General features: G+C 58.5%; 59 protein-coding genes (1 of these 59 running past the window's edge). 34 read left to right on the top strand and 25 right to left on the bottom strand.

Translation table 11 applies throughout. The features are described from left to right. Together LOY55_RS00555 and LOY55_RS00550 are read right to left on the bottom strand one after the other, a co-directional pair. Window positions 1–1,197: the 5' portion of a CaiB/BaiF CoA-transferase family protein gene (locus LOY55_RS00555; protein ID WP_109786914.1), read on the bottom strand. 24 nt of this gene lie to the left of the window's left edge; the window shows 1,197 of its 1,221 coding nt (coding positions 1–1,197); the start codon lies at window positions 1,195–1,197; its stop codon lies off the left edge, out of view. Between the two features lie 13 nt (window positions 1,198–1,210). Beyond that, window positions 1,211–2,392 (bottom strand): acyl-CoA dehydrogenase, encoded by a 1,182-nt coding sequence (locus LOY55_RS00550; RefSeq protein ID WP_010465741.1) that lies wholly within the window; start codon window positions 2,390–2,392, stop codon window positions 1,211–1,213. Between the two features lie 157 nt (window positions 2,393–2,549). Here LOY55_RS00550 and LOY55_RS00545 point away from each other — a divergent pair, with 157 nt between their 5' ends. The 11 genes from LOY55_RS00545 to LOY55_RS00495 all read left to right on the top strand — a co-directional run bounded on the left by LOY55_RS00545 (window position 2,550) and on the right by LOY55_RS00495 (window position 12,683). Next, window positions 2,550–3,449 (top strand): LysR family transcriptional regulator, encoded by a 900-nt coding sequence (locus tag LOY55_RS00545; RefSeq protein WP_223523623.1) that lies wholly within the window; start codon window positions 2,550–2,552, stop codon window positions 3,447–3,449. A 435-nt stretch (window positions 3,450–3,884) separates the two neighbouring features. Then, entirely contained in the window at window positions 3,885–5,006 is a 1,122-nt protein-coding gene (locus LOY55_RS00540) for a Re/Si-specific NAD(P)(+) transhydrogenase subunit alpha (protein ID WP_223523625.1), read from the top strand. 15 nt (window positions 5,007–5,021) lie between these two features. Further along, complete coding sequence (locus tag LOY55_RS00535) at window positions 5,022–5,345, top strand: NAD(P) transhydrogenase subunit alpha (RefSeq protein WP_007947884.1); 324 nt, start codon at window positions 5,022–5,024, stop codon at window positions 5,343–5,345. Then, window positions 5,345–6,778: an NAD(P)(+) transhydrogenase (Re/Si-specific) subunit beta gene (locus LOY55_RS00530; RefSeq protein WP_046031101.1), complete on the top strand. Its 1,434-nt coding sequence runs from the start codon at window positions 5,345–5,347 to the stop codon at window positions 6,776–6,778. Before LOY55_RS00535 ends, LOY55_RS00530 begins: the two co-directional genes overlap by 1 nt. A 213-nt stretch (window positions 6,779–6,991) precedes the next feature. Continuing rightward, complete coding sequence (locus LOY55_RS00525) at window positions 6,992–8,485, top strand: acetyl-CoA hydrolase/transferase family protein (protein WP_077430951.1); 1,494 nt, start codon at window positions 6,992–6,994, stop codon at window positions 8,483–8,485. A gap of 319 nt (window positions 8,486–8,804) precedes the next feature. Next, window positions 8,805–9,020 carry a DUF1127 domain-containing protein gene (locus tag LOY55_RS00520; protein ID WP_046031099.1) on the top strand — a complete coding sequence of 72 codons (216 nt, stop codon included), beginning with the start codon at window positions 8,805–8,807 and terminating at the stop codon, window positions 9,018–9,020. 257 nt (window positions 9,021–9,277) lie between these two features. Then, on the top strand, window positions 9,278–9,487 hold the full coding sequence (locus LOY55_RS00515; protein WP_077430952.1) for a DUF1127 domain-containing protein: 210 nt from the start codon (window positions 9,278–9,280) through the stop codon (window positions 9,485–9,487). Between the two features lie 144 nt (window positions 9,488–9,631). After that, entirely contained in the window at window positions 9,632–9,952 is a 321-nt protein-coding gene (locus tag LOY55_RS00510; protein ID WP_046031098.1) for a DUF2388 domain-containing protein, read from the top strand. Between the two features lie 107 nt (window positions 9,953–10,059). After that, a complete protein-coding gene (locus LOY55_RS00505) occupies window positions 10,060–10,377 on the top strand; it encodes a DUF2388 domain-containing protein (RefSeq protein ID WP_077430953.1) in 318 nt (105 codons plus the stop codon). Between the two features lie 27 nt (window positions 10,378–10,404). Beyond that, window positions 10,405–10,725: a DUF2388 domain-containing protein gene (locus LOY55_RS00500; RefSeq protein ID WP_046031096.1), complete on the top strand. Its 321-nt coding sequence runs from the start codon at window positions 10,405–10,407 to the stop codon at window positions 10,723–10,725. Beyond that, on the top strand, window positions 10,722–12,683 hold the full coding sequence (locus LOY55_RS00495; RefSeq protein WP_258667419.1) for a DUF4105 domain-containing protein: 1,962 nt from the start codon (window positions 10,722–10,724) through the stop codon (window positions 12,681–12,683). Before LOY55_RS00500 ends, LOY55_RS00495 begins: the two co-directional genes overlap by 4 nt. A 54-nt stretch (window positions 12,684–12,737) precedes the next feature. Here the strand turns inward: LOY55_RS00495 and LOY55_RS00490 are convergent, their stop codons facing one another. The 3 genes from LOY55_RS00490 to trpB form a co-directional block, all read right to left on the bottom strand. Further along, complete coding sequence (locus LOY55_RS00490; protein ID WP_223523642.1) at window positions 12,738–13,193, bottom strand: anti-virulence regulator CigR family protein; 456 nt, start codon at window positions 13,191–13,193, stop codon at window positions 12,738–12,740. A gap of 121 nt (window positions 13,194–13,314) precedes the next feature. After that, window positions 13,315–14,127 (bottom strand): tryptophan synthase subunit alpha, encoded by an 813-nt coding sequence (gene trpA, locus LOY55_RS00485; protein WP_223523643.1) that lies wholly within the window; start codon window positions 14,125–14,127, stop codon window positions 13,315–13,317. Continuing rightward, window positions 14,127–15,362 carry a tryptophan synthase subunit beta gene (gene trpB, locus LOY55_RS00480; protein WP_007902766.1) on the bottom strand — a complete coding sequence of 412 codons (1,236 nt, stop codon included), beginning with the start codon at window positions 15,360–15,362 and terminating at the stop codon, window positions 14,127–14,129. Before trpB ends, trpA begins: the two co-directional genes overlap by 1 nt. Before the next feature lie 126 nt (window positions 15,363–15,488). On the opposite strand from trpB, the gene LOY55_RS00475 reads away from it, so the two are divergent. Beyond that, on the top strand, window positions 15,489–16,382 hold the full coding sequence (locus tag LOY55_RS00475; RefSeq protein WP_223523645.1) for a LysR family transcriptional regulator: 894 nt from the start codon (window positions 15,489–15,491) through the stop codon (window positions 16,380–16,382). Here the strand turns inward: LOY55_RS00475 and LOY55_RS00470 are convergent. Then, complete coding sequence (locus LOY55_RS00470; RefSeq protein ID WP_109786908.1) at window positions 16,379–16,705, bottom strand: YqjD family protein; 327 nt, start codon at window positions 16,703–16,705, stop codon at window positions 16,379–16,381. The two genes, LOY55_RS00475 and LOY55_RS00470, sit on opposite strands and share 4 nt — an antisense overlap. Before the next feature lie 155 nt (window positions 16,706–16,860). Here LOY55_RS00470 and LOY55_RS00465 point away from each other — a divergent pair, with 155 nt between their 5' ends. Together LOY55_RS00465 and LOY55_RS00460 are read left to right on the top strand one after the other, a co-directional pair. Continuing rightward, on the top strand, window positions 16,861–17,076 hold the full coding sequence (locus tag LOY55_RS00465; RefSeq protein ID WP_008027736.1) for a dodecin: 216 nt from the start codon (window positions 16,861–16,863) through the stop codon (window positions 17,074–17,076). Window positions 17,077–17,197: 121 nt separating this feature from the next. Continuing rightward, window positions 17,198–17,419, top strand: coding sequence for a DUF1161 domain-containing protein (locus LOY55_RS00460; protein WP_109786907.1), 222 nt, complete (start codon window positions 17,198–17,200; stop codon window positions 17,417–17,419). A gap of 67 nt (window positions 17,420–17,486) precedes the next feature. Here LOY55_RS00460 and LOY55_RS00455 read toward each other — a convergent pair whose 3' ends face one another. Further along, window positions 17,487–18,488, bottom strand: a complete 1,002-nt coding sequence (locus LOY55_RS00455; RefSeq protein WP_046031089.1) for an LLM class flavin-dependent oxidoreductase — start codon at window positions 18,486–18,488, stop codon at window positions 17,487–17,489. Window positions 18,489–18,728: 240 nt separating this feature from the next. Between LOY55_RS00455 and LOY55_RS00450 the strand changes: the two genes are divergently transcribed. Both LOY55_RS00450 and LOY55_RS00445 read left to right on the top strand, forming a co-directional pair. Continuing rightward, window positions 18,729–19,160 carry an OsmC family protein gene (locus LOY55_RS00450; protein ID WP_046031088.1) on the top strand — a complete coding sequence of 144 codons (432 nt, stop codon included), beginning with the start codon at window positions 18,729–18,731 and terminating at the stop codon, window positions 19,158–19,160. Window positions 19,161–19,318: 158 nt separating this feature from the next. Then, window positions 19,319–19,552 (top strand): DUF1161 domain-containing protein, encoded by a 234-nt coding sequence (locus LOY55_RS00445; RefSeq protein WP_046031087.1) that lies wholly within the window; start codon window positions 19,319–19,321, stop codon window positions 19,550–19,552. Between the two features lie 6 nt (window positions 19,553–19,558). Here LOY55_RS00445 and LOY55_RS00440 read toward each other — a convergent pair whose 3' ends face one another. Both LOY55_RS00440 and LOY55_RS00435 read right to left on the bottom strand, forming a co-directional pair. Beyond that, window positions 19,559–19,978, bottom strand: coding sequence for a lipoprotein (locus LOY55_RS00440; protein ID WP_046031123.1), 420 nt, complete (start codon window positions 19,976–19,978; stop codon window positions 19,559–19,561). 41 nt (window positions 19,979–20,019) lie between these two features. After that, entirely contained in the window at window positions 20,020–20,442 is a 423-nt protein-coding gene (locus LOY55_RS00435; RefSeq protein WP_046031086.1) for a hypothetical protein, read from the bottom strand. A 60-nt stretch (window positions 20,443–20,502) separates the two neighbouring features. Between LOY55_RS00435 and LOY55_RS00430 the strand changes: the two genes are divergently transcribed. After that, the gene (locus LOY55_RS00430; protein ID WP_223523647.1) at window positions 20,503–21,591 is read left to right on the top strand and encodes an aminopeptidase; all 1,089 of its coding nucleotides are present in this window, start codon (window positions 20,503–20,505) and stop codon (window positions 21,589–21,591) included. Between the two features lie 44 nt (window positions 21,592–21,635). On the opposite strand, the gene LOY55_RS00425 is transcribed toward LOY55_RS00430, so the two are convergent. Together LOY55_RS00425 and LOY55_RS00420 are read right to left on the bottom strand one after the other, a co-directional pair. Continuing rightward, window positions 21,636–22,286, bottom strand: coding sequence for an HAD family hydrolase (locus LOY55_RS00425; RefSeq protein WP_223523649.1), 651 nt, complete (start codon window positions 22,284–22,286; stop codon window positions 21,636–21,638). Window positions 22,287–22,315: 29 nt separating this feature from the next. Then, complete coding sequence (locus LOY55_RS00420; RefSeq protein WP_258667416.1) at window positions 22,316–22,861, bottom strand: gamma carbonic anhydrase family protein; 546 nt, start codon at window positions 22,859–22,861, stop codon at window positions 22,316–22,318. 89 nt (window positions 22,862–22,950) lie between these two features. On the opposite strand from LOY55_RS00420, the gene prlC reads away from it, so the two are divergent. The 3 genes from prlC (at window position 22,951) to LOY55_RS00405 (ending at window position 27,419) form a co-directional block, all read left to right on the top strand. Next, window positions 22,951–25,002 (top strand): oligopeptidase A, encoded by a 2,052-nt coding sequence (gene prlC, locus LOY55_RS00415; RefSeq protein ID WP_258667415.1) that lies wholly within the window; start codon window positions 22,951–22,953, stop codon window positions 25,000–25,002. Continuing rightward, the gene (locus LOY55_RS00410) at window positions 24,999–25,286 is read left to right on the top strand and encodes a YheV family putative zinc ribbon protein (RefSeq protein WP_046031082.1); all 288 of its coding nucleotides are present in this window, start codon (window positions 24,999–25,001) and stop codon (window positions 25,284–25,286) included. Before prlC ends, LOY55_RS00410 begins: the two co-directional genes overlap by 4 nt. A 111-nt stretch (window positions 25,287–25,397) precedes the next feature. After that, window positions 25,398–27,419, top strand: a complete 2,022-nt coding sequence (locus LOY55_RS00405; RefSeq protein ID WP_223523655.1) for a M3 family metallopeptidase — start codon at window positions 25,398–25,400, stop codon at window positions 27,417–27,419. 29 nt (window positions 27,420–27,448) lie between these two features. Here LOY55_RS00405 and LOY55_RS00400 read toward each other — a convergent pair whose 3' ends face one another. Then, window positions 27,449–28,096: a tyrosine-protein phosphatase gene (locus LOY55_RS00400; RefSeq protein WP_223523657.1), complete on the bottom strand. Its 648-nt coding sequence runs from the start codon at window positions 28,094–28,096 to the stop codon at window positions 27,449–27,451. A gap of 215 nt (window positions 28,097–28,311) precedes the next feature. Continuing rightward, complete coding sequence (locus tag LOY55_RS00395; protein ID WP_258667414.1) at window positions 28,312–28,614, bottom strand: hypothetical protein; 303 nt, start codon at window positions 28,612–28,614, stop codon at window positions 28,312–28,314. A gap of 193 nt (window positions 28,615–28,807) precedes the next feature. Between LOY55_RS00395 and LOY55_RS00390 the strand changes: the two genes are divergently transcribed. Next, complete coding sequence (locus LOY55_RS00390) at window positions 28,808–29,866, top strand: PA0069 family radical SAM protein (protein ID WP_046031078.1); 1,059 nt, start codon at window positions 28,808–28,810, stop codon at window positions 29,864–29,866. A 244-nt stretch (window positions 29,867–30,110) separates the two neighbouring features. After that, on the top strand, window positions 30,111–30,842 hold the full coding sequence (locus tag LOY55_RS00385; RefSeq protein ID WP_046031077.1) for a carbonic anhydrase: 732 nt from the start codon (window positions 30,111–30,113) through the stop codon (window positions 30,840–30,842). Between the two features lie 115 nt (window positions 30,843–30,957). Here the strand turns inward: LOY55_RS00385 and LOY55_RS00380 are convergent, their stop codons facing one another. After that, the gene (locus tag LOY55_RS00380; RefSeq protein WP_077430959.1) at window positions 30,958–31,608 is read right to left on the bottom strand and encodes a hypothetical protein; all 651 of its coding nucleotides are present in this window, start codon (window positions 31,606–31,608) and stop codon (window positions 30,958–30,960) included. Window positions 31,609–31,979: 371 nt separating this feature from the next. Between LOY55_RS00380 and coxB the strand changes: the two genes are divergently transcribed. From coxB to LOY55_RS00360, 4 genes are all read left to right on the top strand, one after another. Beyond that, a complete protein-coding gene (gene coxB / locus LOY55_RS00375; RefSeq protein WP_109786900.1) occupies window positions 31,980–33,107 on the top strand; it encodes a cytochrome c oxidase subunit II in 1,128 nt (375 codons plus the stop codon). An 82-nt stretch (window positions 33,108–33,189) separates the two neighbouring features. Next, window positions 33,190–34,788, top strand: coding sequence for a cytochrome c oxidase subunit I (gene ctaD / locus LOY55_RS00370; protein WP_046031074.1), 1,599 nt, complete (start codon window positions 33,190–33,192; stop codon window positions 34,786–34,788). A gap of 117 nt (window positions 34,789–34,905) precedes the next feature. Beyond that, window positions 34,906–35,457 (top strand): cytochrome c oxidase assembly protein, encoded by a 552-nt coding sequence (locus LOY55_RS00365; RefSeq protein ID WP_046031073.1) that lies wholly within the window; start codon window positions 34,906–34,908, stop codon window positions 35,455–35,457. A gap of 25 nt (window positions 35,458–35,482) precedes the next feature. Then, on the top strand, window positions 35,483–36,370 hold the full coding sequence (locus LOY55_RS00360; RefSeq protein WP_109786899.1) for a cytochrome c oxidase subunit 3: 888 nt from the start codon (window positions 35,483–35,485) through the stop codon (window positions 36,368–36,370). A 3-nt stretch (window positions 36,371–36,373) separates the two neighbouring features. Here the strand turns inward: LOY55_RS00360 and LOY55_RS00355 are convergent, their stop codons facing one another. Next, the gene (locus LOY55_RS00355; protein ID WP_046031071.1) at window positions 36,374–36,577 is read right to left on the bottom strand and encodes a twin transmembrane helix small protein; all 204 of its coding nucleotides are present in this window, start codon (window positions 36,575–36,577) and stop codon (window positions 36,374–36,376) included. A 70-nt stretch (window positions 36,578–36,647) separates the two neighbouring features. On the opposite strand from LOY55_RS00355, the gene LOY55_RS00350 reads away from it, so the two are divergent. The 5 genes from LOY55_RS00350 to LOY55_RS00330 are packed head-to-tail and all read left to right on the top strand — an operon-like array spanning window position 36,648 to window position 40,556. Then, on the top strand, window positions 36,648–37,388 hold the full coding sequence (locus LOY55_RS00350; RefSeq protein WP_223523659.1) for an SURF1 family protein: 741 nt from the start codon (window positions 36,648–36,650) through the stop codon (window positions 37,386–37,388). Then, a complete protein-coding gene (locus LOY55_RS00345; protein WP_109786898.1) occupies window positions 37,354–37,947 on the top strand; it encodes a hypothetical protein in 594 nt (197 codons plus the stop codon). The genes LOY55_RS00350 and LOY55_RS00345 overlap by 35 nt, the downstream gene beginning before the upstream one ends. A 10-nt stretch (window positions 37,948–37,957) precedes the next feature. Then, window positions 37,958–39,037 carry a heme A synthase gene (locus tag LOY55_RS00340; RefSeq protein WP_046031069.1) on the top strand — a complete coding sequence of 360 codons (1,080 nt, stop codon included), beginning with the start codon at window positions 37,958–37,960 and terminating at the stop codon, window positions 39,035–39,037. Further along, the gene (cyoE, locus tag LOY55_RS00335; RefSeq protein ID WP_258667412.1) at window positions 39,025–39,924 is read left to right on the top strand and encodes a heme o synthase; all 900 of its coding nucleotides are present in this window, start codon (window positions 39,025–39,027) and stop codon (window positions 39,922–39,924) included. The genes LOY55_RS00340 and cyoE overlap by 13 nt, the downstream gene beginning before the upstream one ends. After that, window positions 39,921–40,556, top strand: a complete 636-nt coding sequence (locus tag LOY55_RS00330) for an SCO family protein (RefSeq protein ID WP_046031067.1) — start codon at window positions 39,921–39,923, stop codon at window positions 40,554–40,556. Before cyoE ends, LOY55_RS00330 begins: the two co-directional genes overlap by 4 nt. A gap of 150 nt (window positions 40,557–40,706) precedes the next feature. Here the strand turns inward: LOY55_RS00330 and LOY55_RS00325 are convergent, their stop codons facing one another. The 3 genes from LOY55_RS00325 to LOY55_RS00315 form a co-directional block, all read right to left on the bottom strand. Further along, window positions 40,707–41,477, bottom strand: coding sequence for a MetQ/NlpA family ABC transporter substrate-binding protein (locus LOY55_RS00325; protein ID WP_046031066.1), 771 nt, complete (start codon window positions 41,475–41,477; stop codon window positions 40,707–40,709). A 77-nt stretch (window positions 41,478–41,554) separates the two neighbouring features. Then, window positions 41,555–42,229, bottom strand: coding sequence for a methionine ABC transporter permease (locus LOY55_RS00320; RefSeq protein WP_046031065.1), 675 nt, complete (start codon window positions 42,227–42,229; stop codon window positions 41,555–41,557). Beyond that, entirely contained in the window at window positions 42,229–43,236 is a 1,008-nt protein-coding gene (locus LOY55_RS00315; RefSeq protein ID WP_046031064.1) for a methionine ABC transporter ATP-binding protein, read from the bottom strand. Before LOY55_RS00315 ends, LOY55_RS00320 begins: the two co-directional genes overlap by 1 nt. 262 nt (window positions 43,237–43,498) lie before the next feature. Here LOY55_RS00315 and katE point away from each other — a divergent pair, with 262 nt between their 5' ends. Beyond that, entirely contained in the window at window positions 43,499–45,637 is a 2,139-nt protein-coding gene (katE, locus tag LOY55_RS00310; protein WP_223523663.1) for a catalase HPII, read from the top strand. 80 nt (window positions 45,638–45,717) lie between these two features. On the opposite strand, the gene LOY55_RS00305 is transcribed toward katE, so the two are convergent. Genes LOY55_RS00305 through zur form a run of 4 tightly spaced genes read right to left on the bottom strand, consistent with a single transcriptional unit; the run spans window position 45,718 to window position 48,520 of the window. Next, window positions 45,718–46,434 carry a PA5502 family lipoprotein gene (locus tag LOY55_RS00305; RefSeq protein ID WP_223523665.1) on the bottom strand — a complete coding sequence of 239 codons (717 nt, stop codon included), beginning with the start codon at window positions 46,432–46,434 and terminating at the stop codon, window positions 45,718–45,720. 37 nt (window positions 46,435–46,471) lie between these two features. Then, window positions 46,472–47,260: a zinc ABC transporter permease subunit ZnuB gene (znuB, locus tag LOY55_RS00300; RefSeq protein WP_046031061.1), complete on the bottom strand. Its 789-nt coding sequence runs from the start codon at window positions 47,258–47,260 to the stop codon at window positions 46,472–46,474. Further along, the gene (gene znuC, locus LOY55_RS00295) at window positions 47,253–48,038 is read right to left on the bottom strand and encodes a zinc ABC transporter ATP-binding protein ZnuC (RefSeq protein ID WP_109786894.1); all 786 of its coding nucleotides are present in this window, start codon (window positions 48,036–48,038) and stop codon (window positions 47,253–47,255) included. Before znuC ends, znuB begins: the two co-directional genes overlap by 8 nt. Next, window positions 48,038–48,520, bottom strand: a complete 483-nt coding sequence (gene zur / locus LOY55_RS00290; RefSeq protein ID WP_046031059.1) for a zinc uptake transcriptional repressor Zur — start codon at window positions 48,518–48,520, stop codon at window positions 48,038–48,040. The genes znuC and zur overlap by 1 nt, the downstream gene beginning before the upstream one ends. 66 nt (window positions 48,521–48,586) lie before the next feature. Between zur and LOY55_RS00285 the strand changes: the two genes are divergently transcribed. Next, on the top strand, window positions 48,587–49,507 hold the full coding sequence (locus LOY55_RS00285) for a zinc ABC transporter substrate-binding protein (RefSeq protein ID WP_223523667.1): 921 nt from the start codon (window positions 48,587–48,589) through the stop codon (window positions 49,505–49,507). 120 nt (window positions 49,508–49,627) lie between these two features. Here LOY55_RS00285 and LOY55_RS00280 read toward each other — a convergent pair whose 3' ends face one another. Together LOY55_RS00280 and LOY55_RS00275 are read right to left on the bottom strand one after the other, a co-directional pair. Next, the gene (locus LOY55_RS00280) at window positions 49,628–50,578 is read right to left on the bottom strand and encodes a homoserine kinase (protein WP_046031058.1); all 951 of its coding nucleotides are present in this window, start codon (window positions 50,576–50,578) and stop codon (window positions 49,628–49,630) included. Window positions 50,579–50,635: 57 nt separating this feature from the next. After that, the gene (locus tag LOY55_RS00275; protein ID WP_046031057.1) at window positions 50,636–50,926 is read right to left on the bottom strand and encodes a DUF2782 domain-containing protein; all 291 of its coding nucleotides are present in this window, start codon (window positions 50,924–50,926) and stop codon (window positions 50,636–50,638) included. Window positions 50,927–51,000: 74 nt separating this feature from the next. Between LOY55_RS00275 and polA the strand changes: the two genes are divergently transcribed. Further along, complete coding sequence (polA, locus tag LOY55_RS00270; RefSeq protein ID WP_223523669.1) at window positions 51,001–53,772, top strand: DNA polymerase I; 2,772 nt, start codon at window positions 51,001–51,003, stop codon at window positions 53,770–53,772. A gap of 298 nt (window positions 53,773–54,070) precedes the next feature. On the opposite strand, the gene yihA is transcribed toward polA, so the two are convergent. Then, the gene (gene yihA / locus LOY55_RS00265; RefSeq protein ID WP_033049579.1) at window positions 54,071–54,712 is read right to left on the bottom strand and encodes a ribosome biogenesis GTP-binding protein YihA/YsxC; all 642 of its coding nucleotides are present in this window, start codon (window positions 54,710–54,712) and stop codon (window positions 54,071–54,073) included. Window positions 54,713–54,829 lie beyond the last annotated feature (117 nt).

The following is a 54,829-nucleotide window of genomic DNA, read 5'->3' as shown; positions in this document are numbered from 1 at the left end:
AGCAGCCACCGCACCAGCTCCCAGGCCCAGCACACGCTGCAGAACCTCTTGCGTATGCTCACCCAGCAATGGAGGGGCATTGCGGTACTCCACCGGAGTCTTGGATAGACGAATAGGGCTCGCCACCTGCGGCACCATCCCAGCCAACACATGGGGCAACTCAATCGCCAACCCACGTGCCTTGACCTGAGGATCAGCAAACATCTGAGCCAGATCATTGATCGGGCCACATGGCACGCCAGCTTCCTCCAGCTGCAGCACCCACTCAGCCGTGGTCTTGAACACCGTCGCCTGACGGATCAGCGGAATCAAGACCGCCCGATTTGCCACCCGCAGTTTATTGGTTACAAAGCGCGGATCATCCGCCCACTGCGGCTGACCCGCCACTTCGGCAAACTTGCGGAATTGACCATCGTTACCCACGGTCAGGATGAAGTCGCCATCAGCCGTAGGAAAGTCCTGATAAGGCACGATGTTCGGATGGGCGTTACCCAAGCGCTTAGGCGCATTGCCTGTCGTCAGGTAGTTCATCGCCTGGTTAGCCAGGCATGCAACCTGAACATCCAGCAATGCCATGTCGATATGCTGGCCGCCGCCATCGTGATCCCGATGCGCTAGCGCCGCCAGAATCGCCACTGTCGAATAGAGCCCGGTCAAGATGTCTGTCAGCGCTACACCAACCTTTACCGGCCCGGCCCCCTCATCCCCTTCCGGTCGCCCCGTCAGGCTCATCAGGCCACCCAAGCCCTGGATCATGAAGTCATAACCCGCACGCTTGGCGTAAGGGCCGGTCTGACCAAACCCAGTGATGGAGCAATAGATCAGGTTCGGGTTGATGGCTTTGAGCGACTCATAGTCCAGCCCGTAGGCGGCCAGCCCACCAACCTTGAAGTTCTCGATCAGAATGTCCGACTTGGCCGCCAGCTCACGCACCAACTTCTGACCTTCAGGGCGTGTGAAGTCGATGGTGACCGATTGCTTGTTGCGATTGGCCGACAAGTAGTAGGCGGCCTCGCTGGTGTTCTCGCCATAGGCGTCTTTAAGAAAAGGAGGCCCCCAGGCGCGCGTATCATCGCCATTGCCCGGGCGCTCGACCTTAATCACCTCGGCGCCAAGGTCCGCAAGGATCTGGCCAGCCCAAGGCCCGGCCAATACCCGCGACAAATCCAGTACCCGCAGATGCGAAAGCGCGCCCATGGCCGTTCTCCTATTAATAGAACGCCTGGATGCCGGTCTGCGCGCGCCCAAGGATCAGCGCGTGGACGTCATGCGTACCTTCATAGGTATTCACCACTTCCAGGTTGACCAGGTGACGAGCAACACCGAACTCGTCAGAGATGCCATTGCCACCCAGCATGTCACGCGCCATACGAGCGATGTCCAGGGACTTGCCGCATGAGTTGCGCTTCATCATCGACGTGATCTCGACCGCCGCAGTGCCTTCGTCTTTCATACGACCCAGGCGCAGGCAACCTTGCAGCGCCAGGGTGATTTCAGTCTGCATGTCGGCCAGCTTTTTCTGGATCAACTGAGTGGCGGCCAACGGACGACCGAACTGCTGACGGTCCAGGGTGTATTGGCGAGCGGTGTGCCAGCAGAACTCGGCGGCACCCAGCGCGCCCCAGGAAATGCCATAACGCGCGGAGTTGAGGCAGGTGAAAGGGCCTTTCAAGCCACGGACGTCAGGGAAAATGTTCTCTTCAGGGACAAATACGTTATCCATGACGATCTCGCCTGTAATGGATGCACGCAGGCCGACCTTACCGTGAATCGCCGGAGCGCTCAGGCCTTTCCAGCCCTTCTCCAATACGAAACCACGGATGTCGCCGGCGTCATCTTTACCCCAGACGACGAACACATCTGCGATAGGGCTGTTAGTGATCCACATCTTGCTGCCGGTCAGGCTGTAACCGCCTTCCACTTTGCGCGCACGAGTAATCATCGCACCCGGGTCAGAACCGTGGTTAGGCTCAGTCAGACCGAAGCAGCCAATCCACTCGCCGGAGGCCAGTTTCGGCAGGTACTTCTGCTTTTGGGCTTCGGTGCCAAATTCATTAATAGGCACCATGACCAACGAGGACTGCACGCTCATCATCGAGCGGTAGCCAGAGTCGACGCGCTCGACTTCACGAGCGATCAGACCGTAGCTGACATAGTTCAGGCCGCTGCCGCCGTACTGCTCAGGGATAGTTGCCCCCAACAGACCGACTTCGCCCATTTCGCGGAAAATTGCCGGGTCGGTTTTTTCATGACGGAAAGCTTCGAGGACGCGCGGCGCAAGCTTCTGCTGAGCGAATTGCTCGGCGGTGTCGCGAATCATGCGTTCTTCTTCAGTGAGCTGTTGATCCAGCAGCAGGGGATCGATCCAGTTGAAGCTAGCTTTACCGCCCATGAGTGTGTCCTCTCGAATCGGGTCAAATAACGTGGACTGATCCTAGGCCGGGTTCGGCATTACGGCAAACGAGGATTTCGCATACTGTTGTGCTAAATTCTCACTCCGAAACATCGCAAAAGAGCCTTTATGCGATGTATTAGTGAGGTTGACGTACATGCGCAGGAAAATCCCCAGCACCACCGCCCTGATCAGCTTTGAAGCGGCCGCACGGCATGAAAGCTTCACCAAAGCCGCCCAGGAGCTTTCGCTGACCCAAGGTGCGATTTGCCGACAGATCGCCAGCCTGGAGGAGTTCCTCAGCGTCGAACTGTTCCGACGCTCGCGGCGGGGGGTGAAACTGACTGAGGCTGGCCTTTCCTACAGTCGCCGCGTGGCCACACAGCTCGACGCAGTGGAACGGGACACGTTGTCGGTAATGGGGCAACAGGGCGCCAATGTGATCGAACTGGCGGTGGTTCCGACTTTCGGCACTCAATGGCTGCTGCCAAGACTCAAAGACTTTCAGCACAAGCACCCGGAGGTGACGGTCAACCTCACCAACCGCACCCGCCCGTTCCTGTTTGCCGACACTGATTTTGATGCGGCGATTTACTTCGGTGACGCCGATTGGTCCGGTACCGAGTCCCACAGGTTGATGGGGGAGAATCCGATGCCGGTGTGCAGTCCGAACCTACTGGGAAAAAAGACTCGGCTGACACCCATCGAGATCGCCGACCTCCCCCTGCTGCAACAGACCACCCGCCCTTATGCATGGCGCCAGTGGTTCAACTCCCAACAGCTGAATATCCCTCGGGACATGACAGGACCGCGCTACGAGCTATTCTCCATGCTTGCTCAAGCCGCGATGCATGACATGGGGATTGCGCTCATCCCGCCGTTCCTGATTCAGCGTGAACTGGCGGAGAAACGACTGGTGATTGCCAACCCCCAGGCACTGTCCAGCATCAAGGCGTATTACCTGATGATTCCCGAGCGAAAGGTGGAATCAGCCTCTTTGAAGGCATTTCGCGACTGGCTGCTCAATCAGGCTCACAGCTACAACCTAGAGGGATAAAGGCTTCAAGGCATTAACTGACCCCGTAGTCAGCAAATCAAAAGCCCTACAGATATAACTATATGTCGCATATTCACAGACTGTACCGAAAGGCAGCACCAACGTCCCAGAAGCGCCTGATGACGTGGCCTTGAGCCTCTATTTGCGGTCTATAACGCCTCATTCAGCGTAAAGATATGTAATTTCTGTAATTTCGACAAAAACCCCTGTAAGTCACGGCCTGCATGGGGTGCAGCCGGTTAGTTGCGACATTCGGTCACGGGGTGACTTGTAGTTAATTTTCCGTCACCCGTCATAACCCCTTGAAGGGCACAAAGTTCGCCTGCAAAATGCCGCGCCCCGCCTTGATTCGGCGGGATCGTGCTGATCGGCCGCCCCAGCCGCACCATCCGTAGTGCCTGGGTTTACTCAATAAGATCACGCAGGAGATTTGACGTGCACATTGGTGTTCCTCTCGAAACCCAGACGGGTGAAACGCGGGTTGCTGCAACCCCGGAAACCATCAAGAAGCTGATCGGCCAGGGTCATAAAGTCACTGTACAAAGCGGCGCCGGCGTTAACGCCAGTGTTGTCGACAGTGCCTATGAAGCGGCAGGCGCAACCATTGGCAGCGCCAATGATGCGTTTGGTTCAGAACTGATTCTCAAGGTGGTCGCCCCCAGCGACAGCGAGCTGACGCTGATTAAAAGCGGCACCGTTGTGGTGGGCATGCTCAATCCGTTCAGCAATGAAACCATTGCCAAGCTGGCCGAGCGCGGCATTACCGCCTTTGCTTTGGAGGCTGCGCCACGCACTTCCCGTGCACAGAGCCTGGATGTGCTGTCCTCCCAAGCGAACATCGCCGGCTATAAAGCGGTGTTGCTGGCTGCTCATCACTACCCGCGCTTCATGCCGATGCTGATGACAGCAGCAGGTACCGTGAAAGCAGCGCGCGTGCTGATTCTGGGCGCAGGCGTGGCCGGATTGCAGGCGATTGCCACCGCCAAGCGTCTGGGCGCGGTTATCGAAGCCTCGGACGTACGTCCGGCGGTGAAGGAACAAATCGAATCCCTGGGTGCGAAATTCGTCGACGTGCCGTACGAAACCGATGAAGAGCGCGAGTGCGCTGTCGGTGTCGGCGGTTACGCGCGTCCAATGCCCGCCAGCTGGATGCAACGTCAGGCCCTGGCCGTACACGAACGCGCCAAGCAGGCTGACATCGTTATCACCACGGCACTGATCCCGGGCCGCAAGGCACCGACTCTGTTGAGCGCCGAAACGGTGGCGCAGATGAAGCCGGGCTCGGTGGTCATCGACCTCGCGGCGGCCCAGGGCGGCAACTGCCCGCTGACCGTGGCGGATCAGGTCGTCGTTGCAAACGGCGTGACCATTTGCGGCCCGACCAATCTGGCCGGTGAAGTGGCGGCAGATGCGTCGGCGTTGTACGCCCGTAACCTGCTGGACTTCCTGAAGCTGGTCTTCAACAAAGAAGGCCAATTCGAAGTGAACCTAGAAGACGATATCGTCGCCGCGTGCCTGATGTGCCGCGACGGCCAAGTCATCCGCAAAAACGCCTAAGCAGGGATTCAGACGATGGAAGAGCTTATCTCCCCCGGTATCTACAACCTGATCATCTTCGTGCTGGCGATTTATGTCGGTTATCACGTGGTCTGGAACGTTACGCCTGCGCTGCACACACCGTTGATGGCGGTGACTAACGCCATCTCGGCAATCGTCATTGTCGGCGCCATGCTGGCAGCGGCCTTGACGGTGACGCCGCTGGGCAAAACCATGGGCACCCTCGCGGTGGCCCTGGCAGCGGTGAACGTGTTTGGTGGCTTCCTGGTCACCCGCAGAATGCTTGAGATGTTCAAGAAAAAAGCCCCGAAAGTCGTAAAAGAAGAGGCGCCTAAGTAATGAGCATGAACCTTGTCACGACGCTCTACTTGATCGCGTCGATCTGCTTCATCCAGGCCCTCAAAGGCCTGTCGCACCCAACCACGTCTCGGCGCGGCAATGTCTACGGCATGCTCGGCATGGCGTTGGCGATCCTCACCACCGTGGGCCTCATCTACAAGCTGGGCGCTGAACTGGCCACCGCCGGCATCGGTTACGTTATCGTTGGCCTGCTGGTCGGCGGCACCGCCGGCTCGATCATGGCCAAGCGCGTCGAGATGACCAAGATGCCGGAACTGGTCGCCTTCATGCATAGCATGATCGGTATGGCCGCCGTGTTCATCGCTATTGCTGCTGTCGTTGAGCCGCAGTCACTGGGCATCGTCAAGCAACTGGGCGATTCGATTCCGGCCGGTAACCGCCTGGAACTGTTCCTTGGCGCAGCCATCGGTGCAATCACCTTCTCCGGTTCGGTCATCGCTTTCGGCAAGCTCTCGGGCAAGTACAAGTTCCGCCTGTTCCAGGGCGCACCGGTACAGTTCAGCGGTCAGCACAAACTGAACCTGCTGCTGGGCCTGGCCACACTGGCTCTGGGCGTGACCTTCATGATGACCGGCAATCTCAATGCCTTTGCGCTGATGCTGGTCCTGGCCTTCGTGATGGGCGTGCTGATCATCATCCCGATTGGCGGCGCAGACATGCCGGTGGTTGTGTCGATGCTCAACAGCTATTCCGGTTGGGCGGCAGCCGGTATCGGCTTCTCGCTGAACAACTCGATGCTGATCATCGCCGGTTCGCTGGTGGGCTCAAGCGGTGCGATCCTCTCGTACATCATGTGCAAGGCGATGAACCGTTCCTTCTTTAATGTGCTGCTTGGCGGCTTCGGCAACACGGCCGACGCAGGACCGGCCGGAGCCCAGGAAGCCCGCCCGGTGAAATCCGGCTCGGCTGACGACGCGACGTTCCTGCTGACCAACGCCGATACCGTGATCATCGTTCCGGGCTACGGCCTGGCAGTGGCCCGTGCCCAGCACGCGCTCAAGGAGCTGACCGAGAAGCTGACTCATCGCGGCGTGACCGTGAAGTACGCGATCCACCCGGTTGCCGGTCGTATGCCTGGCCACATGAACGTGTTGCTGGCCGAGGCAGAAGTGCCTTACGACCAGGTGTTCGAGATGGAAGACATCAACTCCGAGTTCGGCCAGGCCGACGTGGTGCTGGTGTTGGGCGCCAACGACGTGGTCAACCCGGCCGCCAAGAACGATCCGAAATCGCCGATTGCCGGCATGCCGATTCTCGAAGCGTTCAAAGCCAAGACGATCATCGTCAACAAACGTTCGATGGCCAGCGGTTATGCCGGCCTGGATAACGAACTGTTCTACCTGGACAAAACCATGATGGTCTTCGGCGACGCCAAGAAAGTCATCGAAGATATGGTTAAAGCGGTCGAGTAACCCTCCGCTGCTACACTGAACGCCCCGACTTGTCGGGGCGTTTTTGTTTGCGCAAACGCTGGACAATTTGCCGCGTTGTTACCGATCCGGTAACAGTGTTTTACTTGAAACCCGCTGAATAGACGCCTCGTTTGCGACCTTGGTAGCGGGACAGGCGCCCGCGAAATTCACTAGACTGCGCATCCTGCTACCCGTTGCCCGAGATAACAATCCATGTACCGTGACCGTATTCGCCTGCCTTCGTTGTTGGATAAAGTGATGAGCGCTGCCGACGCTGCCGCTCTGATTGAGGACGGCATGACCGTCGGCATGAGTGGTTTCACCCGCGCCGGCGAAGCGAAAGCCGTACCTCACGCGCTGGCCGAACGCGCCAAGGTCACGCCGCTGAAAATCACCCTGATGACCGGTGCCAGCCTGGGTAACGACCTCGACAAACAGCTGACCGAAGCCGGTGTACTGTCGCGGCGCATGCCCTTCCAGGTGGACAGCACCCTGCGCAAAGCCATCAACGCAGGCGAAGTGATGTTCATCGACCAGCACCTCTCGGAAACCGTGGAGCAACTGCGCAACCAACAACTCAAATTGCCGGATATCGCGGTGATTGAAGCCGTTGCCATTACCGAACAGGGCCATATCGTACCGACCACATCGGTCGGCAACTCGGCCAGCTTCGCGATTTTCGCCAAACACGTGATCATCGAGATCAACCTGGCGCACAACCCGAACCTGGAAGGCCTGCACGACATCTATATCCCGACGTACCGCCCGACCCGCACGCCGATTCCACTGGTGAAGGTCGATGATCGCATTGGCAGCACCGCCATCCCGATCCCGCCGGAGAAGATCGTCGCGATCGTGATCACCAATCAATCCGACTCCCCCTCCACGGTGTTGCCACCGGACACCGAGACCCAGGCCATCGCCGACCACCTGATCAACTTCTTCAAGCAGGAAGTGGCTGCCGGACGGATGACCAACAAGCTTGGCCCATTGCAGGCCGGTATCGGCACCATCGCCAACTCAGTGATGTGCGGCCTGATCGACTCACCGTTCGAAGACCTGACCATGTATTCCGAGGTACTGCAGGATTCGACATTCGACCTGATCGATGCCGGCAAGCTGAGCTTTGCGTCGGGCAGCTCGATCACCTTGTCGAGTCGTCGCAATGCCGACGTGTTTGGCAACCTTGAGCGCTATAAGGACAAATTGGTGCTGCGCCCACAGGAAATCTCCAATCACCCGGAAGTGGTGCGTCGACTGGGCATTATCGGTATCAACACGGCGCTGGAGTTCGACCTCTATGGCAACGTCAACTCCACGCACGTGTGCGGCACACGGATGATGAACGGCATTGGCGGCTCAGGCGACTTTGCACGCAATGCGCATCTGTCCATCTTCGTCACCAAATCGATTGCCAAGGGCGGGGCAATCTCCAGCGTCGTGCCGATGGTCAGCCACGTTGACCACACGGAGCATGACGTCGACATCCTCGTCACCGAAATCGGTCTGGCTGACTTACGTGGTTTGGCACCACGGGAACGGGCGCGGGTCGTCATCGACAACTGTGTGCACCCGGACTATCGCCAGGCCCTGGACGACTACTTCACCGCAGCTTGCGCAATCGGCGGACACACGCCACATATCCTGCGTGATGCGCTGAGTTGGCACATCAACCTGGAAGAAACAGGGCGCATGCTCAAGGCGTAATTGGTACAGATAGCGGCTGACGCAAACACAGTTTCGTCAGCGCGCTATTGTTTCGTGGAAATCTGTTTAAAACTGTACTGCTGTACTGGTCATTTCCTACCGTAATTCCCTACCTTTTCAAACCATTCACACGAAAACGCACTAAATAAGTGCAGATAGATACAGTTGCCTCAATTTTGACCAGTACACCGCCTATAAACAGTTAACTGAGCCCTCACAATACAGATGAACTGTATCTACAGTGACTAGGCAAACGAGAGGATCATGGGCACCAGTTAAACCACTACCTAATCCCGCCACAAGCGGAAGGATGTCAATCATGGAACGTACACTCAGTTCCGGCCTGTTCTTCGAAGACACTGCTGCAAAAACCCAAGCCTCGATGCCTCTGCGCGTTATCGCCAACCTGATGCTGTGGCAGCGCCGCATCTCCAGCCGCCATCAACTGGCTCGCCTGGATTCGCGTCTGCTGGCTGACGCCGGGATTAGCGAAGCACAACGCTACGAAGAGCTGAGCAAGCCGTTCTGGCGCTAAGCTAGCGTCGCTGGCCCTGACCCCTCGGGTCCACTGCCAGCACTCCAGATTGAAAAAACAAAGCCCGTCGTGGGAAACCACGACGGGCTTTGTCGTTTTCGCGCCATCGAACTCGGAAAAACAACAGCGTTATGCAAGAGCGGTACAGTTTGTTAAAACCGATAACTGTACAAGTACAATTTCTACGCGGTGTATCTGTTTAGCAAAAACGGGGAGGGCCACCATGGAGGCTCATTCCAAAGCACACGGATCGCGCCATGAATCACTTACAAGATATTTCCGCTCCTGCGCCGCAAGCGAAACCTTGTTTCACCTGGCTACAACGTACGTGGGCAGCACTCTCCCGCGGCCTGGAACGGGCCAGAACCCGGCGCCTATTGGGTCAGCTAAACGATCAACAGCTTTCAGACCTGGGCATCAGCCACGCCGATCGCGTCAATGAACTGGATAAACCGTTCTGGCGCTAGCGACCGGCCCTGAACAGACGGGCTGTGCGAACTGTTAAAAGCAGGCCTAATATCAACCGGAACGTGGCGCACGCTGTACAACAGGCGTCTGATCCAGCAGATACCTTGCCACCTCTCAATTGGTTTTCCTGAAGGAGATACACCATGTCCCGTCTTCGCTTGCTCAGCGTCGCAGCCCTGCTTGCAGTGGCTGCCAATGCCAACGCCACCAGCTTTGTCGTGACCACTGACGCTGTCGTCAAAGCGTTAAAGGCCACGTCCGATGCAACCACCGACGTCGTTTCCTCTTCTTTTAAGGACAACAAGATTGTGCGTGAAGCGCGCGATGATGCCGCCAGCTTCGTCGCCAGCGAAGGTGCCATCCGCGGCGTAAAACTCGAAAGTGCGCTCGATTACATTCGCCACCAGGCGCCACAGCTGAACGCAACGGATGCACAGCTGGCTCAAGCCATCCTGACCATCTAAGCGAAAGCCCTGACGTGGGACACGCCCAACGTGTCCCCATGTTTCGGCGCTGGCTCTAGACCGGACGTTGCGCTAGCCTTGGGGCTCGCTTTCAGCTATCGAGTCTCATGCGTTTTCATTCAAGGTTGTTGCTCACGCCCCTATTGCTTGTGGCCTGCTGGTCGGGCTCGGCACATGCTTTCGATGCCTTCAATCTTTCCACACAAGGTACTGTCGCCAGTGGTTATGGCAGCAGTCTGGTGACCTCCGCGCCCTTCGACCGTAAACTGCTGCTCGCCGCTCACGATGATGCAGCGGCATTCATCGCCAGCGACACCCAATTGCGAGGAGCACAGCTGGAGTCCGCCCTGATTTATCTGCGCCAGACCCAGCCCAAACTTCATGCAAGCGACCTTGAACTGGCACTGGCAATTCTCGTCCAATAGTTATCCTTGTTTCCCCGGAGTCGTTCCATGCGTAGCCCGCTGATTGCTGCCACCCTTGGTCTGTTGTTGCTGGCCGATGTGGCACAGGCCCATACCCTGGTTGCCACCAGTAACATGCTCATTCGTGCCACCCAGCGCACGCTTGATTTCACCTCTGATACCACCACCTCCATCCGTGACTCGAAGATCATTCGTGAAGCCCACGACGACGCAGCCACGTTTGTTGCCAGCGACGGCGATATCCGTGGCGCGCACCTCGAAGCGGCTTTCAACACCCTGCGCGATCGCGTGCCTGAGGCCCGGGATGCCAGTGACCAGGTACTCGCCGAAGCCATCCTCGCCCTGTGAAGTCGCCAGCCGCCTGGCTGCTGGCCGGGGTCATGTTGCTGTTCGGCAACGCGGCTCACGCCAGTCTGCAATTACAACTCAAGACTGAAGGTCTCAGCCCGGCACAACAGCAGGCCAGCCAGGCACTGTTAGATGAAGCCATGCAGGCGCTTCCGCCTCGTTTCATCGAGCAACTGGATCGGCGCATTGATGTCGGCTGGACCGACAACATGCCAAGCAATGCCTACGGCCAGGCATCGCTGGTGTCCGAACTCGACCTGAACCGCAACCTGCTCGCCAGCCTTACCGATGGCAGCGCCGCGACCAGGAAAACCTATCGCCCTCACGGCACCGTACGCAGGGAAATGCTCGCCACGGTGGTGCACGAGCTCACCCACATTTACGACCGCTCGCGCCTGTGGCCAAACGCGGAGCGTAAATTGATTCAACGCTGCACCCGGCGCAACAACAGTGCCGGACTGGTTGGTATTCCTGATGAGTGCCGTGGCCAGAATGATCGTCGCTTCACCCTCAGCGACGATCCACGCCTGCTCGACCTGGCCGGCTGGCAACAATACGTCGGCCGTCGCGGTGAACGTGAACAACACAACAAGCAGATCGCCCGCAGTCCGGACATCTACGAAACGGACAGTCCCAAAGAGTTCGTCGCGGTCAACATGGAGTATTTCCTACTCGACCCGAGCTACGCCTGTCGTCGTCCGATGCTGTATCGCTACTACCAGGAACACTTCGGCTGGGCGCCGGCAGCCAAAAAAACCTGCGCCAAAACCTTCGCCTTCCTCAACGCTGGCAATGACTTCGCCAAGCAACCCCTTGGGCAGGTGGATCCGGAACGGGTCTATGCCGTCGACTATCTGCTGGCCGAAGCCAATCAGAACTGGGTCAGCCGCTGGGGCCACAGCATGTTGCGACTGGTGATCTGTGCGCCAGGACGACCACGGGGGCCCGACTGCCGTCTCGACCTGGACCAGCATCTGGTCTTGTCTTATCGCGCCTTCGTCGGTGACGTACAGCTCTCGAGCTGGGACGGATTGGTCGGTAAATACCCGTCGCGCCTGTTTGTCCTGCCACTGGCCCAAGTGATCGACGAATACACCAAGACCGAACTGCGCAGCCTCGCCTCGGTGCCGCTCAATCTGTCGCGCAGCGAGATCGAAGGCGTCGTGGAGCGCGCCGCCGAGATGCACTGGAGTTACGACGGCAGCTACTTTTTCCTGTCCAACAACTGCGCGGTGGAGGAGCTGAAGTTGCTGCGCAGCGGCACCAATAATGCACAACTGGTCGGACTGGATAACATCATGCCGAACGGCTTGCTCAAAGTGCTCAAGGGGCGCGGGCTGGCGGATACCAGCGTGCTGGATGACCCACGTGAAGCGCTCCGACTGGGTTATCGCTTCGACTCCTTCCGCGATCGTTATCAAGCCATGTTCGACGTGTTGAAGAAGCGCTTGCCGATCAAGCAGGAAAAAGTCGAAGACTGGCTGGCATTGAAAGCGGTAGAGCGCCGGCAATGGTTCGAACAGGCTGACCTGCGCGCCAGCGCGGCGTTGTTGTTGTTGGAACAGGCAGCCTTGCGCCAGCAATTGCTGCTGGCTCAGGACGAAGTAAAGCAGCGTTACCTGGGTGCTCGGAATCTGGAAAACGGCGGTATGGACAAGGCCAATGCGACCTTGAAGGATATTCTGGCCAACAGCGGCTACCTCAGCCGTCCGGCGGAACTGCTCGGCAGCAGCGGTTATGGATTGCCCCAACCGAGTGAATGGCAACGCCTGGAATCAGAAAGCAGCCTGCGCCAAAAGCAACTTCTGGTGCTGACAGGCGACCTGGACAAGGAAGTGAGAGCGCTGCTCGAACCGAGTCGTGCAGCCGAAATGGCCGCCAATGAAGCCAACCTGAAGCAAGTTGGCGAACATCTGAGAAAGCTGCACAAGGCAGCTGGCGGGTTGGAGCTGCCCTAGTAAAAAGGGCTTCGTGGATGATCCACGAAGCCCTTTTTTTGCTTGCACGTTAAATCAAAGAACCCCTTCCAGAATTTCGTAAACAACCCCGCTGCCTACGGCGATCAGCACAATGTCGCCGCCTGCACGACGCCATTCATACCCCGGGTAATACGGCAGGCGACCCAGCGCGCGATTGTCCAGACGCTCACCATAATAGCCGTGGGGCAACGGCCGGCCGCGTTCCAGATGAATACCCGGAGGTGGTGGCGCACCGCGCACAAAATACCCATGATTGTCGTGAATCGTCTGGCGCACCGGGCCGAAGTCCCGGGGCGGAGGGCCCCCGCGATGGTTGTCCTGATGACTACGGTGATCATCGCCATGATTGTCGCCATGGTTATCGTATTGACCCTGCTGAGGGCCGCCATGGTCGTGATCGTCGCGCTGATCAGCGCTCGCGTGCAGCAATGGGGTGGCACTCAGCATCAGCACGCCCAGGCTGGCAATCAGACGTTTCGGCATTTTCATCGGGGCTTTCCTCACTGCACATACAGCAAAAAGGGCCTCAGAACGTAGTCCTGAAGCCCTCGGTCTTGCTGGTTAGTCTGTGCCGCGAGGCTCTAATTCCTCTGTATCAGGAACTTTACCTTCAGCTGACCCGCGCTTGACGCACGCCTTCCGACAGCGCTGCGCAAAGGCTGAGCACACCATCAATCGCCTGATCCGGCGTCGACGCATTGGCGATGTGATCGATCAATGCCGACCCCACGACAACACCATCTGCCAGGCGAGCAATGGAAGCCGCTTGCTCCGGAGTACGAATGCCAAAACCAATGCTGATCGGCAAATCTGTGTGGCGACGCAGACGCGCAACCGCCTCTTCAACGTGTTCCAGCGTCGCCGCCCCTGCACCGGTCACACCCGCAACCGACACGTAGTAAACGAAACCGGAGCTGCCGTTCAGAACCGTCGGCAGACGCACGTCATCAGTGGTTGGCGTGGTCAGACGAATGAAATCCAGACCCGCTGCCTGAGCCGGGTCGCACAACTCGCCGTTATGCTCGGGCGGCAAGTCGACCACGATCAGGCCATCAACACCGGCCTCTTTGGCTTCAGCGATGAAACGTGGCACGCCGTACATGTGGATAGGGTTGAAATAACCCATCAGCACCAGCGGAGTCTCGGTGTTGCCTTCACGGAACTCGCGAACCATTTGCAGGGTTTTCGCCAGGTTCTGCTTGGCGCCCAAGGCACGAATGTTGGCCAACTGGATCGCCGGGCCATCAGCCATCGGATCCGTGAAGGGCATGCCCAGCTCGATCACGTCGGCGCCAGCCGCGGGCAAGCCTTTGAGGATTGCCAGGGAAGTGTCATAGCTCGGGTCGCCAGCGGTGACGAAGGTCACGAGGGCGGCGCGGTTCTGTTCCTTGAGTTTGGCAAAGCGCGTTTGCAGGCGGCTCATCAGTGTTTCTCCTGCTTGGATTGCTCTTGTTGGGAGTGTTCCATGTGGTGCATCACGGTTTGCATGTCTTTGTCGCCACGACCGGACAGGTTGACCACCATCAGGTGATCTTTCGGCAAGGTCGGTGCGCGTTTGAACACTTCGGCCAGGGCGTGGGCGCTTTCCAGTGCAGGAATAATCCCCTCCAGGCGGCAGCATTTGTGGAACGCATCGAGGGCTTCATCGTCGGTCACCGAGGTGTACTGAACGCGACCGATATCATGCAACCACGCGTGTTCCGGGCCGATACCTGGATAATCGAGGCCCGCGGAAATCGAGTGAGCATCGATGATCTGGCCATCGTCGTCCTGCAACAGGAAAGTACGGTTGCCGTGGAGCACGCCCGGTACGCCGCCGTTCAGGCTGGCTGCATGTTTACCGGTTTCGATACCGTAACCGGCAGCTTCCACGCCGATGATCTCGACACTCTTGTCGTCCAGGAACGGGTGAAACAGGCCCATGGCGTTGGAACCGCCACCGATGCACGCCACCAGGCTGTCCGGCAGGCGACCTTCTTGCGCTTGCAGCTGTTCACGGGTTTCCTTGCCGATAACGGCCTGGAAGTCGCGAACCATGGCCGGATACGGGTGTGGTCCGGCCACGGTGCCGATCAGGTAGAAGGTGCTGTCGACGTTGGTTACCCAGTCACGCAGCGCTTCGTTCATCGCATCTTTCAGGGTGCCGGTGCCGGCGACGACCGGAATCACTTCGGCGCCCAGCAACTTCATGCGAAACACGTTGGCTTGCTGACGTTCGATGTCGGTGGTGCCCATGTAGATCACGCAGTCGAGACCGAAACGAGCGGCTACGGTAGCGGTCGCCACGCCGTGCATGCCTGCACCGGTTTCGGCGATGATGCGTTTCTTGCCCATGCGCCGCGCCAGCAGGATCTGGCCAATGCAGTTGTTGATCTTGTGCGCGCCGGTGTGGTTCAGCTCTTCACGCTTCAGGTAAATCTTCGCACCACCGCAGAACTCGGTCAGGCGTTCGGCGAAATACAGTGGGCTCGGGCGTCCGACATAGTCGCGCTGGAAGTAGGCCAATTCTTCTTTGAACGCCGGATCTTCCTTGGCCGCTTCGTATTCGCGGGCCAGGTCGAGGATCAACGGCATCAGGGTTTCGGCAACGTAACGGCCGCCGAACGCGCCAAACAGGCCGTTGGCATCGGGGCCATTGCGCAGATTAGTCTGGGTCATGGGTCGCTCCGGTTGAATGGGTGGGATGATGCTTTTGAAAAGAGAGTGGGCTTAACTCTACCCCTGACGCCCCACTCTGAAAACCGATAAGATCGCCGCAACCTGTCAGGAAAACTCACATATCCCATGAGCCATGACCTCCCCCCGCTGAACGCCCTTCGTGCCTTCGAAGCCACTGCCCGCCTGAACAGCGTCAGTCAGGCCGCCGAACAGTTGCACGTCACCCATGGTGCGGTCAGCCGGCAGTTGAAGGTACTGGAAGAGCACCTCGGGGTGAGCCTGTTCGTCAAGGATGGTCGCGGCCTTAAACTCACAGATTCCGGCATTCGATTGCGCGACGCCAGCGGCGAAGCGTTCGAACGGTTACGCACGGTATGTGCAGAGCTGACGCAGAGCACCGCCGATGCGCCCTTCGTACTCGGCTGCTCGGGAAGCCTGCTGGCGCGCTGGTTCATTCCACGCCTGGGACGGCTGAATACGGACTTGCCTGACCTACGCCTACACCTGTCCGCTGGCGAAGGCGATCTTGACCCGCGCCGGCCAGGTCTCGATGCGTTGCTGGTATTTGCCGAACCGCCGTGGCCGGCGGACATGCAGGTCTATGAACTGACCAGCGAACGGATCGGCCCCGTCATGAGCCCGCGATTCGCCGGCTACGAGAAGTTGCAAGGCGCACCGGCGGCTGCGCTGCGGAACGAGCCTTTGCTCCACACCACATCGAGGCCCCAGGCGTGGCCGAGCTGGGCGCAGCACAACGGCCTCGATCCCAAGGGTTTGAAGTATGGTCAAGGTTTTGAGCATTTGTACTATTTGCTGGAAGCCGCAGTGGCCGGCCTGGGAGTGGCCATTGCACCAGAGCCGCTAGTGGCCGAGGACGTGAAGGCCGGTCGCCTGGTTGCGCCATGGGGTTTCAGTGAAACCCCGGCGCAACTGGCGTTGTGGCTACCCAAGCGCGCCGCGGATGGGCGGGCTCGGCAGTTGGCGCAGTGGCTGAAGAATGAACTGCGCCAGGCAGATTAATCCCCGCGCTTGCACAGCAGATAGGCCGCGAGAAGACCCAACGCCCCCACGGCAACACCGGCCGTCGTCCAAGGGTGTTCCTGGGCGTAGTCCCGAGTGGCGACCCCGGTTTCACGGGTTTTGACTTTGACTTCTTCGTACGCATCGCTGAGCAAATGACGCGAATGTTTCAGCGCATTTTCGGCGTTGACCTTCAAGGTTTTAAGGGTTCTACGCGACTCGTCCGACGCATCGTCTTTCAAGCTTTCCAACGATTTGAGCAAACTCTCGATTTCGGCTTCCATGCTTTGCAATGAGGCTTTACGTAAAGAGGTGTTGGCCATGGTGGCTCTCCTGCGTTGATTGAGTTGCGTGTGTTGATTGGGACTTCAGGGGTTGGAGAAAGTGCAGTATTTCGGAACTTCCCCTTCCGATTGACCGACACAAGTCATACGAAAAATCACTGCTAGGCTGTATCTCACACCCTGAGGAGAACGCCATGACTGACCATCACACCTACAAAAAAGTCGAACTGGTCGGCTCGTCCACCAGCAGCATTGAAGACGCCATCAACAACGCGCTGGCCGAGGCCAGCAAAAGCCTCAAGTACATGGAATGGTTCGAAGTGACTGAGACCCGCGGGCACATCAAGGACGGCAAGGCGGCCCACTTTCAGGTGACGCTCAAAGTCGGGTTCCGGATTGCCAGCAGCTGAGTTTGAGCTAGTCTTCTGAACTTGCGCGCTGGCCGATTGCCATAGGGAATGGCAAAGCGCTATATGTGTGTATCCAGCCGATGACTGGATCCTCTTTTGATCCGACCAGGGAATGCAACCGATGAAGAAGTTTATGTTGGCAGTTGGTTTGTTGTGCCTTGCGGGGACAGCGTTTGCTGGCGGCAAGCCATGCGAAGAGCTGAAAGCCGAAATCGCCGCGAAGCTGGATGCCAAGGGCGTTTCTGGTTACTCGCTGGAAATTGTCGATAAAGGTGCCGCCGCCGGCGGGAAAGTTGTCGGCAAATGCGAAGCGGGCGCCAAGGTCATCGTCTACAAGAAGTAGCTTGATCGCGCTTTAAAGGAAAAAGCCGACGCAATGCGTCGGCTTTTTCATGGGCGCGTTTTGAGCGTCAACCCTTCATGACCTGCGCCAGCAGTTCATAGGAGTGAACACGATCGGAATGTTCGTACAGGTCGCAGGTAAAAATCAGTTCGTCGGCTTGCGTCTGCTCAACCAGCACGTCCAGTTTGGCGCGGATTTTCTGCGGGCTGCCCACCATCGCCAACCCTAGGAAATCGCTGACCGCTTCGCGCTCATGCGGCAGCCACAACCCGTCCATGGTTTTCACCGGCGGACGCTGGACCAGGCTTTGGCCACGCATCAGGGCGAGAATTCGCTGATAGACCGACGTCGCCAAGTAATCGGCCTGCTCGTCCGTGTCAGCCGCCACCAGCGGCACACCGAGCATTACGTAGGGCTTATCCAATACCGCTGAAGGCTTGAAGTGATTGCGGTAGACGCGAATCGCCTCGTGCATGAAGCGCGGTGCGAAATGCGAGGCGAAGGCGTAGGGCAAACCGCGCTCGCCGGCCAGTTGCGCACTGAACAGGCTGGAACCCAGCAACCAGACCGGGACGTTGGTCCCGGTGCCGGGCATGGCGATGATCCGCTGGTCCGGGGTGCGTGGACCGAGGTAGCGCATCAGTTCGGCCACGTCATCAGGGAAGTCGTCGGCGCTGCCGGAACGTTCGCGGCGCAACGCGCGGGCCGTCATTTGATCGGAGCCGGGTGCGCGGCCCAGGCCCAGGTCGATCCGCCCCGGGTACAGACTTTCGAGAGTACCGAACTGCTCAGCGATCACCAGCGGCGCGTGGTTAGGAAGCATCACGCCACCCGAGCCGACACGAATGGTCGAGGTCCCCCCCGCCAGATAGCCGAGCAGCACGGAAGTTGCCGAACTGGCGATGCCATCCATGTTGTGGTGTTCGGCGACCCAAAAGCGGTTGTAGCCGAATTTTTCGACATGCTGCGCCAGGTCCAGGGAGTTGCGCAGCGACTGGGCTGCGTTGCCGTTCTCGCGCACAGGCACCAGATCAAGGGTCGAGAATTTGATGTCGGACAGTCGTTTCATAAACCTGCTTCTCCAGTTAGGGCGCAGGTTTTTCTTACAAACGAAAACCTGCCGAATCCATAAGCGTGTTTCATGCAATGAGGGCATATACCCGAGTTTCAATAGCCAAGGCAAAAAACCTACGAAAATAGTAGGACAAACAAGATCGGGTGAACTTTGCACTGCCGGCTATCCTCAGAACCCTTGGCAACCGAAAACCACAAAGGCGCGACGCTCGTGCCGGATCTTGAGGAGGCAGGTATGGCTATTACGAAGAAAGCATCGGCTCATTGGGAAGGTGACCTGAAAACGGGCATCGGCTCGATCTCCACTGAAACCGGCGTGCTCAGGGAAGCGCCTTACGGCTTCAAGGCACGTTTCGAGGGCGGCAAGGGTACGAATCCGGAAGAGCTGATTGGCGCAGCCCACGCGGGGTGCTTCTCCATGGCGTTTTCGATGATTCTTGGCGATGCCGGCCTCAAGGCTGACAGCATCGATACCCAAGCCGAAGTCACTCTGGATCAAGTGGACGGTGGTTTTTCAATCACCGCCGTGAAACTGATCCTCCAGGCGAAAATCCCGGGGGCGACGCAGGCGCAATTCGAGGATCTGAGCAATAAAGCCAAAGAAGGCTGCCCGGTTTCAAAAGTGTTGAATGCGAAAATCACGCTGGAGGCGACGTTGCTCAGCTGATGGCGGCTGTTCGCGCAAACCGATAAAAGATCGCAGCCCTCAACAGGCTGCGTTCTTTTTTTGCGCCCGGACAAAACCTGACCAGCGAAATTGTGGTCGAATAAATGACAGCAGTGAATACGCATAACCCTGCGCGCTGCCTCAAAGGAGCTTCAACCATGAAACGTTTTACCTTGGCGGTTATCTGTTGCGCATTGGCCACATCGGCCCTTGCGGCACCGAAACCCTGTGAAGAACTCAAGGCCGAGATCGAAACCAAGATCCAGGCACAAGGGGTTTCGTCCTACACCCTGGAAATCGTCACCAATGACGAGGTGCACGATCAGAACATGGTCGTGGGCTCATGCGAAAACGGCACCAAAAAAATCATCTATCAGAAAAACGACCGCTGATTCGCCTCACAGGCAATAGGACTCCCGGTCTTCTGCGACGATTTCGCGCTTGGCGTTGTACAACCGGGCGCCCGGAACAAGCGTGATCGACTGGCCTACCAGCACGTAACGCTGACCTGCTTCGAAATGATCATATTGGATGGTCAGGTAGCACAGCCGTTCCGTTGGACCGTCCATGACGCCCAAGCCACCCCCACCCGGTATTTCAAAATCGAATCGGACGAGCAGCTCGTGGCTGCCAGGCGTAACCTGGAAAAAGCGTCCGTCATTCAATCGCCGCTTGTCCAATCGCTCGGCCATCAGCAACTTATCGTTGGGGAATGGCACAGAGAAGTCGACCCAAGCCATCTGCGGATCAACCGGCGGCAACGGACTCTGACAGCCAGCAACAACGCTGGCAGCGAGCAACAGCATTAACCTGCGCATGATGAATGTCCCAATGATTTGGTCATTCAGCATACCGCCGATCAGGTGTGTTGGCAGCCTGCCGGTGTGCCGTGGCCAATGACTTTTCGCTGTTGGTTATAGAGTTTCGCCCACGGCCTGAAGCCAATATTCCCCGCTTGCAGCTGATAACGCTCCCCGGCGTTGAAGTCGCTGAATTTCACGTTTAGCTGACAGTCACGCCATAACGGCTCGGCATCCGGGCCGATATTGGTCGGCGCGACCGGGAACCGGTAACGCACCGTCAACTCGTGGCTGCCGGGTTGCACCTGAAAATAGCGTTTGTCGGTCGTGGCTTTATCATCGACTTCCAACGCTTGCAGCGCCGAGTCTTTTCGTTGCGAGTCCAGGTCGATCCACGCCTGCGCCGGATCAGGGTGAGGCAATCCAAATACAGCACAGCCCGTCAGCATCAACAGGCCCCCCGTCAGCATCATCTTGTGCATAGCGCAGCTCCAGTCAGGCGGGATAGTCTTGCGGGCAGACTTTCCAAGGATGTTTTTATTTTGATCAGGCCGTTTCCAAGCCTTGGGTTACTTGATCGCGTTTTGCGCGTTTTGTTTCCGGGTATGTTGCTTTTGCTGCTCAACGGTTGCACCAGCGTCAGCTATTACAGTCAATTGGCAACGGGTCAGCTGCAACTGCTGCGGGCTCGTGAACCGGTGGCCGAGGTGATTGCCGATCCATCGCGCGATCAGACACTGCGTGCGCATCTGGCCCAGTCACAAAAAGCCCGGACATTCGCCAGCGAGCATTTGCACCTGCCGGACAATCAAAGCTATCGCCTGTATGCCGACATTGGCCGGCCGTTCGTTGTCTGGAATGTCTTCGTCACGCCGGAGTTTTCCCTGAAGCCACAGAACCATTGTTTCCCGATTGCCGGCTGCGTCGCTTATCGCGGTTACTACAGCCAGAGCGCGGCACGCGGCGAGGCGGCCTTGCAGCGCCTGCAAGGTATGGACGTTTCGATTGGGGGTGTCGAGGCGTACTCGACACTTGGCTGGTTCAACGACCCGATTATCAGCTCAATGATGGGCTGGGGTGACGAACGGCTGGCGACGCTGATTTTCCACGAACTGGCGCATCAACGTATTTATGTGAAGGACGACACGGAGTTCAACGAATCTTTCGCAACCTTCGTCGAACAGGAAGGCACTCGCCAATGGCGTGCAACCCGCGGTCTGGCGCCAGACACCGGAGCACAGGCACTACGACGGGATCAATTCACTCAGCTGGTGCTGGACACGCGCACGCGCCTTGAAAAGCTGTACGCCCAGCCCTTGCCAGCGGATCAAATGCGCCAGCGCAAGGCCGATGAGTTCGAACGACTGCGCAGCGAATACCGGCAGTTACGTGACAGCCAATGGGCGGGGGACAGGCGCTATGACGCCTGGGTCAACGCGCCGATGAACAATGCCCGGCTGTTGCCGTTTGGGTTGTATGACCAATGGGTGCCTGCGTTTGCTGTGCTGTTCAAGCAAGAAGGTGGGGACTGGGTGAGGTTTTATGCGGCCGTCGAGAAGCTGGGGGCGTTGCCGGTTGGGGAACGTAAGGTGACGTTGAAAGCCTTGGCAGATAAGATCTCCGTCGACTGAACTGCCGCCATCGCGGGCAAGCCTTGCCCGCGATGCCCTTCTGACTAGCGCTGTAAAAACGCCTGATGCATCTCATCCAGCGTTTCAAAGTGATAGGTCGGTGCTTCTGCACTCAACTCTTCGTGGCTACCAAACCCGTAACCCACAGCCGCTGCATCCAGCCCATTGCTGCACGCGCCGATCAGGTCGTGCTTGCGATCGCCGATCATCAAGGTATTCGTCGGATCCAGACCTTCTTCAGCCATTAAATGCGCAATCAGCTCGACTTTATTCGTACGCGTGCCGTCCAGCTCGCTGCCGTAAATCACTTTGAAGTGTTTGGCGAAATCAAAGTGCCGGGCGATTTCCCGGGCGAACACCCAAGGCTTGGATGTCGCGATGTACAACTGCCGGCCCTGCCCTACCAACGTTTCCAACAGTGGGGTTACACCGTCGAATACGCGGTTTTCGTACAGGCCGGTCACCTTGAAGCGTTCACGATAGTAATTCACCGCGTCCCAGGCCTTGGGCTCGTCGAAGTCGTAAAACTGCATGAACGCCTGTAACAACGGTGGGCCGATGAAGTGTTCCAGCTTGGTCAGGTCAGGTTCGTCGATCCCCAGTTTGCTCAGGGCAAACTGGATCGAACGCGTGATGCCCTCGCGCGGGTCGGTCAGGGTGCCATCGAGGTCGAATAAAACGGTTTGGTAATGCATGAATAATCCTGGGCAATAATGGAAGAGAGTCAGAGCTGGTCGTAACCTTCAGCCAGATGCAGATCCTTGAGCTTCACGTAATTCGCCGCACTGTAAGTGAAAAAAGCCTTCTCCTTGTCGGTCAGCGGTCGGATCTGTTTCACCGGGCTGCCCACATACAGGAAGCCGCTTTCCAGGCGTTTGCCCGGCGGCACCAGGCTGCCAGCGCCAATGATCACGTCATCCTCGACCACCGCACCGTCCATGACGATGCTGCCCATGCCGATCAAAACCCGGCTGCCCACGCTGCACCCGTGAAGCATGACTTTATGCGCTATGGTCACATCGTCGCCGATCAGCAGCGGAAAGCCATCGGGGTTGAACGGGCCGGCGTGGGTGATGTGCAACACGCAGCCGTCCTGAACACTGGTGCGCGCGCCGATACGGATGCGGTGCATGTCGCCACGGATCACGGTCAGCGGCCAGACAGAGCTGTCTTCGCCGATTACGACGTCGCCGATCACCACCGCCGTGCCATCGACAAAAGCGCCTTTACCCAGCAGCGGCGTGTGGTTCTGATACTTGCGAAGGTTCACGATAGGGTTTCTCTCTGTTGCCGATAGCTGCGGTGAGCGTCGATTGTAATTAAGATGGCCGCATGTTTCTTCCAGCCAAGGTGCCAACCGTGAGCGTGAACAACCCTCTTTTGCAGTCCTACGACCTGCCGCCGTTCTCCACGATCCGTGCCGAACACGTGCAACCGGCCATTGAACAGATCCTGGCTGACAACCGCGCCGCCATTATCGAGATCCTCAAATCCCAAGGCAAACAACCCACCTGGGCCGGTCTGGTATTGGCGATGGACGAACTCAATGATCGCCTGGGTGCTGCCTGGAGCCCGGTCAGCCATCTGAATGCCGTGTGCAACAGCGCCGAACTGCGTGAAGCCTACGAGTCCTGCCTGCCCGCCTTGAGCGCGTACTCCACCGAGCTGGGCCAGAATCGCGAACTGTTCCAGGCGTTCGAAGCGCTCGCCAATAGTCCCGAAGCCGCCGGTTTCGATGTGGCGCAGAAAACTATCCTGGAACACTCCCTGCGTGACTTCCGCCTGTCGGGTATTGACCTGCCAGAGGCTGAGCAAAAGCGTTACGCCGAAGTGCAGAGCAAGCTCTCGGAACTGGGCAGCCGCTTCTCCAATCAGTTGCTCGACGCCACTCAGGCCTGGACCCGACACGTCACCGATGAAGCCACCCTCGCCGGCCTGACCGATTCGGCCAAGGCGCAAATGGCGGCGGCAGCGCAGGCCAAAGGCCTGGACGGCTTCCTGATTACCCTGGAATTCCCGAGCTACTACGCGGTGATGACCTACGCCCACGACCGCGCCTTGCGCGAAGAAGTCTACGCCGCCTACTGCACCCGTGCCTCGGACCAAGGCCCGAATGCCGGTCAGAACGATAACGGCCCGGTCATGGAAGAAATCCTCGACCTGCGCCAGGAACTGGCCAAATTACTCGGTTTCGCCAGCTTCTCGGAGCTGAGCCTGGCCACCAAAATGGCCGAGTCCAGCGATCAGGTGCTGAGTTTCCTGCGCGACCTGGCCAAGCGCAGCAAGCCGTTTGCCGCTCAGGACCTGGAACAGCTCAAAGCCTATGCCGCCGAACAAGGCTGCCCGGACCTGCATAGCTGGGACAGCGGTTTCTACGGCGAAAAACTTCGCGAACAACGTTACAGCGTGGCTCAGGAAGCCCTGCGCGCCTACTTCCCGATCGACAAAGTGTTGAGCGGGTTGTTTGCCATCGTTCAGCGTCTGTACGGCATCGAGATCGCCGAACAGAAAGGCTTCGATACCTGGCACCCGGACGTTCGCCTGTTCGAGATCAAGGAAAATGGCCAGCACGTCGGCCGATTCTTCTTCGACCTCTACGCTCGCGCCAACAAGCGCGGCGGGGCATGGATGGACGGCGCCCGCGATCGTCGCCGCACCGCTGAAGGCGTGCTGCAAAGCCCGGTGGCCAATCTGGTGTGCAACTTCACCCCGGCCGACAGTGGCAAGCCGGCGCTGCTGACTCACGATGAAGTCACCACCCTGTTTCACGAATTCGGTCACGGCTTGCATCACCTGCTGACCCGCGTCGAACACGCCGGTGTATCCGGCATCAACGGCGTGGCCTGGGATGCGGTCGAGTTGCCGAGCCAGTTCATGGAAAACTGGTGCTGGGAGCCAGAAGGCCTGGCGCTGATCTCCGGTCACTATGAAACCGGCGAGCCACTGCCTCAGGACCTGCTGCAGAAAATGCTCGCGGCGAAAAACTTCCAGTCCGGCCTGATGATGGTGCGTCAGCTGGAATTCTCGCTGTTCGACTTCGAGCTGCACGCCACCCACGGCGACGGTCGTAGCGTGGCGCAGGTGCTTGAAGGCGTGCGCGACGAGGTCTCGGTCATGCGTCCACCGGCCTACAACCGCTTCCCGAACAGCTTCGCCCACATCTTCGCCGGCGGTTACGCGGCGGGTTATTACAGCTACAAGTGGGCGGAAGTGCTGTCGGCCGATGCGTTCTCCAAGTTCGAAGAAGACGGCGTGCTCAATGCCGAGACCGGTCGCGCATTCCGCGAGGCCATCCTGGCGCGCGGGGGTTCCCAGGAACCGATGGTGCTGTTCGTCGACTTCCGTGGCCGTGCGCCATCGATTGACGCACTCTTGCGCCACAGCGGCCTGAGTGAGGACGCGGCAGCATGAGTGAGGGACCTGTGATTACCAAAAGACGCTTTATCGCCGGAGCGGTTTGCCCGGCTTGCAGCGAGCCAGACAAGCTAATGATGTGGAGCGAAGACGACGTGCCACATCGCGAGTGCGTGGCCTGCGGTTATTCTGACACCCTGAATGAACAAGGCCTTTCCGTGCCCAAGGAACTGGGCACGCGGGTCAACACCTCGGCACTGAAAGTGCCGGACGCCAAGGTTCAGGCCGTACAGTTTTTCCCGAACCCGAAGCTGAAGAAAAAACCTGACGAGCAACACTGAGTCAACACCACCTTCCACTCTTTGACGGGTGGAAGGTGGTATCTATCTACCGCCCTTCCTGCGTGCTTCCCGCTTAGGCTGACCCCTTCAGCCACTATCAAGGAAGACGCCATGCCTGATACCAATCCGCTTTTGCACCACTGGGATCTCCCGCCTTGGTCGGCCATCCGCGCCGAGCATCTGGTGCCGGCCATCGAATCAATCATTGCCGACAATCACCAAACCATTGCCGAGATCACGGCCAGTCAATCCGAATTTCCGACCTGGGATGACCTGGTGCTGGCCATTGTTGAAACCGATGCTCGCCTGGATGAAGCGATGGGCATTATCGAAACCCTGATGACGGTCAAACACGACAATAAAGCGTGGGACACCGCAAGCCGTCGCTGTGGAGACGCCCTGGCGCAGTACAAGACGCAGAAGATGAGCAATCGGGAACTCTGGAAAGCCTGCCTGCGTCTGGCGCAAAGCTCGATTGCTCAGAATTTCGACGATTCACGCAAAGCCGTCATGAGCAAGATTCTGCGTGAGTTTCGCTTGTCGGGAATCGATTTATCCACCGAACAACAGCAACAGCTGACGCGGCTGAACCTCGGTATCAGCCTGTTCGAAGACCTTTTTTTGAGCAATCTGCACAGTGCCAGCTCTGCCTGGAGCAAGCACATCGACGACATCACCCGGCTCAATGGCCTACCCCAGGAGACCAAGGACCGTCTATCGCGCAACGCCCGACAGGCAGGACAAGATGGCTGGCTGATTCGTCTTGACCAGCACACCCGCCATCAAGTCATGACCTACGCCGAGAACCGCGCCCTTCGCGAAGAATACTTTATCGCCTACTCCACACGCGCTTCCGATCAGGGCCCAAACGCAGGGTCATTTGATAATGGTCCCGTATTGGAGCGTCTGTTGTCCCTGCGTCAGCAGAAAGCCCGACTGCTTGGGTACGAAAACTTCGCGCAATTGAGTCTCGCATCAGAAATGGCCGAATCCACGGCGCAAGTCAGCGAGTTTCTGCGTCGACAGGTGACGCTTGAGACACCGGCGCTTGTGCGGGACACCCAAGCGCTCGATGCGTTCGCGCTAGAGCGTGGCCTGAGTGAAGTCCACGCCTGGGACCATGATTTTCTCGCCGAACAATTGCGCCAGCAAAGTCTCGCAGGTGCCCTGAATGACCTGCGGGCCTATTTTCCCCTCGACGGGACTTTGCATCGGCTTTGCCTGTTCAGCGAACGTATGTTCGGGATCAAGATCGCCGAACAGACAACGTTCAGTCGCTGGCATGACAGCGTGCGACTGTTCGAAGTCAGCGAGCATGGGCAGGTGATCGGACACATTTACCTCGACCCCTTCCATCGAGAGGAGGCTTCGGACTATGCCTGGACCGCCACACGACGCAATCGACGAGTGAATGCCGAGGGTCGATTGATACTGCCGATTGCGATACTTCACCCCAACTTCACCCCAGGGATCGCCGATCATCCGTGCCTGCTTACCCACCAGGACCTGCGGGTGCTTTTTCATGAGTTCGGCCATTGTTTGCAGCACACCCTGACGCGATCACCTCATCACAACCTTTCCGGTATTTCACAACTGGGTCGTGATACCGCGGAGTTCGCCGGTCAACTGTTCGAGCGATGGTGCCTGTCGCGCGAGTTTCTATTGTGGCTGGCAGCGCACTACCAAACTGGCGAGCGATTGAGCGAGGAACGTATCGACAAAGCGCTGGCCGCTGTTCAAACACAAACCAGCCGGGAAACCGCGAGACTGCTGCTGGGTGCCTTGCTCGACTTCGATTTGCATCTTTGCCAGGGTGATAGCCGCAGCCTTCAGCAAGTCTTCGAGGACGTTCAGAGGAGGATTCCCGGCCTGCAACTGCCGTCCTATTGCCGGTTCGCCAACAGCTTTGACTACATGGTGACCGGCTACGCGGCCACGGTTTACGCCTACCAATGGTCGGGGGTGCTGGCGACCGAGGTGTTCAAGCGGTTTCAGCAGGAGTGGTTATTCAACCCCCAAACCGGCAGGGCCTTTCGCGAAGCCTTTTTTTCACCTGGCGACTCACGCTCACTGCTGATTGCCTTGAATGAGTTCCTGGGGCGGTCGGCCACCGATCAACTGTTAACGGCCTAGCCAGAGATCATTGCCAGCTAAACCCGTGATTACTCAATGTGAGCCGATTTGAACCAGCTCTTCATCGAACAAGTGGCGAACGGGCTGGTGCTGCAATCACCATTGGCCAACGCGATGCGGAGTTTATCGACGTCGGCCTGCATCATGTAACGCACGCCATCCTTGAAATGGGTGCTATCACCAAAGCCGCCCCGAGTCATTTCATTCAGGGCGTCTTCCTTGCTCCAACCCTGGATCACGACCCGGTACATGGCCGCCATCAAGCCCGTGCGGTCCGAACCGTGTTTGCAGTGCATCAGCACCGGGCCACTGGCCTCGGCGGCTTGAATGGCACGAAGGGCCTTAAGTACATCCGCGTCGTCCACGTGATTGGTCCGATAGGGCAACTGAACCTGAGCAATACCCGGCACAGACAACCAACTCGAATCTGACTCTGGCAGGAAATTGATGACGGTTCCCACCTGCAATTTTTCCAGTAATGCAATGGCGCCGCGATCGGGCAAAGCGCTGCGGTAGAGCGTCGGGGACATCTGAAAGAGGTTGTATTTCGCTTCGACCGGTTGCGCCCATTCCGCCGGACGAGGGGACGCGCTGTCATCCGCAAGGGCGAGAGTCAGGTTGAAAAGTGCAACCAGTGACAACAGAAATGTGGCTGGCATGAGGCGCAGTCGGGACATGCTCGGACAACCGTATGAAAAAGTGTGGATAGGTGTCACGCAGCATCAGCCTTGAGCAGTCAAAGGCCTGTGAGCCTGCTGTCAAAGAATTGTGAACTGGCCACGCTCGTGGTACCGATACATTTCAATACTATAAAGCGACACGAAAAGATCCGCATCGCTTTACAAGTTCGCCGTTAAATCGTCGACTCGTCAATATTTATATATTGCGTGAGTTAAGGATTAATAATCTTCGAATAGACTTTTGCCAATGCAACCAGAACTACTTTGTCCTGTGCATCAATCTCGCCATTGCCGTTTACATCGGGTGCGCCACTCAGGGTGAAGGTCATGCCGCCGTCATTCGACACGGCCTCGCGGGTGCTGGTGTCCAGCAGAGAGTAAGTAGACGTTCGGCTCTCAGGGTCATAGCCCTCTTCCTTCAGCGCAAACTGCATGGAAACCCGAACTTCTTTTGGACTAACAAGCGTAGGTGCCAACAGTTGAAGGAATACGCCACGCTGATTGTAATTCGACATTTATTAAATCCTTTTAATATGATTAACACGATAACTTCGTGCGAAATGAAGAATACTGACAACGCCACTAAACTTGCCATGCGCATTATGTTTCTCATAATGACCGGCCTCACATTATTCACACGCCGAACGGCACTGGTCGATTGCATCGAGTCCGTATACTGTATGCACATACAGCTAAAGGATTTTGTCGATGGCTACTCCCTTGCCCCCTCGCGGACGCGGCACCGCGACCAACCCGCACAACCGCTTCGCGCCGAATCGCTCGGTGGCCGAGGATGACGGTTGGTATCAGGAAGCGCCGCTCACCCAGGGCACCGAAGTACGCATCGAAACGGCGAAAACCATCATCACCCGTAACAACTCGCCGGACTTGCCATTCGATCGTTCGATCAACCCCTATCGCGGCTGCGAACATGGCTGCATCTACTGCTATGCACGGCCCAGCCATGCGTATTGGGACATGTCGCCGGGGCTGGATTTCGAGACCAAATTGATCGCCAAGACCAACGCCGCCGATGTGCTGGAAGAACAGCTGTCCAAACGCGGTTATCAGTGCGCGCCGATCAACCTGGGGTCCAACACCGATCCTTACCAGCCAATCGAGCGTGAGCACAAAATCACTCGTAAAACCCTCGAAGTGCTGCTGCGTTACCGCCATCCGGTGACCATCATCACCAAAGGCTCGCTGATTCTTCGTGACCTCGACCTGCTGGCCGAACTCGCCGGGCAACGGCTGGTGGCGGTGATGATCAGCCTCACCACCCTGGACGATGAGCTCAAACGTATCCTCGAACCGCGTGCCGCAGCGCCCAAGGCCCGGTTACGGGCGATACGCGTCATGCATGAAGCGGGTATTCCGGTCGGTGTGTTGTGTTCGCCGATGATTCCGATGATCAACGACAGCGAACTCGAAAGCCTGCTGACCGAGGCGCATGCGGCCGGCGCGCAAAGCGCGGCCTACATGATGCTGCGCCTGCCGCTGGAAGTGGCGCCGCTGTTCGAAGAATGGTTGGCCGCCCATTATCCGCAGCGTGCCGCTCATGTGCTGAGCCTGATACGCCAGAGCCGTGGCGGTGAGCTCTATGACAGTCGTTTTGGTGCCCGGATGCGCGGCGAAGGCCCCTTTGCAGACCTGCTGGCACAACGTTTCAACAAAACCATCAAGCGCCTGGGGCTTAATCGTCGGGAAGGTTTTAATCTGGACTGCGATGCCTTCTGTCCGCCGGGTCGCCAGATGTCACTGATTTAAGGACAATTGGCCTATGGTTGAGTGGTGAGGAAATCACCGCACCTTTAGGCTGGTCACGTTTTTTGTGACCTGTAACACGCGTTCCAGAGCGGTCGACTCAGTTTGATTCAAGTTTCGGTAGCGACCTTGTTCGTAGAGTGACTGATGGGTCGAGGTTTTCGACCTGGATGTTTTTTAAACAGCCACTGGCTTCACACTGGACAAAACGGGACACTTCCCTGACTCCGCCATTGAGGATGAATTGATGAGTGAGAAGGATAAACAGCCGTTGGCTGCGTCGGCACAAGCCCAACCCGAGGCGGAAACCGCCGATGCAGCGTTACAGCATATCGTTGACGGCTTTTTGCATTTTCACCATGAGGTCTTTCCACAGCAGGAGGAGCTCTTCAAAAAACTCGCCACGGCCCAGAGCCCCAGAGCGATGTTCATCGCCTGCGCCGATTCGCGCATCGTTCCTGAGCTGATCACCCAAAGCGCTCCCGGCGATCTGTTCGTGACCCGCAACGTGGGCAATGTGGTACCGCCTTATGGGCAAATGAACGGTGGTGTTTCCACCGCCATCGAGTACGCGGTCCTCGCCCTTGGCGTGCAGCACATCATCATTTGCGGGCACTCCGACTGTGGCGCGATGCGCGCAGTGCTGAACCCGCAAAGCCTGGAAAAAATGCCGACGGTAAAAGCCTGGCTGCGACACGCCGAAGTGGCGAAAACCATGGTCCAGGAAAACTGCCATTGCTCTGACGAGAACGAAAGCATGCACATCCTCACCGAGGAGAATGTGATTGCTCAGCTTCAGCATTTACGCACGCACCCATCGGTGGCCTCGCGCATGGCCAACGGTCATCTGTTCATCCATGGTTGGGTCTACAGCATCGAAACCAGCGAAATCAAAGCTTACGACGCGGACCAGGGGCGTTTCCTGCCACTCGATGGCAGCCATCCGATTCCGGTGGCAACGCCCAAAGCGCGGTTCTAAAAACGCCTGAATCCTCGAGTGGGACCAGGCGAATTGAAATGAGGGGGAGTGAAGCGCGGGTTGGCAATGTGGGAGCGAGCCTGCTCGCTCCCACGGGAACATATTGTTCGATGGATCAAGCTGCCGGCTGATCCAGTTCCAGGCCTACACCCAAGCGGCGCGACATACACGGCCAGCGTTTCCACGCGGCGCCGGTGTCCGGGCTGTTGAGCTTCTCGCGGTAGGTTTCCACCGACTCCAGTGCAAAACTCTCATCATCGAGCATCTCGTCGATGGCGTGATGCACTGCTTCATCCAGTTGGTTGGCAAATTCCTCACCGATCAATTGGTGAGCAATCAGATTGGCGACCGTCATGTCCAAGGGGATCAGTGGCTGGCCGAAATGCTTGATGTACAGGTCGTTGACCTCTTCTACAAAACGGTGCGCCAGATAGGCTTCATCCAGCAGGCTGTCGAGCCCGACATGGCCGGCCATGATGGTTGGCGGCTGGAGGAAGTACTGCTCGGCGATGTTCAGCACCGGTTTGATTTGTGAATCGATACCCGCTTCCCTTGCCACTTCATTGGCTGCGTCCAGCAGATCGGGTACTTCATCGATGTAGGCGCTAATAAAACGCGTCAGTACGCCATTGGCATCAGCCTCTGGCAATTGGATAGCAGGGTGTAGATGAGGCAGTTTGGTCTGCAGCTGACGCGCCAGCAGGCCAGTGTCTTTCTCGTGTTGTTGGGCTTTTTGGATCTGCTCGCGCAATGCGGCGGTGTTCATGAAAACTCCAGGAAACAAAGGCAATGAAATAGGGAAGACATAACTTAGCTGCCTTATGAAAAATGCTAAGACGCATTTGTCATAATTGTTTCATCCTTGAGACGCCTCCGTTATATCGATTTGCCACCACTCGTCTGCATCCTTCTCCATTCGTGCCCTTGAACGCAAGTACCAGCTGTTTCAGATCATTTACGCCATCACATTGCGAGGTAGCAGTCGCTGTCTATACTCGGGTGGGAATGGAGTTAGCTGATGACGCCCGACTGCACACGCAGCAAGGCTCGGCGATTCAAGTTCGTAGTCTGAAAAAGCCGCTCCCTTGCCGCAGGTGAAAGCCGGCGGGATAACAAGAACGATAAGGGGAACCCGCAATGATGCGACATCCACACGTCTGGATGGGCCTCCTGTTGTGGTCGATTTTCGGTCAGGCGCAAGCAGCCTGGACTGTGAATATGGCGCCAGGAGCGACTGAAATCAGTCACGCAGTATTTGACCTGCACATGACCATTTTCTGGATCTGTGTAGTGATCGGCATCATCGTCTTTGGCGCCATGTTCTGGTCGATGATTCTCCACCGCCGCTCGACCGGGCAGGTGGCCGCAAAATTTCATGAAAGCACCACCGTCGAAATCCTTTGGACCATCGTGCCCTTCATCATTCTGGTGGCCATGGCGGTTCCCGCGACGGCAACCCTGATCAAGATGTACGACGCCAGTGAGCCGGATATCGACATCCAGGTCACGGGCTATCAGTGGAAGTGGCACTACAAATACCTGGGCCAGGACGTTGAGTTCTTCAGCAACCTGAACACTCCCGCCGACCAGATCCACAACAAGGAAACCAAGGGCGAGCATTACCTGCTCGAGGTCGACAAGCCGCTGGTGTTGCCGATTGGTGCGAAGGTGCGCTTTTTGGTGACCTCCGCCGACGTCATCCATTCCTGGTGGGTCCCGGCCTTCGCGGTCAAGCGCGATGCGATCCCGGGGTTCGTCAATGAGGCCTGGACCCGCGTCGACAAGCCCGGCATCTACCGTGGCCAATGCGCCGAGTTGTGCGGCAAGGACCACGGCTTCATGCCGATTGTGGTCGAGGTCAAGGAAAAGGCCGATTACGAAAAATGGCTCGCCGACCGCAAGGCTGAAGCCCTGCAACTCAAAGAACTGACCAGCAAAGAGTGGACCCTCGACGAGCTCAAGGAACGTGGTGACAAGATCTACCACACCACCTGCGTGGCCTGTCACCAGGCCGAAGGTCAAGGGCTGCCGCCGATGTTCCCGGCACTCAAGGGCTCGAAAATCGCCACCGGACCGAAAGAAGGTCACCTGAGCATTGTCTTCCACGGCAAACCCGGCACCGCCATGGCGGCGTTCGGCAAGCAGCTCTCGGAAGTCGATATCGCGGCGGTCGTGACCTACGAACGTAACGCCTGGGGCAACAACAAGGGCGACATGGTCACTCCTAAAGAAGTGTTGGAGCTGAAACAGGCGGAAAGCAAATGACCCGGTCTATTGCGTACTTAAGGAACGGGTTGGGGCTACGCGCCCCGACCTGCCCAGCCCATCTGTTTGCAGGAGACAGGACATGACTGCTGTAGTCGATGAACATGTTCATACCGCCACCGACCACACCCACGTCCACGGCCCCGCCAAAGGCCTGATGCGTTGGGTGCTGACCACCAACCACAAGGATATCGGCACGCTGTACCTGTGGTTTGCGTTTTCCATGTTCCTGCTCGGCGGCTCGTTCGCGATGGTGATTCGCGCCGAGCTGTTCCAGCCGGGGCTGCAAATCGTCCAGCCGGAATTCTTCAACCAGATGACCACCATGCATGGCCTGGTCATGGTCTTCGGTGCGGTGATGCCGGCCTTCGTCGGCCTCGCCAACTGGATGATCCCGTTGATGATCGGCGCACCGGACATGGCGCTGCCACGGATGAACAACTTCAGCTTCTGGCTGCTGCCGGCCGCGTTCCTGCTGCTGGTGTCGACCCTGTTCACCCCCGGTGGCGGTCCGAACTTCGGCTGGACGTTCTACGCCCCGCTGTCGACCACCTACGCACCGGAAAGCGTGACGTTCTTTATCTTCGCCATCCACTTGATGGGGATCAGTTCGATCATGGGCGCGATCAACGTGATCGCGACCATCCTCAACCTGCGCGCCCCCGGCATGACGTTGATGAAAATGCCGCTGTTCGTCTGGACCTGGCTGATCACCGCATTCCTGCTGATCGCGGTGATGCCAGTACTGGCCGGATGCGTGACGATGATGCTGATGGACATCCACTTCGGCACCAGCTTCTTCAGTGCCGCCGGTGGCGGTGATCCGGTTCTGTTCCAGCACGTGTTCTGGTTCTTCGGTCACCCCGAGGTGTACATCATGATCCTGCCGGCCTTCGGTGCCGTCAGCTCGATCATCCCGACCTTCTCGCGCAAACCGCTGTTCGGCTACACCTCGATGGTCTACGCCACGGCGAGTATCGCGTTCCTGTCGTTCATCGTCTGGGCGCACCACATGTTTGTGGTCGGCATTCCTTTGGTGGGCGAGTTGTTCTTCATGTACGCGACGCTGTTGATCGCGGTGCCGACCGGGGTGAAGGTGTTCAACTGGGCCAGCACCATGTGGCAAGGCTCACTGACCTTCGAGACGCCGATGCTGTTTGCCGTGGCGTTCGTGATCCTGTTCTCCATCGGCGGTTTCTCCGGGTTGATGCTGGCCATCGCCCCAGCGGACTTCCAGTACCAGGACACCTACTTCGTCGTCGCGCACTTCCACTATGTGCTGGTGCCGGGGGCGATTTTCGGGATCTTCGCCTCGGCCTATTACTGGATGCCGAAATGGACCGGCCACATGTACGACGAAACCCTGGGCAAGCTGCACTTCTGGCTCTCGTTCATCGGCATGAACATGGCGTTCTTCCCGATGCACTTCGTGGGCCTGGCCGGCATGCCGCGACGGATTCCGGACTACAACCTGCAATTCGCCGACTTCAACATGGTCTCCTCAATTGGCGCGTTCATGTTCGGCGCAACGCAGCTCTTCTTCCTGTTCATCGTGATCAAGACCATTCGTGGTGGCCCGCCTGCACCGGCCAAACCATGGGATGGGGCCGAAGGCCTGGAGTGGAGCATTCCGTCACCGGCGCCGTATCACACCTTTACTACGCCGCCGGAAGTGAAATGAAACGCCTGGCCTTTGTAGGAGTGAGCCTGCTCGCGATGGGTTCGACGCGGTGTGCCAGACACACCGCCATTGCGAGCAGGCTCACTCCTACAGGGTTTGGCGTGGAGGTTGGAAACCATGGCTGATTCGATTTCGATGAAAAAACTGGTCACCCGCCTGCTGCTGGTGGTGGTGGCCATGTTTGTCTTCGGGTTTGCCCTGGTGCCGATCTACGACGTGATGTGCAAGGCCTTCGGCATTAACGGCAAGACCGCCGGGCAATACGAAGGCGAGCAAACCGTGGACACCTCGCGGCAGGTTCGCGTGCAGTTCCTGTCGACCAACACTGCCGACATGCCATGGGACTTCTATCCCAAGGCTGAGGAGTTGACCGCCAATCCGGGCGCTGTGAACGAGATGATTTTCATCGCGCACAACCCCACCGATCGGCCGATGAGCGCCCAGGCCGTGCCGAGCATCGCGCCCAGCACAGCCGCGGCGTACTTCCACAAGACCGAATGTTTTTGCTTTACCCAGCAAGTGCTGCAGCCCGGTCAACGGATCGAGATGCCGGTACGTTTCATCGTTGACCGTGACATGCCCAAGGATGTGAAGCACCTGACGCTGTCCTACACGCTGTTCGATATCACCGCCCGACATCCACCGGTAGCTGTAAACACTGGCGGCTGAGCGTGCCCGATAAGGAGAACAATAAATGGCAACTCATGAACACTATTACGTACCCGCCCAGAGCAAATGGCCGATCATCGCCACGTTCGGCATGGTCACCACGGTGTTTGGCCTGGGTACCTGGTTCAACGATCTGAAGGCCGCGCGGCCGGAATCCCACGGCCCGCTGATCTTTTTCGTCGGCGGCCTATTGCTGGCCTACATGCTGTTCGGCTGGTTCGGGACGGTGATCAAGGAAAGTCGTAGCGGCTTATATAGCGCTCAGATGGACCGCTCGTTTCGCTGGGGCATGAGCTGGTTCATCTTCTCCGAGGTGATGTTTTTCATCGCTTTCTTCGGCGCGCTGTTTTATGTACGTCACGTCTCCGGCCCGGCCCTCGGCGGTGAAGGTGCCAAGGGCATCGCGCACATGCTGTGGCCGACTTTCGAGTGGACCTGGCCGCTGCTCAACAACCCTGACTCGAAACTGTTTCCACCGCCCAAGGAAGTCATCAGCCCCTGGGGCTTGCCGCTGCTCAACACCGTGCTGCTGGTGAGTTCCAGCGTGACCGTGACCATCGCCCACCACGCGCTGAAAAAGGGTCATCGCGGCGCACTGAAACTCTGGCTGGCGATCACCGTGTTGCTGGGCTGTGCGTTCCTCACCTTTCAGGCTGAAGAATACATGCACGCCTACCACGAGCTGGGTCTGACCCTCGGCTCCGGCATCTACGGTGCGACGTTCTTCATGCTCACCGGTTTCCACGGCGCCCACGTGACCATCGGCACGATCATTCTGTTTGTGATGCTGATGCGGGTCATGCGCGGGCACTTTGATGCCGATCACCAGTTCGGCTTTGAAGCGGCGAGTTGGTATTGGCACTTCGTGGACGTGGTGTGGATCGGCCTGTTCGTTTTCGTCTACGTGCTATGAGGCTTACCAAGGCGCGTGCGACACCAACTGGCCACTGAAGAAGCCCCAGGCGATCAAGCCGACGGTGACAGCGGCCAAGGCCACACGAACACTCAAGGCAATGACGAGGCGGTTTGAGCTGCTGTCGTCCTTGACCAGAAAAAACAGGCCGCTGAACAGGCTGACAACCGTGGCAATCAGCATCAGGACGATGGCTGCTTTGAGCATGGTGAGACTCCGGGGGAAAGGCGATGCACTTGAGTATAGCTATCGCGACCAGCGACTTTTTGGCCTCGCCATGAAGCGCTTCCGGCCGGGCATCGTGCCGACCCTGGTGGTGGCAGCATTGCTGCCGCTGCTGGTGTCGCTCGGGTTCTGGCAACTGGGCCGAGGCGCGGAGAAAAGCGCGTTGCTGCAAAGCTATGCCGAGCGCCGCGCCGCCGAACCGATGGCCAGCACCGAGTTGCAACACACCGAAGACCCGGCCTTTCGCCGGGTTCACTTGCACGGCCAATTCGATGCCGCGCACAGCCTGCTGCTGGACAACCGCCAGCGTAACGGCAAGGTCGGCGTTGAGCTATTGCAACCGTTTCAGGACCAGGCGTCCGGGTTCTGGTTGCTGGTCAATCGCGGCTGGCTGCCCTGGCCGGACCGGCGCATACCGCCGCAGTTCACTACACCTGAAGAGGCCTTGAGCCTTGACGCCTCGGTCTACGTGTCCCCCGGCGCGACCTTCCAGTTGCATGCCGATCCGAGCACCACGACCTGGCCACAACTGGTGACCGCCGTTGAGCCGGCCAAGCTGTGGACGGCGCTGAACCGTGCAGGGTTCGCCTACGAATTACGTGAAGAAACCGGCCCCACGTCCTACCAGGCCGATTGGCCAGTAGTGGCCATGGGGCCGGAAAAACACCTCGCTTATGCCGTGCAGTGGTTCGCCATGTCGCTCGCCCTGTTCGGCCTTTATCTCTATCTCGGCTGGCACAACGCAAAGGAGAAACACCATGGGAGCGGCCATGAATCCACCCAACATGTCTGAGGCGAAAACACCGGCGAGTCGACGCAAGGGCCGCTTTCAGCTGCTGCTGATTTTGCTCGGGGTGATCGGTCCGATGATCCTCGCCACCGGCATGTACAAACTGCAGTTCTGGGTGCCGGAGGGTCGCAGCTATCACGGCGAGCTGATCGGTAACGGCCAGACACGCGCCGATCTGGGTGTGCAGGCACAAGAGGATCGCTGGCAGTTGCTGGTAACGGCGCCCAAGGATTGCTCGGTCGACTGCCAGCAACTGGTGTACCTGGCGCGACAAATCCAGATCGGCCTTGGCCGCGATGCCTCCCGCGCCAGCCACGCCTTGGCTGCCGCGCAACCGCTGAGCAGCGAGTACGACGCCAAGCTGACCCGCGAGTATCCTCAACTACAACGCTACCCCATGGACCTGACCACTTTCAGCAAGACGACAGGGGATAAAACTGCACCGCAACTGTGGATCATCGACCCGCACGGCAACCTGGTGCTGCTTTATGACCCGACGGTGAAGGGCAAGGATCTGCTTAACGACCTGCGTCATCTGCTGAAACTGTCGAACATCGGATAAGGGCATCGTCATGGCCAAACCTGGATTTCGCCTCGCGCTGTTTGCCACCTTGCTGGCACTGATTGTGGTGTTGCTCGGCGCCTACACCCGCCTGACCCACGCCGGCCTCGGCTGCCCGGACTGGCCCGGTTGCTACGGTTTTATCAGCGTGCCGAAAAGCGAAGCCCAACTGGCGCATGCCGAATTGCACTTTCCCGATGCTCCGGTCGAAGCCCATAAAGGCTGGAACGAGATGGTCCACCGCTACTTCGCCGGTACGTTGGGGCTGTTGATTTCGATCCTGGCGGGCCGGGCCTGGGTGCACCGTCGTCATCCGGGGCAACCGGTGAAGTTGCCATTGTTCTTGCTGGCGGTGGTGTTCGCCCAAGCCGCGTTCGGCATGTGGACGGTGACGCTCAAGCTCTGGCCGCAAGTGGTCACCGGGCATTTGCTCGGCGGGTTTGCGACGCTGAGTTTGTTGTTTTTACTGACGTTGCGCCTGTCGGGCGTATTGCCGGCGCTGACCGTGCCACGGCGTTTGCAGTATTGGGCGACGGCAGGGTTGCTGCTGGTGATCCTGCAAATTGCCCTCGGTGGCTGGGTCAGTTCCAACTATGCCGCCGTGGCCTGCATCGATTTCCCGACCTGTCATGGACAATGGATGCCACCGGCCGATTTCGCCAACGGCTTTCATCTGACTCAACACATCGGCCCCAATTACCTTGGTGGACAACTGGACAGCGATGCCCGTACCGCGATTCATCTGACCCACCGAATTGGCGCGTTGCTGGTCACGCTGGTGCTGCTCGGGCTCGCCTGGCAACTGAAAGCCGTCGGCATGACGCGTCTTGCAGGGATGGTGCTGATCGCACTCACTGCACAAATCACCCTTGGAATCAGCAACGTGCTGTTCCATCTGCCGCTACCGGTGGCCGTCGCCCACAACGCGGGCGGCGCGGCACTCCTGCTGACGATGGTGCTGGTCAATTATCACGCACGGACCAGTCTGGTTCGGGTCAAGCAGCAATCCCTCGCCCGTTGGCACTTCAGCCCGCGTAAACACTCAGCCGGGCCCATAACAATAAAAGGAGAGATGCCATGGCGACATTGATCGGCGAACGTCACAGTCAGGCGATCTGGCGTGACTACCTGGAGCTGACCAAGCCGAAAGTGGTGGTGCTGATGCTCATCACCTCGCTGGTCGGCATGTTCCTCGCGACCCGTGCCGGGGTGCCATGGACGGTGCTGGTGTTCGGCAATCTGGGGATCGCCTTGTGTGCCGGTGGCGCCGCGGCCGTCAACCATGTGGTGGACCGGCGCATCGATACGATCATGGCACGCACGCACAAACGTCCGTTGGCGCAAGGCCGGGTGTCACCGGCCTCTGCGCTGACGTTTGCCCTGGTGCTGGCCGTGCTGGGTCAGGCCTTGTTGCTGGCGTTCACCAATCCGCTGACCGCCTGGCTGACCCTCGCATCGCTGCTCGGGTATGCAGTGGTCTACACCGGTTTCCTGAAACGTGCGACCCCGCAGAACATCGTCATCGGCGGCCTGGCCGGGGCAGCCCCGCCGTTGCTTGGCTGGACCGCTGCCACCGGACACGTCAGCGCCGAACCGCTGCTGCTGGTGCTGATCATTTTCGCCTGGACCCCGCCGCACTTCTGGGCGCTGGCGATTCACCGCAAAGAGGAATACGCCAAGGCCGACATTCCAATGCTGCCGGTCACCCATGGCGAGCACTACACCAAGGTGCACATCCTGCTTTATACCTTAGCGTTGCTGGCCGTCAGCCTGATGCCCTACGTGATCCACATGAGCGGCCTGCTCTACCTGGCTTGCGCCGTGGTGCTGGGCGCAAGGTTTCTGCAATGGGCCGTGGTGCTGTACCGTGGCACCCGGCCGCACGCGGCGATCAACACGTTCAAGTATTCTATTTACTACTTGTTCCTGCTGTTTATCGCGCTGCTCGTAGACCACTACTTACTGTTGAACCTATGACTCGAACCCAGAAAACCGTCTTCATTCTCGTCGCCCTGATCGCACTGGTTCTGGGCCTGACCATCAACAAAGTGCTGTCTGGTAAAGGCCAGGGCGACCCGACGGCACTGATCGACGCGGGGATCATCCTGCTGCCGCAAAGTCGCAACTTGCCTGACGTGAAAATGACCGATCAGGACGGCAATCCAGTGACGGTCAATCAGCTGAAAGACAAGTGGAGCCTGCTGTTCTTCGGCTACACCTTCTGCCCGGATATCTGCCCGACCACCCTCGCCCAGTTGCGTCAGATCAAAAGCGAGCTGCCACCCGAGGCGGTGGCCAAACTGCAGATCATCCTGGTCAGCGTCGACCCGAACCGCGATACCCCGCCTCAGCTCAAGCAGTACCTGGGCTACTTCGATCCACAGTTCAAAGGCCTGACCGCTTCCTCGGTGGATGACATTCAGAAGCTGGCCAACGCCGTGAGCATTCCGTTTATTCCGGCCGACACCAGCAAACCGAACTACACGGTTGATCACAGTGGCAACCTGGCGGTAATCGGCCCGGATGGCACACAGCGAGGGTTTATTCGGGCGCCGCTGAACAATGCGAAGCTGGTGGCGCAGTTGCCGGTGATGCTTAACCGCAAATAATCACCACGCTTTTCTGTAGGAGCACGGCTTGCCGGCGATGGCGGTCTCAAGGATGCCATCGCCGGCAAGCCGTGCTCCTACAGGGAGCGGTGTTTTGGCACAAAAAAAGGGGACGCACATGGCGTCCCCTTTTTCGTTGCGTTCAGACAATCAGAACGCCGGCACTACCGCGCCTTTGTACTTCTCGAGGATGAAGGCTTTGACTTCCGGGCTGTGCAGCGCGGCAACCAGTTTCTTCATCGCGTCGCTGTCCTTGTCGTCCGGACGGGCCACGAGGATGTTCACGTATGGCGAGTCGCTGCCTTCGATGACCAGCGCGTCCTTGGCTGGATCGAGCTTGGCTTCCAGCGCGTAGTTGGTGTTGATCAGCGCCAGGTCGACCTGGGTCAGCACGCGTGGGATGGTCGCGGCTTCCAGTTCACGGAATTTCAGGTCCTTGGAGTTCTCGGTGATGTCCTTCACGGTCGACAGGATGTTGTTCGAGTCCTTCAACTTGATCAGGCCAGCCTTCTCCAACAGCAAGAGCGCACGGCCGCCATTGGTGGCGTCATTCGGGATCACCACGTTGGCACCACCCGGCACCTCGGCGAGGGTTTTGTACTTGCTGGAGTACGCGCCCAGCGGCTCCAGGTGCACACCGACCACGGAAACCAGGTTGGTGCCCTTGGCCTTGTTGAACTCATCGAGGTACGGCTGGTGCTGGAAGAAGTTGGCGTCCAGACGTTTTTCCGCTACCTGCACGTTCGGCTGAATGTAGTCGGTGAAGACTTTGACCTTCAGGTCCACGCCTTCTTTGGCCAGGGCCGGCTTCACGAATTCGAGGATTTCTGCGTGCGGGACCGGGGTGGCAGCGACAGTCAGGGTGTCTGCGTGGGCGGAGAAGGCCGCAACAGCAGCGAACGCGACAAGTAGTTTTTTCATTCAGCTAACTCCATATAAGGCGCCCGTCTGGCGCCTGCCAGCGAATGGCCGGCTCATTTGTTATTGACGAGAATTCTTTATTTTCTGGAAAAATGGACAACCAACTTGTCGCCAAAGGTTTGCAGCACCTGAACCAGCACCAGCAGCAGCAACACCGTCACAACCATCACGTCGGGCTGGAAACGCTGATAACCAAAACGGATCGCCAGGTCGCCCAGGCCACCAGCGCCGACTACACCGGCCATTGCCGTATAGGACACCAGCGTAATCGCTGTCACCGTAATCGCGGCGAAGATGCCGGGACGGGCTTCTGGCAGCAAGGCATTGGTGATGATCTGACGCGTCGTCGCGCCCATGGCCTGGGTGGCTTCGATGATGCCGCGATCCACTTCACGCAATGCGGTTTCCACCAGTCGCGCAAAGAACGGCGTGGCGCCCACCACCAGCGGTGGGATCGCACCCGCGACGCCCAGCGATGTGCCGGTGATCAACACGGTGAACGGGATCATCACAATCAGCAAAATGATGAAGGGCAGCGAACGCAGCACGTTCACCATCAGCGACAGTATCGCGTAGACGCCTTTGGCTTCCAGCAACTGGCGCGGGCTGCACAAGAACAGCAGCACGCCCAGCGGCAAGCCGAGCAATACAGTGAACAGTAAGGAACCGCCGAGCATCATCAACGTGTCGCCGGTGGCCAGCCAGATTTCGTACCAATCGATATTAACGAAGAAACTTGTCAGGACTTCCATCAGCGCAGCACCTCCATGTGAACGTCAGCCGCGGTGAAGCGGGCAAACGCCGCCTCCATGTCGCCACCGGTGACGGCCAGGGTCAGTTGCCCGTAGGGGATGTCTTTGATGCGGTCGATACGACCGGCCAGGATGCTGTAGTCCACACCCGTTTCGCGGGCGACGGTGCCCAGCAGTGGCGCGTAGGTCGCTTCGCCCTGGAAGGTCAGGCGTACGATGCGGCCCGGCACATGAGCGAAGTCGTCGCGCTGTTCGCTTTCGTCGATCTGCTCGTCTTCTTGCACAAAACGCTTGGTGGTCGGGTGCTTCGGATGCAGGAACACCTCGGCCACCGAACCTTGCTCGACGATCACACCGGCGTCCATCACCGCGACCTGGTCGCAGACTCGGCGAATCACGTCCATTTCGTGAGTGATCAACACGATGGTCAGCTTCAGCTCGCGGTTGATCTCGGCCAGCAACTGCAGGACCGACGCCGTGGTCTGTGGGTCCAGGGCGCTGGTGGCTTCATCGCACAGCAGGATTTTCGGTTTGGTCGCCAGGGCACGGGCAATGCCGACGCGCTGCTTCTGGCCACCGGACAACTGAGCCGGGTACTTTTTGGCGTGGTCGGACAAACCCACCCGCGCCAGCAATTCGGCCACCCGCAGGTCGATCTCGCTGCGCGACAGTTCGCCGGCCAGGGTCAACGGCAACGCGACATTGTCGGCCACTGTCTTGGACGCCAGCAGGTTGAAGTGCTGGAAAATCATCCCGACTTGCTGACGGAAGCGTCGCAGGCTGTTGGCATCCAGCGCGGTGACTTCTTCGCCGTCGACGATGATCTTGCCGCCACTGGAGTTCTCCAGGCGATTGATCAGACGCAGCAGGGTACTTTTTCCCGCACCGGAATGACCGATCAGGCCGAAAACCTGACCGTTCTCAATCGTCAGACTGGTCGGATGCAGGGCGGGAATATCCTTACCGGCGACGCGGTAGGTTTTGTGGACGTTTTGAAACTCGATCACGTAGCGAACCTTGTGGGGCGCGTTAGAAAAAGGATCAGCGGTTAGCCGGGCGCGCATTTTAGCCTGTCCGTATAGAGGTTATTAGCATTTATTCCGCATTCATCCTTCGATTTGGCAATAACGCGATCAAAGGTCATAAAAAAGGAACGGCTAAAAACCCCATCAGTCACTAATAAGGCAACTCGAAAACGCCCCCGGTGCCGTGCCTGGGGAATGCACAGAGTCCTGGCTTCGGCGGGAATCGAACGAGGAGTTTAGCCTGATGAGCATCAAGAAGCCTGCCGCAAACAAAAGCGCAATGGCCGGTACCGATGCCCCGGACCGGGGCAACACCAATGCCAAGCTCGACAGCCTGGAAAAATTTCGCTCCGACGCCACCGACCAGGCCCTGCGCACCAATCAGGGCGTGAAGGTATCGGACAACCAGAACACCCTGAAAGCCGGCGCCCGCGGGCCTTCGCTGCTGGAAGACTTCATCATGCGTGAGAAAATCACGCACTTTGACCATGAACGCATTCCCGAACGCATCGTCCATGCTCGCGGAACCGGCGCGCATGGTTACTTCCAGGCATACGAAAACCATTCTGTGTTGACCAAGGCTGGTTTCCTGCAGGATCCGGGTAAGAAGACGCCAGTATTCACGCGTTTTTCCACGGTACAGGGGCCACGCGGGTCAGGCGATACCGTGCGGGATGTTCGAGGTTTCGCCGTGAAGTTCTTCACCGAAGAAGGCAACTTCGACCTGGTGGGCAACAACATGCCGGTGTTTTTCATACAGGACGCGATCAAGTTTCCTGACTTCGTGCATGCGGTAAAACCCGAGCCACACAACGAAATGCCTACGGGCGGCTCGGCACATGACACGTTCTGGGACTTCGTCTCCCTGGTGCCGGAGTCGGCGCACATGGTGATCTGGGCCATGTCCGACCGGGCGATCCCGAAAAGCCTGCGCAGCATGCAAGGCTTCGGTGTTCACACGTTCCGGATGATCAACGCCGAAGGCAAATCGCGCTTCGTCAAATTTCACTGGCGCCCCACCGCCGGCACCTGCTCGCTGGTGTGGGATGAGGCGCAAAAGCTTGCCGGCAAAGACACCGATTACCATCGTCGCGACCTCTGGGAAGCCATCGAGAGGGGCGATTACCCAGAGTGGGAATTGGGTGTGCAGATCATCGAAGAGGAAAACGAGCACAGTTTTGACTTCGACATTCTTGATCCGACCAAGCTGATTCCAGAGGAACTGGTGCCGATTACGCCGTTGGGCAAGATGGTACTCAACCGCAACCCGGACAACTTCTTCGCCGAGACCGAACAGGTCGCGTTCTGCCCGGGCCATATCGTGCCGGGGATCGATTTCTCCAACGATCCGCTGCTGCAAGGTCGACTGTTTTCCTACACCGACACGCAAATCAGCCGACTCGGCGGGCCGAACTTTCATGAGATCCCGATCAACCGGCCGGTGGCGCCGTTCCATAACGGTCAGCGCGATGCGATGCACCGCACCACCATCGACAAGGGCCGCGCAGCTTACGAACCGAACTCGATCGACGGTGGCTGGCCGAAAGAAACACCGCCCGCCGCGCAGGATGGCGGTTTCGAGAGCTATCCGGAGCGCATCGACGCCAACAAGATCCGTCAGCGCAGCGAGTCGTTCAGCGAACACTTCTCCCAGGCGCGCCTGTTCTTTCACAGCATGAGCAAGCACGAACAAGAACACATCATTGCGGCTTACAGCTTTGAACTCGGCAAGGTGGAGCGGGAGGTCATCCGGGCGCGGGAGGTGAATGAAATCCTGGCCAATATCGATCTGGAACTGGCCAGGCGAGTAGCCGCCAATCTAGGGCTGCCAGCGCCGAAGACCGGGACCGTCGACGTGCCGAAAATCACCCTGGAGCGCTCGCCGGCATTGAGCCAGGCCAACCTCCTGCCGGGGCATATAAAAACCCGGAAAGTGGCGATACTCGCAGCGAATGGTGTCGATGGTGCAGCCATTGAAGCGATGAAGAGGGCATTGAAAGCGGAAGGGGCGCACGCCAAATTGCTCGGCCCAAGCTCAGCCCCGGTGAGCACCGCCGATGGCAAAACGTTGCCGGTGGATGCTTCGATGGAAGGCTTGCCTTCAGTGGCGTTCGACGCAGTGTTCGTGCCCGGTGGCGCGGCGTCGATCAAGGCATTGAGCAGCGATGGCGTGGCGCTGCATTACCTGCTGGAGGCGTACAAGCACCTGAAGGCGATCGCTCTGCAAGGCGAGGCCAAACAGTTGCTGGATGTCTTGAAGCTGAAGGTTGATGCGGGGTTGGTCGTCGGGACGGACGCCAAGCTGATCAAGCCGTTTTTTGCGGCAATCGGGCAGCATCGGGTGTGGGATCGAGAGCCTAAGGCCAAGGGAATTCCGGCCTGAAGACTTGTGTTACAGGGAGGCTCGCTCCCACATAGATCAGCGATGATCATCCTGAGGGAGCGAGCCTGCTCGCGAAACCTCTAAGGTTTACGAGGGCTCAAGACCATTTGCGCCGGAATGTTACGCAGGATCTGTTTCTCCAGCTTCAAATCGAAGTCCGAATCCAGTTTCTTCACTCGTTTGGTCAGCAGTGTGGCCAGCCAGGGGTAATCATCGGTGCGCGGCGCCTGAATGCTCACATCGCATTGAAAATGCACCACATCGGCGGCAATAGCATCCAGTTGGCGACGTAACTGGCTCATATCGGAGATATTCAACGCAACCGTGGTGCTTTCAGCCGTCGGATCGATGACTTTGGCCTTTGGCTGGGCTTCGGCAGCCTTGAGAGCCGCTTCGGCTTTATCCAGCTCAGCCTTGCGGGCCTGAGTGATTGCGCCGTTGACTCCACCGGTCAGCGCTGGCGCCTTGGGCATCAGGGCACGGGCACGGCTCAGAGCGGTGGCGGCGGCATTCACGTCGCCTTTTTGCAGCACGATCTGGCTGCGACGAAGATAAGCCTCGGCCAGTTGTCGCTGGTAGGGCTCAAGGGACGGATCGTTGGGCGATTCGGCTTGCAACGTCGCCAGCTGGTCTTCGGCGGTGGCCAATTCATCACTGGCGATGTTTTGTTCCAGCTGCGCGATGGCCGTAGCCCGCGCATCAGTGGCCCCTTGGGCCGCCGGTGGCGTGCTTTGGCAGGCACCCAGCAGCAAAGAAAATGCGACAAGGAGCAGATAACGGGAGGCGAACGACTTCATTCCTGCGACTCTCTATTTGCGCAAAAAACGAGCAAGTCTACACCCCTCGACGGGGCAGGACAAAACTCAGCAGAAACAGTGCGGCAGCCGTCACAACAATCGATGGGCCTGCCGGTGTGTCCTTGAACCACGACAGCGCCAGCCCGCCACAGACCGCGAGCATGCCCAGCAGGCTCGCGCCCAGTGCCATCTGCTCCGGCGACCGGGCGTGACGTTGTGCCGCAGCCGCCGGGATGATCAACAGCGACGTAATCAGCAAAACGCCGACGATTTTCATCGCCACCGCGATCACCACGGCGATCAGCAGCATCAGGGCCAATCGTAGCGAGGCCACTGGCAAACCTTCGACCTTGGCCAGTTCTTCATGCACCGTGATTGCCAGCAACGGCCGCCACAACGTCACCAACAGGGCCAACACGGCTGCGCTGCCGCCAAGGATCCAGGCCAGATCGGTCGGGCTGATCGCCAGCAAGTCGCCGAACAGATACGCCATCAGGTCGATCCGCACTTCGTGCATGAAGCTTAGTACCACCAGGCCCAAAGAGAGGGTGCTCGGTGCGAGTATTCCCAAAAGCGTGTCAGACGCCAGCGGCTGGCGTTGTTGCAACGTCACCAGCAACACCGCCAGTAGCAGACAGCCGACGGTGACCGCAACGGCCGGGCTGACATCCAGCAGAAAGCCCAGCGCTACGCCCAGCAGAGCGGCATGGGACAAGGTGTCGCCGAAATAGGCCATGCGCCGCCAGACCACGAACGAACCCAGCGGGCCCGCCACCAGTGCCAAGGCCAAACCTGCAAGCAGGGCGTAGAGCAGAAAATCAGCCATGCTTGCAGCTATCTCCATGAACGTGGGGTTGGGCTGCCGAAGCGGCGGTGACCACCGAACCATGCAGATCATGGGCGTGGTCGTGGTGGTGGTGATAAATCGCCAGGCTTTGTGCGTTCTTGCCGAACAGCTCGACGAACGCCGGATCACCACTGACTTGTTCAGGATGGCCGGAGCAGCAGACGTGGCGATTGAGGCAAACCACTTGGTCGGTGGTGCTCATTACCAGGTGCAAATCGTGGGAAACCATCAACACACCGCAGCCATGACGGTCGCGCAGTCGCGTGATCAGGCTATAGAGTTCGGCCTGGCCGGCGACGTCGACGCCTTGCACCGGTTCGTCGAGCACCAGCAATTCCGGCTCGCGCAACAGGGCTCGGGCCAGCAGCACGCGCTGCATTTCACCGCCGGAAACGCTTTGCACCGGACTGTCGATGACCTGCTCGGCGCCGACTTCCTGCAGTGCCGCCAAGGCCATGACACGATCCACGCCCGGTACAAGGCGCAAGAAGCGCAGCACTGAAAGCGGCAGCGTCGGGTCGACATGAAGTTTTTGCGGCATGTAGCCAACGCGTAGTTTCGGCTTGCGCCAGACGCTGCCACTGTCCGGTTTCAACAGGCCGAGCACCGCGCGCACCAACGTAGTCTTGCCGGCACCGTTAGGGCCGATCAGGGTGACGATCTGCCCTGGCTCGACACTCAGCTCGATGTTATCCAGCACAGGTTGCCCGGCAAACGTGACGGCAACTTGCTTAAGACGGATCAGCGCATTGCTCATCAAGCCCCCTGGCAGCCCGAGCAGAGGCCGACCACTTCTACGGTCTGGCCTTCGACAATAAATCCAACATCCTTGGCGCTACCAATGATGGCGTCACTGATGGACTGCTGTTCGAGTTCAATGGCGGCGTGGCATTCGCGGCAAATCAGGAACTGCCCTTGGTGAGCGTGCCCCGGATGATTGCAGCCGACGAAGGCGTTCAGCGAGGAGATGCGGTGTACGAGGCCGTTGTCCAGGAGAAAATCCAGCGCGCGATACACGGTCGGCGGCGCGGCACGACGGCCGTCCTGCTCACTGAGCACCGCGAGAATGTCGTACGCACCCAGCGGCTTGTGGCTTTGCCACACCAGTTCCAGCACCCGGCGGCGCAACGCGGTCAGGCGCAATCCCTGACGAGCGCACAAGGCATCGGCCTCAGACAATGCGCTATGCACGCAATGAGAGTGGTCGTGGGGACGGCTGGCAATCGGTGTTTTAGGCATGAGCGGCGACGAGTTTTGTGAGAGACGTTATTATGTTACCCGTTCTCGCCTCTTCGAGTGGTCATCGTGTCCCGACTTTTTTCTATCTTTGTCGCATTTGTCGCAAGTTTTTTGCTGATCGGTTCGGCGCACGCCGAGGTCAAAGTCCTCACCAGCATCAAACCCCTGCAGCTGATTGCCGCTGCGGTGCAGGATGGCTTGGCAATTCCGGAAGTGTTGCTACCGCCAGGGGCTTCGCCGCACAACTATGCCTTGCGTCCTTCCGACGTACGGAAGGTGCAATCGGTCGATCTGCTTTACTGGATCGGGCCGGACATGGAAGGCTTCCTGCCGCGCGTGCTTAACGGTCGTACGCTGCCGAGCGTCGCCGTGCAGGATTTGCCTGGGCTTAATCTTCGACATTTCGCCGAAGATAGCCAATCTCACGCCGAAGATGCCGACGAACATGACCACGATCACCGCCCAGGCACGCTGGATGCGCATTTGTGGTTATCACCGGTCAATGCTCGCGTGATCGCCACAAAAATGGCCGCCGACCTGAGTGCTGCCGATCCGGCCAATGCGGCGCGTTATCAAAGCAACCTGAAAGCGTTCGACGAGCGACTGGATGCGCTGGACCTGCGCTTGAAGGCGCGACTGGCGGGGATCGCGGGCAAGCCGTATTTCGTATTCCATGAAGCGTTCGACTACTTCGAAGACGCTTACGGCCTCAAGCACACTGGCGTATTCAGCGTCGCTGCCGAAGTACAGCCGGGCGCCCAGCACGTCGCGACAATGCGCGCGCGATTGCAGGAAGTCGGCAAGACTTGCGTGTTCAGTGAACCGCCGTTGCGTCCGCGCCTGGCGGAAACGTTGGTGGCCGGGTTGCCAGTGAAGCTGGCGGAACTGGATGCGCTGGGCGGATACACACCCGCGACTGCACAAGGATATGAGCAGGTGCTGGAGAAGTTGGGGAATGATTTGGCGGGGTGCCTGGAGTCGTTGTAACCCGGACATTTGTGTCGCCCCCATTCGCGAGCAAGCCCGCTCCCACATTGGATCTCCTGTGCACACAAATTCTGTGGCTGGCGCAGTTCCAATGTGGGAGCGGGCTTGCTCGCGAAGCTTTTAAAGGGCGAAAGGAAGCGGTGTGCTGACTTTCTGCCGCTGCGCCAAGCGCAATTGAAACTCCATCGGATCGTGAATCAGCACGTCCTGCCCGGCGAAAGACTCTGCGGCAATCAACCGTGACAACCAGAACCGCACGCACGCCACGCGCAGCATCGTCGGCCACAACTCGGCCTCGGCCGCTGTAAACGGGCGCAACGCCGCATAAGCCCCCAGCAATGCCCTCGCCCTTGGCCCGTCGATCAAACCGCCCTCATTGGAACACCAGTCGTTCAAGGCAATCGCCACGTCGTAGAGCATCGGCCCGGAACAAGCGTTGTAGAAGTCGATCAACCCGGTCAGGTGCGTGCCTTCGAACATCGCGTTGTCGCGGAACAGGTCTGCATGGATATTGGCCCGCGGCAGCGCCAGAATTTTCTCTTTCTGCTGTGTGATTTCGTCCAGCGCCCGCTGCAGCAGTTCACGCTGTTCGGCATCCAGATGAGAGAGAAACTGCGTGCCCTCCTCCAGCATCCAGTCCAGGCCACGATCGGTTTTGCGCTTGATCATGTTGGCCTGGGTGGCCAGGTGCAGATGGCCGAGCAGTTCACCGACCTGCGCGCAATGTTGTGCGTTGGCTTGCTTGATGTGCTTGCCGGCCAGGCGCGGCTGCAGCAGCGCAGGCTTGCCAGCCAATTCACGCAAGGCAATGCCGTCGGTGGTACGCAGCGCGTAAGGCACCGGCAAATCAGCTTCATGCAGAACGTCGAGCAGTTCGATGAAAAACGGCATTTCATCAACCGGACCGCGCTCGACCAGAGTCAGGACGAACTCGCCCTGCTCCAGGCTGATAAAGAAATTGGTGTTTTCGCTACCGGCAGCAATCCCCTGGAAATCAAGCAGGCGGCCGAGGCCATAAGGGGCGAGAAAAGCTTCCAGCTCGGGCCGAGCCAGGGGGGTGAACACAGACATGTTTAAACTGCCAGTACGGGCGCCGCTCGTGAGCCAGCGCCGATTGAAATTAAGAAACTACTTCCACTCAAAGATTTTCCACGACGGAATCAGCATATCCGGCTGATCCGAGCGGATGAAGTTTGCATCTGTTCCATCGGCGCGTACCAGAAAATACGGCGGCGCGCCCTTCGGCGTGACCTTGATCGCGTACAGGAAACCGTTTTGACGGTACTCCTGGATGACCTTGTCCCCTTCCGTGTGGATGGTCACTTCCGGTTCCGGTGTCGGCGCATCGTCCGCCGCCATGACGGCTATCGGTGTGATTGCAAACAAGCCAGCCAGCAACAGGCGATTTAGTGTGCGCATGATAACCTTGTCCCTTTGTCGTCAACGGTCCCGCTATTCTAGCGCCGGACCCGCCGAAAAGGTTGATCCTGCTCATGAGCCAAGCCCCCCTCGTCCTGGTGGACGGTTCTTCTTACCTGTACCGCGCCTTTCACGCGCTGCCACCGCTGACCACGTCCAAAGGCCTGCCGACCGGAGCGGTCAAGGGCGTATTGAACATGCTCAAGAGCCTGCGCAAGCAATACCCGGACAGTCCGTTCGCCGTGGTGTTCGATGCCAAGGGTGGGACGTTTCGCGATGACATGTACGCCGAATACAAGGCTAATCGTCCAAGCATGCCCGACGACATGCGCGTGCAAATCGAGCCGCTGCACCAGAGCGTGATCGCCCTGGGCTTCCCACTGTTGTGCGTCGAAGGCGTCGAGGCCGATGACGTGATCGGCACCCTGGCGCGCAGCAGCGCAGCGGCCGATCGCCCGGTGATCATCTCCACCGGCGACAAGGACATGGCGCAACTGGTCGATGGCCACATTACCTTGGTCAATACCATGACCGGTAGCAGCATGGACGTGGAGGGCGTGAAGGAGAAATTCGGCGTCGCTCCCGAGCAGATCATCGATTACCTGGCATTGATGGGCGACTCTTCCGACAACATCCCGGGCGTTCCGGGTATTGGCCCGAAGACCGCTTCCGGCCTGTTGGTGGGCGTGAATGGCGGCCTGACCGAGCTGTATGCGCAGCTCGATATCGTCCCGACCCTACCGATTCGCGGGGCCAAAACCCTGCCGGCCAAGCTCGAAGAACACAAGGAGATGGCGTTTCTCTCCTATCAACTGGCAACCATCAAGATCGACGTACCGCTGGACATCGGCCTTGATGACCTGCAAATGGGCAAACCGGATCACGACAAACTCGCCGAGCTCTACACCCTGCTGGAGTTCAAGAGCTGGTTCGAAGACAACCAGCGCGACGCCAAGCGTTCCGGGCAGGAAGTCACCGCTCCGGTGGCTGAAGAAGTTGCCGCCGAGACAGAACTCAAATACACGACGATCCTCACCCAGGCGGTTTTCGACCTGTGGCTGAAAAAGCTCAACGACGCCAAGCTGATCGCCTTCGACACCGAAACCACCGGCATCGATGCGCAGCAGGCGCAACTGGTTGGCCTGTCGTTCGCTGTACAAGCCAACGAAGCGGCCTACATTCCGTTGACCCATTCCTACATGGGTGTGCCGGATCAACTGGACCGCGACACCGTGCTTCGCGCGCTGAAACCGATGCTGGAAGACCCGAACAAGCTCAAGGTTGGCCAGCACGCCAAGTTCGACATGAACATCCTCGCCAACTGCGCCATCGGCGGCGATCAGGACTGCGGCATTACCGTGCGGGGCATCGCGTTCGACACCATGCTCGAATCCTACGTACTGGACTCCACGGCGACCCGTCACGACATGGACAGCCTGGCGCTCAAGTACCTGAATCACACCACCACCAGTTTTCAGGACATCGCCGGCAAAGGTGCCAAGCAGCTGACGTTTGACCAGATCTCTCTGGAACTGGCCGGCCCTTACGCCGCCGAAGACGCCGATGTGACGCTGCGCCTGCATCAAACCCTGCAAGAAAAACTCAATGCCATCCCGAGCCTGAGCAAAGTCCTGAGCGAAATCGAAATGCCGCTGGTGCCCGTGCTGGCACGGATCGAGCGCCAGGGCGCGCTGGTCGACGCCAACCTGCTGGGTATCCAAAGTGTTGAACTGGGCGAGAAAATGGTCGCTCTCGAGCGTGAGGCGTTTGCCATCGCCGGCGAGGAATTCAACCTCGGTTCACCGAAGCAATTGGGCGTGATCCTGTACGAAAAACTCGGCCTGCCGGTCCTCAGTAAAACGGCCAAGGGCCAGGCCTCCACCGCCGAAGCCGTATTGGCAGAACTGGCCGAGCAGGATTTCCCGCTGCCCAAAGTGCTGATGCAATACCGCTCGATGAGCAAGCTGAAAAGCACCTACACCGATCGTCTGCCGGAGCAGATCAACCCGCGCACAGGGCGGATTCACACCTCTTATCACCAGGCCGTGGCCGCGACCGGGCGCTTGTCGTCCAGCGATCCCAACCTGCAAAACATTCCGATCCGTACCGCCGAAGGGCGTCGAATTCGTCAGGCGTTTGTTGCACCAACCGGCTACAAGCTACTGGCGGCGGACTATTCGCAGATCGAACTGCGAATCATGGCCCACCTGGCCAAAGACGAAGGCCTGCTGCATGCCTTCCGCAATAATCTGGACGTGCACAAGGCCACCGCCGCCGAAGTCTTCGGCGTTGAACTGGCGGACGTGACCACTGATCAACGTCGCAGCGCCAAGGCGATCAACTTCGGCTTGATCTACGGCATGAGCGCGTTTGGCCTGGCCAAGCAGATCGGTGTAGATCGCAAACAGTCTCAGGCGTACATCGATCGCTACTTCGCCCGTTACCCAGGCGTGCTGCAATACATGGAACGCACTCGCGCCCAGGCGGCCGAGCAAGGTTTCGTGGAGACGATCTTCGGTCGTCGTCTGTACCTGCCGGAAATCAACGCGAAAAACCCGGCCCTGCGCAAAGGCGCCGAACGCACGGCGATCAATGCCCCGATGCAAGGCACGGCGGCCGACATCATCAAGAAAGCCATGGTAGCCGTGGACAACTGGCTGACCTCGTCAGGCCTCGACGCCAAAGTCATTTTGCAGGTGCACGATGAATTGGTGCTGGAGGTGCGTGAAGATCTGGTCGATCAGGTGCGTGAGGAAATTCGCATCCACATGAGCGACGCGGCGAAGCTGGATGTGCCGCTACTGGTAGAGGTTGGGGTCGGAAATAACTGGGATGAGGCTCACTGAGCCGTCTGAAAGGCGTTTTCTGCTGCGGCATAGGCGCCGCGGCAGAAAAAGGCCAGGAGCCTTATTTCGAAAAATGCTGGGGCTTATTTCTAATGGGTTTGGAACTTCTTCGGAACTTATCCATCAACCACCACTCAGAGTAACTGAATGGCTGGTGAAGCCCTTCGATGCTCCTATGTTGTGTTAAGTGTTGGCAGATATCTGGACCCCGCCCTAGCGGTCCGGAACTTGGACCCCGGAACTTCCCCCTCCCCATAGAAGTCCGGGGTTTTTTTTGCCCTGAATTTGCTTAAAAGCCTTATTCGGCGGCCTCGGAACCCTTGTCCGCCAGCTCCATCCAGCCTGCCAATACAGTGTAGGCGTCTTCCAGGCCCAGACGTTTTGGCGCGGAAAAAAGCTGAATACTGACCGCATCCCCCCAGCCCTTACGAATATCTGCCTGCACTTTGAGCAGGACGTTTTTTGCCGCTCCGTAAGTCAGTTTGTCGGCTTTGGTCAGCAAAATGTGCATTGGCATACCGCTGGCGACGGCCCAATCGAGCATCAACAAGTCGAAGTCGGTCATTGGATGACGAATGTCCATCATCAAAATCAGACCTTTCAAACTCTCGCGACCACCCAGATAGGCTTCCAGGTGACGCTGCCAGTGCAGCTTCAACGGGATAGGTACTTTTGCATAACCGTAACCCGGCAGGTCGACCAGACGACGATCATCGTCTAGCTTGAAGAAGTTCAAGAGCTGCGTGCGCCCCGGAGTTTTCGAGGTTCGCGCAAGACTGGCGTGCGTCAGCGTGTTCAACGCGCTGGACTTGCCGGCGTTGGAACGGCCCGCAAAGGCCACTTCAAAGCCTTCATCGTCCGGGCATTGATCGACTTTGGCAGCGCTGAGCATGAAGGTGGACTGTTGGCACAGGCCGAGGATGGGATTCTTGAGTTGCATGGGATTTCCGATGTGGGCGGCGCCGGGAATGGACGCGGCAAGCGGTGTCGTTTCCGTTTCAGTGACGCCAGTATATAATGCCGCAGATTTTGTGTGCGCTTTGTCCCAGCGAAGGAT

It is taken from the genome of Pseudomonas sp. B21-040 (assembly GCF_024748695.1).
Taxonomy (GTDB): Bacteria; Pseudomonadota; Gammaproteobacteria; order Pseudomonadales; family Pseudomonadaceae; genus Aquipseudomonas.
This window is presented reverse-complemented; position numbering and strand designations above follow the sequence as displayed.

Bases quoted from the DNA above. Each gene is read 5' to 3' on its own strand.
- LOY55_RS00550 (WP_010465741.1), bottom strand. From the start codon at position 2,392: ATGGGCGGTAAAGCTAGCTTCAACTGGATCGATCCCCTGCTGCTGGAT.
- LOY55_RS00545 (WP_223523623.1), top strand. From the start codon at position 2,550: ATGCGCAGGAAAATCCCCAGCACCACCGCCCTGATCAGCTTTGAAGCG.
- LOY55_RS00535 (WP_007947884.1), top strand. From the start codon at position 5,022: ATGGAAGAGCTTATCTCCCCCGGTATCTACAACCTGATCATCTTCGTG.
- LOY55_RS00530 (WP_046031101.1), top strand. From the start codon at position 5,345: ATGAGCATGAACCTTGTCACGACGCTCTACTTGATCGCGTCGATCTGC.
- LOY55_RS00525 (WP_077430951.1), top strand. From the start codon at position 6,992: ATGTACCGTGACCGTATTCGCCTGCCTTCGTTGTTGGATAAAGTGATG.
- LOY55_RS00520 (WP_046031099.1), top strand. From the start codon at position 8,805: ATGGAACGTACACTCAGTTCCGGCCTGTTCTTCGAAGACACTGCTGCA.
- LOY55_RS00515 (WP_077430952.1), top strand. From the start codon at position 9,278: ATGAATCACTTACAAGATATTTCCGCTCCTGCGCCGCAAGCGAAACCT.
- LOY55_RS00510 (WP_046031098.1), top strand. From the start codon at position 9,632: ATGTCCCGTCTTCGCTTGCTCAGCGTCGCAGCCCTGCTTGCAGTGGCT.
- LOY55_RS00505 (WP_077430953.1), top strand. From the start codon at position 10,060: ATGCGTTTTCATTCAAGGTTGTTGCTCACGCCCCTATTGCTTGTGGCC.
- LOY55_RS00500 (WP_046031096.1), top strand. From the start codon at position 10,405: ATGCGTAGCCCGCTGATTGCTGCCACCCTTGGTCTGTTGTTGCTGGCC.
- LOY55_RS00490 (WP_223523642.1), bottom strand. From the start codon at position 13,193: ATGAAAATGCCGAAACGTCTGATTGCCAGCCTGGGCGTGCTGATGCTG.
- trpA (WP_223523643.1), bottom strand. From the start codon at position 14,127: ATGAGCCGCCTGCAAACGCGCTTTGCCAAACTCAAGGAACAGAACCGC.
- trpB (WP_007902766.1), bottom strand. From the start codon at position 15,362: ATGACCCAGACTAATCTGCGCAATGGCCCCGATGCCAACGGCCTGTTT.
- LOY55_RS00475 (WP_223523645.1), top strand. From the start codon at position 15,489: ATGAGCCATGACCTCCCCCCGCTGAACGCCCTTCGTGCCTTCGAAGCC.
- LOY55_RS00470 (WP_109786908.1), bottom strand. From the start codon at position 16,705: ATGGCCAACACCTCTTTACGTAAAGCCTCATTGCAAAGCATGGAAGCC.
- LOY55_RS00465 (WP_008027736.1), top strand. From the start codon at position 16,861: ATGACTGACCATCACACCTACAAAAAAGTCGAACTGGTCGGCTCGTCC.
- LOY55_RS00460 (WP_109786907.1), top strand. From the start codon at position 17,198: ATGAAGAAGTTTATGTTGGCAGTTGGTTTGTTGTGCCTTGCGGGGACA.
- LOY55_RS00455 (WP_046031089.1), bottom strand. From the start codon at position 18,488: ATGAAACGACTGTCCGACATCAAATTCTCGACCCTTGATCTGGTGCCT.
- LOY55_RS00450 (WP_046031088.1), top strand. From the start codon at position 18,729: ATGGCTATTACGAAGAAAGCATCGGCTCATTGGGAAGGTGACCTGAAA.
- LOY55_RS00445 (WP_046031087.1), top strand. From the start codon at position 19,319: ATGAAACGTTTTACCTTGGCGGTTATCTGTTGCGCATTGGCCACATCG.
- LOY55_RS00440 (WP_046031123.1), bottom strand. From the start codon at position 19,978: ATGCGCAGGTTAATGCTGTTGCTCGCTGCCAGCGTTGTTGCTGGCTGT.
- LOY55_RS00435 (WP_046031086.1), bottom strand. From the start codon at position 20,442: ATGCACAAGATGATGCTGACGGGGGGCCTGTTGATGCTGACGGGCTGT.
- LOY55_RS00425 (WP_223523649.1), bottom strand. From the start codon at position 22,286: ATGCATTACCAAACCGTTTTATTCGACCTCGATGGCACCCTGACCGAC.
- LOY55_RS00410 (WP_046031082.1), top strand. From the start codon at position 24,999: ATGAGTGAGGGACCTGTGATTACCAAAAGACGCTTTATCGCCGGAGCG.
- LOY55_RS00405 (WP_223523655.1), top strand. From the start codon at position 25,398: ATGCCTGATACCAATCCGCTTTTGCACCACTGGGATCTCCCGCCTTGG.
- LOY55_RS00400 (WP_223523657.1), bottom strand. From the start codon at position 28,096: ATGTCCCGACTGCGCCTCATGCCAGCCACATTTCTGTTGTCACTGGTT.
- LOY55_RS00395 (WP_258667414.1), bottom strand. From the start codon at position 28,614: ATGTCGAATTACAATCAGCGTGGCGTATTCCTTCAACTGTTGGCACCT.
- LOY55_RS00390 (WP_046031078.1), top strand. From the start codon at position 28,808: ATGGCTACTCCCTTGCCCCCTCGCGGACGCGGCACCGCGACCAACCCG.
- LOY55_RS00385 (WP_046031077.1), top strand. From the start codon at position 30,111: ATGAGTGAGAAGGATAAACAGCCGTTGGCTGCGTCGGCACAAGCCCAA.
- LOY55_RS00380 (WP_077430959.1), bottom strand. From the start codon at position 31,608: ATGAACACCGCCGCATTGCGCGAGCAGATCCAAAAAGCCCAACAACAC.
- coxB (WP_109786900.1), top strand. From the start codon at position 31,980: ATGATGCGACATCCACACGTCTGGATGGGCCTCCTGTTGTGGTCGATT.
- ctaD (WP_046031074.1), top strand. From the start codon at position 33,190: ATGACTGCTGTAGTCGATGAACATGTTCATACCGCCACCGACCACACC.
- LOY55_RS00365 (WP_046031073.1), top strand. From the start codon at position 34,906: ATGGCTGATTCGATTTCGATGAAAAAACTGGTCACCCGCCTGCTGCTG.
- LOY55_RS00360 (WP_109786899.1), top strand. From the start codon at position 35,483: ATGGCAACTCATGAACACTATTACGTACCCGCCCAGAGCAAATGGCCG.
- LOY55_RS00355 (WP_046031071.1), bottom strand. From the start codon at position 36,577: ATGCTCAAAGCAGCCATCGTCCTGATGCTGATTGCCACGGTTGTCAGC.
- LOY55_RS00350 (WP_223523659.1), top strand. From the start codon at position 36,648: ATGAAGCGCTTCCGGCCGGGCATCGTGCCGACCCTGGTGGTGGCAGCA.
- LOY55_RS00345 (WP_109786898.1), top strand. From the start codon at position 37,354: ATGGGAGCGGCCATGAATCCACCCAACATGTCTGAGGCGAAAACACCG.
- LOY55_RS00340 (WP_046031069.1), top strand. From the start codon at position 37,958: ATGGCCAAACCTGGATTTCGCCTCGCGCTGTTTGCCACCTTGCTGGCA.
- cyoE (WP_258667412.1), top strand. From the start codon at position 39,025: ATGGCGACATTGATCGGCGAACGTCACAGTCAGGCGATCTGGCGTGAC.
- LOY55_RS00330 (WP_046031067.1), top strand. From the start codon at position 39,921: ATGACTCGAACCCAGAAAACCGTCTTCATTCTCGTCGCCCTGATCGCA.
- LOY55_RS00325 (WP_046031066.1), bottom strand. From the start codon at position 41,477: ATGAAAAAACTACTTGTCGCGTTCGCTGCTGTTGCGGCCTTCTCCGCC.
- LOY55_RS00320 (WP_046031065.1), bottom strand. From the start codon at position 42,229: ATGGAAGTCCTGACAAGTTTCTTCGTTAATATCGATTGGTACGAAATC.
- katE (WP_223523663.1), top strand. From the start codon at position 43,499: ATGAGCATCAAGAAGCCTGCCGCAAACAAAAGCGCAATGGCCGGTACC.
- LOY55_RS00305 (WP_223523665.1), bottom strand. From the start codon at position 46,434: ATGAAGTCGTTCGCCTCCCGTTATCTGCTCCTTGTCGCATTTTCTTTG.
- znuB (WP_046031061.1), bottom strand. From the start codon at position 47,260: ATGGCTGATTTTCTGCTCTACGCCCTGCTTGCAGGTTTGGCCTTGGCA.
- znuC (WP_109786894.1), bottom strand. From the start codon at position 48,038: ATGAGCAATGCGCTGATCCGTCTTAAGCAAGTTGCCGTCACGTTTGCC.
- zur (WP_046031059.1), bottom strand. From the start codon at position 48,520: ATGCCTAAAACACCGATTGCCAGCCGTCCCCACGACCACTCTCATTGC.
- LOY55_RS00280 (WP_046031058.1), bottom strand. From the start codon at position 50,578: ATGTCTGTGTTCACCCCCCTGGCTCGGCCCGAGCTGGAAGCTTTTCTC.
- LOY55_RS00275 (WP_046031057.1), bottom strand. From the start codon at position 50,926: ATGCGCACACTAAATCGCCTGTTGCTGGCTGGCTTGTTTGCAATCACA.
- polA (WP_223523669.1), top strand. From the start codon at position 51,001: ATGAGCCAAGCCCCCCTCGTCCTGGTGGACGGTTCTTCTTACCTGTAC.
- yihA (WP_033049579.1), bottom strand. From the start codon at position 54,712: ATGCAACTCAAGAATCCCATCCTCGGCCTGTGCCAACAGTCCACCTTC.